Here is a 57,671-nt window from a genome sequence, read left to right on the forward strand (position 1 = left end):
TGGATCGCATTGGTACTTCCAAAAGTGCGGGTTTCACGCTCGTCCTTACTGGTAACCATTATCCGGTATAGCTGGTCCTTGTTCGCATGGAAACGGTCGAAACTCACCTCATCCTTCGTGTACAGCACAATAAGCATGCAGCAGGTAAGCCCCAGCGACAGACCGGCAATATTGATAACCGAGAAAACCTTGTTCCTCGTAAGATTTCGGATGGCGATTTTGAAGTAATTCTTTAACATGGCTTTTGGGAATTAATGACGGCCGACCATTGACCGCCGACCGCCGATTTCGTTTTGGTTTTGTCAAGCATCGGCGGTCGGTGGTCGGCCGTCGGCGGTCAATTCTACTCTGATTTCAAAGATTTCACCGGGTTCATCAGCGCGGCCTTGATCGCCTGGAAGCTTACCGTAAATAGCGCGATGAGCAGCGCGGCCACACCGGCCACGGCGAAGTACCACCATTCCAGGTCGATCCGGAAGGCATATTTTTCCAGCCAGCCGTTCAGGAAATACCAGGCCACCGGGAATGCGATAACGGCAGCGATACCTACCAGTTTCAGGAAATCCGCTGATAGCATCCCCACCAGGTTGGAAACGCTGGCGCCGAGCACCTTGCGCACGCCGATTTCCTTCGTGCGCTGCTCCGCTGTAAATGCGGCCAGGCCGAACAGCCCCAGGCAGGAAATGAAAATCGCGAGAAAGGCAAAGTAATTCGAGAGCTTGCTTACGACCGTTTCGGCCTTGTAGAGATTACCAAATTCCTCGTCCGCAAAATGGTACTTGAATGGCACGCCGGAATTATACTGTTTAAAAATTTTCTCGATGCTTGCAATGCCCTGCTTCGTTCTCCCCGCCTCCACACGTATCAGGCCTGAGCCCCAGGCATCCTTTTTGGGTTGAAGATTGATAATCAAAGGTTCGATCGCCACGTGCAGCGAGCCGATGTGGAAGTCCTTCATCAGCCCGATGATCTTCCCTTTCTTACCCCACATGGTCAGTTCCTTACCCACCGGATCTTTATAACCGATTTTCTTCGCCGCCGCCTCATTCACCAGGTAATTGGAAGTATCCGTACCGAATGACGGGCTGAAATCGCGGCCGTCGAGCAGTTTGATGCCCATTGTTTTGACAAAATCAAAACCTGCGGGGTTTACATTGAAAAGCAACTGCTTGGTCGTATCCTTCCCGGGCCAGGAGACACCCATTGTGGAGCTACCGTAATCGAGCGGGCTCGCCTGCGAACGCGTCACCGATTTGATACCCGGCTCGGCTTCGAGCGCCTGCTTGAAGGACTCGAAGTTGGTACTCATGGTATTTTCAATGTCGGGAATGTAAAGCAAATTCTCCTGACTGAAACCGAGGTTCTTATGCTGGATAAAATCGATCTGCCGGTAAATGACGATCATCGAAAGGATCAGCAGGATCGACAGCCCGAACTGGAACACGACCAGCCCCTGCCGGAAGTAAGTCGCATTGGGCTTGAATTTCAACGCGCCTTTCAGAATTGTAACCGGATTGAGCGACGACATGAACAATGCCGGATAACTTCCCGCCACCAGGCCGGTGATCAATGTCAGTACGAGCAGCAGGATCAGGAATATCGGGTCGAAGAAATCGAGTGCAAGCTGTTTTTCCGTCAGCGAGTTGAATCCCGGCAACAATATGAGCACGATACCGATCGCAACCACTAGGGCAAGCACTGTAATGAGGATCGACTCGCCCATAAACTGCCCGATGAGGCTCGTTTTATATGCGCCAACCACCTTGCGGAGCCCCACCTCTTTCGCCCGTTTCACCGAGCGGGCAGTGGCGAGGTTCATGAAGTTAATGCAGGCGATGATCAGAATGAATACGGCTACGATCGTAAACATCCGCACATATTCGATGCGTCCGCCATTCTGCTTACCCGCTTCCCAGTTCGAGTACAGGTACGATTCGCCGTAGTTGATCAGGAAAAGATCGACGTTGCTGCCCTTGTTTTTGGTTTTGACGTAATCCTTGATTTTCGCATTCACTTTGTTGACGTCCGCATTCTTAGCGAGCAAGACCGCACAGCGCGGACCGTTATTGCCCCATTCTTTGGACCATTCGGCACCTTTCTGCCACCGATCGTAGCTCATCATGAAATCAAATTTCATGGAAGAATACCGCGAAATCTCGTCCAGAACGCCGGTTACCACCACGTCGTCCTTGTTATCGACGCGCATGGCTTTTCCGAGCGGGTCCTGGCCTTTGAAGTATTTGTCGGCGAGTTTTTGGGAAATCACAATGCCGTCGGGGCGTTTCAGCGCAGTTTTAGCATCGCCTTGTTTGAGTTTAAATGAAAACATCGTCAGGAAATCCCCTTGCACGTAGCGGCCTTTTTCGTTGTCGAACACATTCCCTGCCCGCAAAACCGGCTGCTGTTCCCAAAGCACCTGGCTGGCCTTTTCGATCTCCGGAATGTCCTTAACGATATTCTCCGCCAAAATCCCGGGCGTAGCAGCATAGGTATTGATCGCCCCGGAGTAATGCTGGTTTTCCATTACCGAGTAGAGCCGGGTATCGTTCTCATGGAACCGGTCCATTTTGATCTCGTCCTGCACCCAGAGCATAATTAGCAAGCTGCAAGCCATGCCCAGCGCCAATCCGAGGATATTAATCGAGCTGAACATCTTGTTTTTCAGCAAATTCCGCCACGCGATTTTCAGATAATTTCTAAGCATACCGTTAGTTCATTGGTGTTGGAATAAATACGATGTACAATGTGTTATTGGGTATATTTGATTGTCGATAACTGAGACACTATGGAACTGATCAGAAAAGTAATCGTCCCTACAACCGACTCATACGTGCTGACGCTGCCAAAAGAAATGGTAGGAAAGCAAATTGAGGTTACTGCTGCTGAAGTTGACTCTGCCGCTCCGATCGACATTGATACCAGAATGCAAAAAATCAACGATTCCCTATCCAACCTGAAAGTAGACCTTACTAACTGGAAATTTGATAGGAATGAAGCAAACAACTACGACTGACAGAATTGCTGTTGACACCAATATTCTCGTTTATCTCCATGAGGATATCCCATCGTTTAAGAGTGAGATTTCAAAAATGATTGTTCAAAATTTACCTGTTGTTTCGAGTCAGGTGATTTCAGAATATCTCAATGTGTTAAACCGGTTGCTTCGCGCGCCCAAACTACAACTGATCAATCATTGCCTGACAATTACCGAAGGTTGCATGGTGGTTGGAATGGACCACCAACTGATTCTCAAGGCGCGCGAACTTGTACTCAAATACGATTTTCAGGTTTTTGATAGCATTGTCGTCGCGTCGGCATTACAGGCCGGATGCAATGTGCTTTATTCAGAAGATTTCCAGCATTATATGGTCGTCGAAAATCAGCTGACTATCATCAATCCTTACCTCGAACTCCAATAACCTACTCCGATTTCAACGACTTCACCGGGTTCATCAGCGCGGCTTTTACACTTTGAAAACTTACGGTGAGCAATGCGATCACGATTGCGAGCAAACCGGCGGCGGCGAACATCCACCAGGCCAGGTCGACGTGGTAGGCGAAATCGCTTAGCCAGTGATTCATGCCAAACCAGGCGATCGGGCTGCCGATGAGAATGGCAACGATGATGAGTTTGATAAATTCTTTGGATAGTAATGCTACGATATTGCCCACACTCGCGCCCAGTACTTTCCGGACACCGATTTCCTTCGTGCGGCGCTCCGCGGTGAATGCCGACAAGCCGAACAAACCCAGGCAGCCGATCAGGATCGAAATGGTGGCGAAGGTGATAAATATCTCTCCTACCCGCTGCTCGCTGCGATAAACGTTGTCAAAATCCTGATCCATAAACCGGTAGTTGAACGGCTGGCCGGGCGCCATTTTCTTCCAAAGCGCCGCTACCTGCTCCACGGTACGCGGCGCATCGCCGCCTTTCATGCGGAACACCACCGAGCCGGAGCTTTTATAAAGGATCAGGCTCAATGCGCCGATGTTCTTCCTCAGCGATTCGAAATGGAAGTTTTTCACCACTCCGATGATGGTATAGTCGACCCGCTTGGTTAATGCGGCATCTTCATAACCGAATATCTTTTTACCGATCGGATCGGGGTAGCCCAGTACTTTTGCGGCCGCCTCATTGATCACAATGCCGGTAGAATCCGACGGGAACGATTCGTCGAATGCACGCCCGCTTGCCATTTGCAGCTGCATTGTTTTCGCAAAATCATAATCCACGGACCATTTCTGCATGTTTAGGCCTTTGTCCTGCTGCATTTGGCCCACCGGGAAAAAGGTATGGTCGGTCCGTGACGAAGGCGTGGGAAGGAAACTGGTTACCGTGGCACTTTCCACATTAGGCAGTTGCAAAACCTGTTCTTTGAATGCTTTTACCTGATTATCCAGCGCGTAGGCGTCGTTCACAATCAGCATCTGGTCTTTGTTGAAGCCGAGTTTCTTGGTTTGAATATAGTTGAGCTGGCGGTAGATAACGCCAGTACCAACGATCAGCATCACCGAAATTACGAATTGGAATACTACCAATGCATTCCGCAGGTATCCGCTCCCCCTGCCTTCCAGCTCGATGGTATTTTTAAGCACTTTCAATGGCTGGAATGCCGAAAGGAAGAATGCAGGATAGCTGCCCGCAAGCACGCCGACAATGCCGCCGGTAAGCAGCAACACCGACCAAAACCATGCATTCGCGATGGGAAACTGGATCTGCTTGCTCGCCAGGCTGTTGAATAGCGGCAATGCAATGTATGCGATCAGGATCGCTAGCGCAAGCGATAGGAAGCTGAGCATGATCGACTCTGTCAGGAACTGGCTCACCAATGATGACCGCTCGGAGCCCAAAGCTTTACGTACGCCCACTTCCTTCGCCCGGTTGGCCGAACGGGCCGTGGCGAGATTCATAAAGTTGACACAGGCGATAGCAAGCAAAAAGACCGCTACGACGCCGAAAATGTAAACGTATTGGATATTACCATTTGCATTAATCTCTGCCGTGCGGTCGGAATGCAAATGAATGTCCGCAAGCGGCATTAAGGTGTAAACCAGGTAATTCCCCGATTTCCGGACCTCTTCCAGCGTCGAGCCCAAAAAGCTCTGGATCCATTTGGAAGTATATTTTTGTAAAACAGTTTCAAAATGCTGCTCAAACTGCTTTGCATTAACGCCTTCCCGGAAAAGAATGTAGGTGTTGAAGTTATGGCTGCCCCACGCATTGCTCCTGCTTTCCTCGGTTGAACTCATGGAGAGCAGCATATTCACATCCCGCATGTGCGACTGCGCGGGGATGTCGCGCATAACGCCGGTAATCGTATACGCAGCGCTATTGTCCACCATCAGCGCCTTGCCCATCGGGTTTGTGTCGCCGAAGTACTTCCGGGCGTCCGTTTCCGAAATTACCACGGTTTGCGGGTTACGCAAAGCCGTGTTTGGATCACCTTGGAGCAGCGGTACAGAGAATACTTTGAAGAATGTGGAATCGGCGAAGAAAACGTGTTCCTCTTTTAAATTATCGGTCGCATCGGCGCGGCGAACCAGCTGGCTGCCGTTTTCGCGCATGCGCACTACCTGTTCGATCTGCGGATAATCTTTTTTCAATGTGAATGCCAAAGGGTCCGGCGCTACTGCCAGCGCCATGTCCGCACCGCCGAAACGGATATCTGCATTGATCCTAAAAATACGATCGGCATTGGCAAACGCACGGTCGTAACTGAGCTCGTCCACCACATAAAGCGTAATAAGCAGGCAACTTGCCAGCCCAAGGGACAAACCGAATATGTTCAGAAACGTGTAAAACTTGTGTTTACGCAGATTCCGCCAGGCAATTTTCAGGTAATTTTTCAGCATTAATTCGAGCGTTTACATCTCCATGCCGTTGCCCGGCAAGCCCATTTCGCTTTCAAATTTTTCAATAATTTTCAACCGTTCTTTCTCCGATTTATCCGCCGCATTCACGGTCTTTTCATAGATGTACTCGTCGCCATCTTTCGTGAACCGGTATTTGACAAACATTTCACCCGTTTCGGAGTTGTAGCGTACATGCTTGGTGAAGCCCTTCGGATCTTTGGAAACCGGCTCTTTGATAAACCCTTTGCCGGACGATACCATTTCCGCATTCATTTCATTAGAAGAAAATGCCATGGTTTCCGGTTCGTCTGCCGATGCGTCGTCGTCCGACCACTCACCAGCCGATGGCTCAGGTGCAACAGGCGGTACCGGTGATTTGGGTTTGAGTTTATGCTTGGGTTTAGGAGTAGCCACTGCAACAGACTCTTTACAAGGCGCTTTCGGCGCCGGTAATTCCAGATTCCCCTCGGCAATGGACGACAATACCTTGTCGCGCAGCGCCTCTCGGTCTTCCTGGCTCATACCTTCCACATCGAATGTCTTGTTAATATCGACGTCTTTGCCGTCGAGCGTGCCGGATACTTTAATAGACAGCTTTTTGCCGTCGTCGTCGATACTTCTGCTCAGGTAAGCCCTTTTCTGGGCAATGGCCAGCGTACTCACGCCGGCCAACAGGATGGTTAGGATTTTCTTCATGGTTAGATTTGGCATATTGTTCAAACTAGCTTTGGCACTTGTCACCCGGTTGGCGGCGCGCCCTGCTGGCGGCGCCTGGCCAAGGTCCCCACATTGCGTTTCAGGGAGCTCCTGCCCCCGTATCAAGGTTCCTGCTAAAAGCCGCGCTAGTCGTCAATAGCCGGAGGATTTCTAAACATGTATTTTTTCAGTCACGATCTTGCCGTCGAACAGGTTCACTACACGGTGAGCGAAACCGGCATCGTAGGGCGAGTGCGTTACCATCAGGATCGTCGTTCCGGCGCTGTTCAATTGGCTCAGCAGGTTCATTACCTCTTCCCCGTTTTTAGAATCGAGGTTACCTGTCGGCTCATCGGCCAGGATCGTCTTCGGAGTGGCTACTACGGCTCGGGCGATGGCGGTACGTTGCTGCTGACCACCCGATAGCTGCTGCGGGAAGTGGTTCCGGCGGTGCATCATATTCATGCGGGTCAAAGCTGCTTCCACTTTTTCCTTGCGCTCTGCCGGCGGGGTTTTGAGGTACAGCAATGGCAGCTCCACGTTTTCATATACCGTCAGCTCGTCGATCAGGTTAAAACTCTGGAATACGAAACCGATGTTACCCTTGCGGATCTGCGCGCGCTGGCGTTCCGACATTTTGGCCACTTCCGTGCCGTAAAATTCGTAGGAACCTTCGCTGGGATTGTCGAGCAACCCGAGGATGTTCAGCAACGTCGATTTCCCGCAACCGGAAGGTCCCATGATGGCTACAAACTCGCCATCTTTAATCTCCATGTCGATGCCGTTGAGGGCAGTTGTTTCCACCTCTTCGGTAGAAAACACCTTGTGCATGTTGTTAATCTTGATCATTTTGTTCTAGGTGTTGGAGGAAAGGGAGGAAGGAGGAAGGGGAAAATGGTTATTATTGCCCTTATCTTTCATCAATCCTGCTAGTTATGTCAAAAGTTGAAAAATTCGAAGATTTAAAGGTTTGGCAGGATGGAATTGATCTATCCATCCATGTTTATCAATCGCTCGGTACCTGTCGCGATTTTAGCCTTAAAGACCAGATGTGCCGGGCCGCGGTATCGGTTCCGTCTAACATTGCTGAGGGTTTCGAGCGCCATTCTAACAAAGAGTTTATACGTTTCTTAAGAATTGCAAAAGGGTCGTCCGGTGAACTGAGAACTCAAATTTACATCGCCAAGGGAACCGGCCTGATCACTGAGGAAAAAGGAACAGAACTCATCAATAAAAGCCGCCATCTATCTGCAATGATTCAAAACCTGATCAAGACAAGAGAAACAAACTTCTAAGCTCAACTACAACTCACCGTTCCTCCCCTTCCTCCTTCCTCCATCCTCCCATTCCTCCCTTCCTCCCTTCCTCCCTCTACTAAAATTCCAGTACTTCATTATCCCCAAAGTTCTCATAAGAGCTGGTGATGACTTTTTCACCTGGCTCCAAACCTTCGAGGACTTCGAAGTATTCAGGGTTTTTGCGGCCTAATGTGATCTTACGTTTCGCGGCACGTTTGCCTCCGTCGCCTACCACATACACCCAGTTTCCGCCTGTTTCGGAGAAGAAACCGCCCACCGGCAGCAATGTAGCCTGCGAAGGCTGGCCGAGTTGCAGACGGATCGGAGCCGACTGGCCTCTTTTCACCAGTTCCGGTGCGCCATTGTCGAACTTCATATCCACTTCGAAACGGCCGCTCAAAATCTCCGGATATATCTTGATGATCTTCAAGCCGTAATCTTTTCCGTTGAATTCCATCGAGCCGCTCAGCCCGACGAAAATCCGCGACAGATAGTGCTCATCTACGCTGACACGCATTTTAAAACCATTCAAATCGTCGATCTGACCAATGTTTTGTCCCTGGCTGATATTCGAACCGACTTCGATATTCATGGAAGACAACAGACCCGATACCGGCGCTTTCACCACGAGGTTATCCAATGTCTGGCGCCACAGGCTCACGTTTTTCTGCGTGCTTGCCAATGTTCCTTCCAGTTGGTTAATCTGCATTTTAGCGTTTTCTTCCTGGTATTTCTGCGATTCGATTTCGATTTCGCGCTGTCTGACCAGCTTTTCGTAATCACGTTTTGTTTTCAGGTAATCGGCCTCGGGAATGACTTTGTCTTTATACAATTTCACATTACGATCGTGTGCATCTTTCGCCTGATCAAGCTGGAAATCGAGGTCGCTTAATGTCTTTTGGAGTGTAAATCGCGCTACTTTCAGGTTTTGACGCGTATTTTGAAGGTCGTTTACCAATCGGCTGGCCTCTGTTTCCGATTGGAGGAAGCTCAGTTTCAGGTTCTGGTTTTCGAGGCGAAGCAGTACGTCGCCCTGTTTCACCATATTACCGCCTTCGATCAGTTTCTCTGTCACATATCCACCTACGATCGCATCGAGCTGGATGGTTTTAAGGGGTTGAACTACCCCGGTTACGACGATAAATTCGTCGAATTTGCCTTTTTGGACAGTTGATATCGTCAGTTTGTCCTGCTCTACGTTCAGTTTGCTTCTTTTATCGGCAAAAAAGAACTGGTATATCAGGAAAGCCGCCAGCAAAACGCTACCGCCAATGATGCTGATGCGTTTGGTATTCCAGAATTTCTTCGGTTTGACTCGGTCCATTGTTGATCCTCCGGAAAATCCGTTGCTGGTGCTTGTCGAGTTAGGTGTCTTAACTTCCATTATATGCTAGTGATTGAGTTCGCCTTTGTATTTGGCTTTACTAATCCAATCACTATGCCAAAGAAGGCAACGCTATCTAATCATTTGAAAATCAATACCATTCAAATTAAGAAGACCACTAATATTGTTCGTTATCGGACAAATTTGTTCGGGCGCGGACAAGGCTTTCAAGCCGCCTTTTTAAGGTAAAATAGTGACATTTTAGCTTGTTATAAAATAATATTTCAAATTGCGTCCTTATCTTGACAAACAATTGCGTTAAGTCCCTATCCGGCAGTGTCAACCCGCCTGCGCACCACAAGAAATAACAGCCATGCTACTATCAGAAGCCAAAGTCCTGATTATCGACGACGATGTTGACGTGCTTAGTGCCGCCAAACTTTTACTGAAACGACACGCCAAAGCAGTCGACATTGAAAAGAATCCCCAAAAACTGCCATTCCTCGTTACCAACGGCGATTATAACCTGATCCTGCTCGACATGAACTTCACCCGCGACGTAAACAGCGGGCGCGAAGGATTTCACTGGCTGGACCGTATCCTGGATATCAATCCGGCCGCGAAAGTGATCATGATCACGGCTTACGGTGATATAGAAATGGCCATCCGGGCGATCAAAGCCGGTGCCATCGATTTTGTGCTAAAACCCTGGGAAAACGACAAGCTGCTGGCGACGATCAGCACAGCGCTCGAAGGCGGGAAGGATAAAGTGCTGCCCGTGGCCGAGGAAAAATCCAAAGACGACGGTAAGAAGAACAATAAGGCCGTAGGCGATACCATCGTGGCCACCAGTGAGAGTATGCGGCAGGTACTGGTTACCGCCGAGCGCGTAGCCGCAACCGATGCAAATGTGATCATCCTGGGCGAGAACGGTACCGGTAAAACGCAGCTCGCGAAGCACGTTCACCAGCATTCCAAACGTTCCGACAAACCATTCGTAGCCGTAGACCTCGGTGCGATCAGCGAGACGCTCTTCGAAAGCGAGCTGTTCGGGCATGTGAAAGGGGCATTTACGGATGCGAAAGAAGACCGCGCAGGCCGTTTTGAAGAAGCCAAAGGCGGTACCATTTTCCTCGACGAGATCGGTAACCTCACATTGCCCCTGCAAGCCAAGCTGCTCACCGTCATTCAAGAACGCAAAGTAACGCGCGTGGGCTCCAACAAGCCCATTGCGCTCGACGTCCGCCTGATCTGCGCAACGAATATGAATATCGAAAAGATGGTGACCGACAAGACATTCCGCCAGGATTTGCTCTACCGGATCAATACCATCGAGCTCGAATTGCCGCCCCTGCGCGACAGGCCCGAGGATATCAGCGCATTGGCCGAATATTACCTCAAACAATACGCCAAAAAGTATAACCGTCCCGTTAACGATATCAGTAATGCATTGGTCAAGAAAATGCAGCAGTACAACTGGCCCGGGAACATCCGCGAACTGCAACACGCCGTAGAGCGTGCGGTGATCCTTTCGCAGGAAAAAACCTTGCAACCTGATGATCTTTTCCTCAAAAGTTCGGCCGGGCAGCCTGCTACCGCCACCGGCTTCGACCTTGAAGACATGGAAAAAACGATGATCATCAAAGCATTGAAACGCTTCAACGGAAACATCACCGATGCGGCCCGTGAGCTGGGACTCAGCCGCGCAGCATTGTACCGCAGGATGGAAAAATACGGTCTGTAAGCGTTAAAAGACGGCACGGAAGTACGAACTTGGCATGTTTTTTGGGTTAATTAATTCAAAAGCTCAACAACTTTGTACTTCCGATGACCAAATCACTTCCCATATTCATCCTCGTTTTTTTCTCCCATTTCCTAGTTGCTCAAACCGGCGGTATCCAACCCGTTCCGCTGAAAAACGTTAAAACTACCCAGGGTTTCTGGCACGATCGCGTCGAGCTGGCGCGGGCGGTGACGGTGCCTCATGCATTGCACCAATGCGAGGAATCGGGCCGGTTCGATAATTTCGCGGTAGCCGGCGGGTTGAAAAAGGGGACGTTCAATGGGGCCCGTTTCAATGATTCCGATGTCTTCAAAGTCGTGGAAGGCGCTTCTTATGTACTTCAAAATCAATACGATCCCAAACTCGACCATTACCTCGACTCGCTGATCACCTTATTCGCCGCCGCGCAGGAACCCGATGGCTATCTGTACACGATCCGCACCATCAACAAGGACACCACCGGCTCCTACGACTGGATCGCCGGGCCTTATCGCTATTCATTCGAGAATGGAAGTCATGAGTTATATAATGTCGGCCATTTGTACGAGGCCGCTGTTGCGCATTATGAAGCGACGGGCAAAAAGACTTTACTGAATGTGGCCATCAAGAATGCCGACCATCTGGTCAAAACCATTGGCCCCAAACCCGGACAAATGGTGGTGGTACCGGGGCACGAGGAAACCGAGCTCGCATTGATCCGCCTCTACCGCGTGACGGGCAAAAAGGAATACCTCGATCTTTCCAAATTCTTTATCGATATGCGTGGCCGCTCCGACAAGCGCACGCTCTTCCTCGACGAGCACAAGCTCGGTCCCTCCTATTTCCAGGACCAGGTGCCCTTTGTGCGCCAGCGCGAGGCGGTCGGGCACGCGGTGCGGGCGCAATACCTGTACACGGGCGTAGCCGACCTGCTCACACTCCGCCCGGACCCGAAGGACCAAGCCGCCGTAAATGCGATTTGGGATGACGCTACCTATCAAAAACAATACGTAACCGGCGGAATGGGCGCCCGTGAGGACGGCGAAGCTTTCGACAAGCCCTATATTTTGCCCAACGACAATGCCTATGCCGAAACCTGCGCCGCCATCGCGAATATGTTTTGGAACCACAAAATGTACCTGCTCACCGGCGAGGCCAAGTACATGGATGTGTTCGAGCGCGTGCTGTACAATGGTTTTCTGGGCGGCATGGGTGTTAAAGGCAACACATTTTTTTACGTAAATCCGATGGCATCGGACGGTAAAAACGATTTCAACAAAGGTTCCGGCGCGGTTCGGCACGAGTGGTTCGGTACGGCGTGCTGCCCGACGAACGTTTCACGATTCCTGCCTTCCATGCCCGCATATATGTACGCTACGCAGGGAAATGCATTGGTGATCAACCTTTTTGGCGATACGAAAGCGAATATCACGCTTCCCAACACACCGGTGCAGGTTACGCAGCAGACGCAATATCCCTGGCAGGGCAACATCCGCATTCAGGTCGATCCTGAAAAAAGCGGCGTATTCCCGTTGCATATCCGCATTCCCGGCTGGGCAAATGGACAGGCCATTCCCGGCGATTTGTACAGCTATGAAGACAAGCTCGCCAAACCCATCGACCTGACCATCAATGGTAAAAAATCAGAAGCGACCATAGAAAACGGCTATCTGAAACTCAACCGCACCTGGAAAAAAGGCGATGTGATCGAACTCGTGCTGGATATGCCGGTGCGGCGCGTCATTGCCAATGACAAACTGAAAGGCAACCAGGGAAAAGTCGCGATTGAGCGCGGGCCGGTACTTTACTGTGCCGAAGGGCACGACAACGGCGGCAAAGCGCTCGCGATCAAAATGTCCGGAACCCAGGAATTCGCTCCCACTTACCAGAAGGAAATGCTGGGTGGCATTAATGTGCTTAAATCCAAAGAGCAGAACATTACATTGATCCCCTACTACGCCTGGGCCAACCGCGGCGCGAATGAGATGACGATTTGGTTTGGCAAGGAGTGATGTTTGAAGTTTGACCGCCGACCACTGACCGCCGACTGCCGATCGCGAACTGGGGACGATGGAGAATGCTGATAACATGTGATCGGCGGTCGGTGGTCGGCCGTCGGCGGTCAACCATCACTTCCTCTCCAAATTCTTCTGAAACGTCTCCACATCCTTCAACTCCCCGTCCATGATCAGGTTGATATCGCTGTTATTCAGCACCTCGTTTTCGGATTTGATTTTACTTTTGAAATAGAATGTAAATGGCAATTCTTTGCCTTTTGTGAGCATTTGAGCGCCCGCCTTAATTACTTTCCCCAAACTCACTTCCAGCGGGATTTCATAAACGTCCTTGCTTTTCGATTTCACTTTGGTAATACCCTTCACAGCCCCTTCCGCGAAGCGTTTTTGTTTACCCAAATCCATCACATATCTCGGGTCCTGGAATTCCAGTGAAAAAGGATTTAGATTGGTTACCTCAATTTTCACCACAATGTCGGATTCCTTTAAACCCAGCTTTTTGAAATCATAACCCGCCATTTTAACCATCGGCAGCCGGTAAAGCGGCAGGCGCTTGTCCATGTCCAGTACGAGGGAGTCTTTTCCCAGAAACGATTTTTCAAAATGAAGGATCGTTTTGAAATGGTAATCGGCACTGTCCTCGCCTTTGCCCGCCTCCTCGTCACCTTCCACGCGCAGGTTGCGGATCTTTATTTTAGCAGGCAACGTCAGTAGCGAACTGTCCGCTGCATTTACTTCAAGCGGCTTGCGGTAATGATCCTCGACGATCGTTTTACCATTCATTTTCACCACATAATCGATGTTTTTCAAATGCATCCCCACCGGCAGCGGGTTATACACGAGCGTTTTAAGCTCCATTTTAATGGTGCTATCCGTAACGTCGCTGATGCGGGCAATGCTCATCTCCACGTGCGGTTTCAGGCCGGTGACCGCGTCGGGTTTGCTCTTTTTGAAAAAGTACCACACCGCAATAGCGACGCCGACGAGCAGCAGCATAATGATGATCAGTTTAAATGGCTTCCTTTTCTTCATGGTGTCGGTTGGTTGATGTACCTCTGTTTCAAAAAGCGTTCCCATCACTTTTGTGCCCGCGCCACACGTATATGTGTAGGAATGTCTTCAAAGCACATTCAAAGTTTTCAGGCAAGCGTGATTTTGCTTTTGGTACGGATTTTTAAAAGCGATGCGACAAATCGGCGAGAATCGCCATCAATCTCAACAATACCACGACCATTAAAACATCATTATCATGAAAGCGACAAAAGGCAAAACAGCTAGCAAGCAAATCACTGAAACAGACAGCGCAAAACTGAAAGAATTGTTTGTAGACGGGCTTAAAGACATTTACTGGGCTGAAAAGCACCTCGCCAAAGCATTGACTAAAATGTCGAAAAACGCGACTTCCGAAGAGTTGAGAGCCGCGTTCGAACAACATACTACCGAAACCGAGCAGCACGCCAAAACGGTGGAACAGGTATTTGAAATGATCGGCGAAAAAGCGCAGGCCAAGAAATGCGCAGCGATGGAAGGGCTTATCGAAGAAGCAAACGAAATACTCGAAAGCACCGACAAGGGTACGATGGTACGGGACTGCGGGCTGATCATGGCCGCACAAAAAGTAGAGCATTATGAAATCGCGTCATATGGCACGTTGCGCAACATTGCACGCACGCTCGGCCATTCCGACGTAGCCGACCTATTGCAACAAACGCTTGACCAGGAAGGTGAAACCGACCACAAGCTCACCGAACTGGCAGAAGCCTACGTGAACGAGGAAGCAAGTGTAGAGTAGAGGCTTCTGCCTTTTATAAAGCAGAGAGGCGACCGGGATTCCCGGCCGCCTCTTTTGCATTCAATATAACATCTACACCAGATTCAACTTGCCATGATCGCCGCCTTCAGGTGTCGTACCGGTGACAACCGCTTTAAGCATCGAGAAGAATACGACCATTTTGGAAGAAGTACTATCCCAATACGCGGCTTCTTGAGTGGTAACCCTCAGTACCGCCAGATCCGGATCGTCTTTCCCGCCCGGAAACCAGGCTTTCGACATCAGGTTCCACAACTCATCCTTGCGCCGCTCGCTCTCCACGATCGACGCGGTGCCCGATACGCTGACGTAAGTATTGTTTTTAGGGTCCGAGTAAATCAATGTCACCGGGTCACCGTGCCGCGCATCTCTGACCAGTTCTGTATGGCGACTGGTGAAGAACCATACATTGCCTTCCTGGTCGATATCCAGCGTGGTCATCGGCCGCGACACGATTTTACTGTCTTCGATGGTCGTGTACATGCAGAACCGGATATCCTCCGCCAGCGATTTCAGTTTCTTAATAGCCTGATTATCTTCAAAATCCTTTTCCATAACCGTTGTTTTTAGATCTGTTGAAATTTTGGTTTGAATCCAAATCTGTAAAACAACTGTTCCAAAGATGGTCTGTGGAGGCGACAGTTTCCGACGGTCGGCGGCTGACCGCCGACCATAGTCCGAGTTGTCATGGGTAGTCAGGAATAGTCATTGAAATATTATACTTGACCAAGCATGACAACATCTGACCACACTTGACCAAGCATGACAACATCTGACCACACTTGACCACTACCGTAGCAAAAATGCAATCGGCGGTCAGCCGTCGGCGGTCTGCGGTCGACATTAAAATTCCAAACGATAGTTCAGGATCGGCAGCATTCCGGTTTGGGTAATCAGCTTCACCCGATCTTCTTTCTTGTTGTAGTAGCGATCGAATGCATTCAGCCTGTTGGTCACATTCTGAATATCGAGCGAGATAGTCGAGGTTGTGCGCTTTTTGTTTTTGGTATAACTCACGCGGAGGTCGGTGCGGAAATAGGCTGGAAGTTGCTCCGAATAGCTTCGTGTCCAATCGCGCTCGGTCCGGCCTTTTTCTCTCGATTTTTCAAGATCGATGGGCGTGGTACGGTTACCGCCAGCCGCCAACAGCTTTATATTTGCTGCAAAAATATTGGTTTTACTCTTGCCGACCCGCCATTCCTTACCTGCCAGGAAGTTTTGCACATACTTGCCGTTGAAGCGGCTGTCGCGCTCGATACCATCGCGGCCCGTGTATTTGGATTGGTACAATGAAGTCGTACTCATCAGGTAAATGCCCGCCGTGAGTGATTTCTCGACCGTCAGTTCCAGACCGTAACTTCTTCCCTTGCCATCGCTCGTGAGTGAATCGCTTACAAAACCGCTGATCTCGTTCAACTGCGAGTTGTGGAGCAAATAGGGCGTAGTCGTATTCGCGGGGCCGATCGGGATATTGTAATGATGCTGGTAATAGGTTTCCGCAAGTACCCGCCAACTCGCCGACGGCCTGAACTCGTAACCCGCCACCAAATGTGCCGATTTGGTCAGTTTGAGGTTTTTATTGAGTAAATCGGTCTTGTCATCGGAAACTTTAACCTGTGCGAAATAGGTCGAAATCGATTCCGTTTTGCTGTGCAAACCCGCTCCCAGGCTCACCGTCGAACGCGGCGCTACCGCCCATCTCACACCCACACGCGGCTCGATCGAATAGTGATTGTTCAATGCGAGCAACATGCCATGCAATCCTGCATTCAAGGTAACGGTAGGTGTTAAACGCGACTTCCATTGCGCATATGCCTGTAAGAGTTGGGTGTTCCCTTTCCGATCCACATTCACTTCATAGGGGCCGTCCTCATTGTCCTTGTCGTACAGGTTGAAATCCAGGTGGTTGATGATCACGCCGAGCCGCACCGTGTTACGTGCATTGAGTTTGTAATTATATAAGGAGGAGAGCCTAAGTGATTGATTTACAAATTTTTGTTGATAAGTAGCATCGATATTTTTATCATAGAAATCACCTGTCTGGCTCGTAGCCGAGTACGAAACGATGTTTTCCATGTAAGATTTACTGTTGATATACCGGAGATAATTCACGCCCACCATCCCGCGGTTCGACTTGAATGTCTCCTTCCAATCGTCGTCATTGACCTTCGACGTACTGATACCGCCCATTCCCCATACGCTTACCACCACCTTGTCGTCGTAAGGAATATATACTTTAAAAGCGCCATCCTGAAAATCAATCGAAGCATCGCCATTAAGATTAACCCCGATTTTATTAAGAACTGACAGCGTAGAATAGCGGTAATTGGCCAGATAAGAAGCGCCGCCCTTGGGGCCAATGGGGCCTTCGGCAGCGAAATCGAGCCCGAGAATGCCGGCCTGCATCGCATATTCGCGTTTTTCATTGTTACCTTTTCTGAGTTTGAGGTCAAAAACACCGGAAGTGGCATTACCATATTCTGCGGGGAACGCGCCGGTCAGGAAGTCGGAGTTACCCAGCACGTTGGCACTCAATGCGCTGATGCCCCCGCCGCTGGCACCTTCCTGCGAAAAGTGGTTCGGATTAGGGATTTCGACGCCTTCCATGCGCCACAACATTCCCTTCGGACTATTACCCCGGATGATGAGCTGGTTGCTGCCGTCGTCCGTCGCCGCCACGCCGGCAAACGACATCGCCATCCGTGCCGGGTCGTTCACCGAAGCCGCGAAACGCTTTGTCTGATCTACCGTAAACGACCGGCCACTTACGCTCACCATGTCGTTCAGCGGCGCGCCATTTTCTTTCTGCGCCTTTACAACCACCTCATTCAGAGCCCGGAATGACTCGGTCAGCTTGACATTCAACTCGACTTCTTTCCCCGAGCCGACATTGATTTCCTGCACGAATGCATCGTCGTATCCAATGCTGGTAATTTTAAACGAATGGCGGCCGACAGGCACTTTCTCGATGCGGAAATTCCCTTCGGTATCGGTCACGCCACCGATAATGGGCGTTACGGAAGTCACAATCACATTCGCCCCGATCACCGGTTGCTGTGATTCGGTATCAACGACGCGTCCCTTGACGGTCTGGGCAGGCTGGGCAAAGGCCAGGGCGCTCACGGCCCCGGCCATTAAGGTCAAGATAAATTTTTTCATGGCTGGTTGTTTTGCAATTCTGACAACTCAGCGGTGAATGCCCCTAAAAATTTGTTGAAAAAATTTTTGAATGGTTTTTTTGACCGCCGACCATTGACCGCCGACCGTCGATTGCGTCTACTGTGCCAAACTGCATTTGACTTATTTACAAATTCCGATTTTCAGGTAGTCGGCGGTCAGCGGTCGGCCGTCGATCGCGTCTATTGTGCCAAACTGCATTTGACTTATTTACAAATTCCGATTTTCAGGCAGTCGGCGGTCAGCGGTCGGCCGTCGGCGGTCAATTATGCTACACCTTCCACTCCTCCAACCGATAAGCGCTATCCCAAAACACATATTCGAGCCGCGATGCGGTAATATATGCTTCGATCATTTTGGCTCGCGTTACTTCCGAAGCATTCTCGGCCAACTGGTCGCAGATGTCCAGCGCCTTCTGCACCGAATGGGCGAAATCTTCGCCTGCATAGGCATTGATCCAGTTTTGGTAGGGATTCGGAGTGGCCTGGTTCGCGTAAATGTAATCGCCGACTTGTTTGTAAATCCAGAAGCAGGGAAGCAATGCCGCGACCGTCACCTCGTAGGATTCGAACGCGCTCGTTGCCATCAGATAATTGGTATAGGCAAAACAGCCCGGCGCTTTGCCCGATTGGTAATCGATGACATATTCTTTGAAATAACCTAAATGCAATGCCCGCTCTACAAGGATGGCGTTTTGGGCAAATTGGAGGAAATCGAGCAGTTCGTGGCTGTTGCCTGCCTTGGTACCCGCCACGGCCAATGCGCGGGCGAAATCGGCGAGGTAGAGGGAATCCTGGTAAATGTAGAACTTGAACTTTTCGAGGGGTAACGTGCCTTCTTTAAGCTCCTGATTGAATGGGTGTTGTTTTATTTTTTCAAATATCGGCAATGCCTCGGCCCAGAGCAGGTCGGTAAATTTCATGATATAATCTGCATGGAAAGTGGTGAAAATGAATGGTTCAATGGACCTGGGCCATGTCCGGTAACGACGTCCCTACCCTCCCGGATGGCGCCCGCAATGTATTCCTTCGCGAAAATGATCGACTCCGCAAGCGAATTGCCTTTGGCCAGGTAGGTAGCAATGGCCGATGACAATGTGCAGCCCGTGCCATGGACATTCCGGCTCTCGATATAGTCCGATTCAAGGATTAGCGGCTCCTGCCCTCGTTGCGCCAGCACATCGTAAATGGTGGGAGCCACGAGGTGACCGCCTTTCAGCAGCACCGCTCTACATCCCCTCTCTACCATTTGAATGGCTGCGCCTTTCATGGTCGCGGGGGTGCGGATCTGGCCGCCGATGAGTATTTCCGCTTCGTCCAGATTAGGAGTGATCAGGTCGGCGCGGGGAAAAAGCTCATTCCAGAGCACCGCCACCGTCTCGTCCTGAATGAGTTTGGAACCGCTGGTAGACACCATTACCGGGTCGAAAACGACAAACGGTGGCCGGAAACGATCGAGCGCCTCCGCGATCACATGCGCCACTTCCGCGGTATTCACCATCCCGATTTTCACGGCATCGACGGTAATATCCTCAAAAACAGCCTCCAACTGTTCCTGCAAAAAAGCCGGCGGCACGGGATGGATGGCCCGCACACCCTGCGTGTTCTGCGCAGTAAGCGCGGTAATGGCCGAAGTTCCGTAGGCGCCCAGTGCGGCGATCGTTTTGAGATCGGCCTGGATGCCTGCGCCACCTCCGCTATCGGATCCGGCAATGGTGAGTACAGTAGGATAACGGTTCATAGGAATGTGGTTGGCTGTTTTCTGGTGTGGTTGTAGTGTTGGTCAGGTATTGTTGTCAGGAATTGGTCAGGTGTTGTTCGAAGCCGGCCAGAGGATCGCATCCTGAATAACCTTTTTGAGCGCTGCGGCGGCTTCGCGCGGCGATGGTGCGCTGCATATCGCCGACACTACGGCAATGCCGTTTGCGCCGTTCGATATTGCCTCGTGCGCATTATCCGTGTGCAGCCCTCCGATCACTACGAGCGGATGCCTGCTCTGCTGACGGGCCCATTGCAGGCCTTCGAGCTCCCAGGGCATCTCGGTATCGGTTTTCGTCGGAGTCGCAAAAAGCGGGCTCACGGCGAGGTAGGATAGGTTCCAATGTTCCGCTTCGAGTATATCGGTCTGTTTTTCTGCCGATAATCCAATGATTTTGCCCTCTCCAAGCAACCTGTGGGCCGTTTGAAAAGGCATATCGCTCTGCCCGATATGCACGCCATCCGCATCCACGGCTAAGGCTACATCCACACGGTCGTTGATTATCAAAGGGACATTATAAGTTTCCAAAAGGCTTTTCAGACGTTTCGCGCGATCGATGAATGCACGGGTTGAAAGCGATTTCTCCCGCAATTGCACCATCGTAACGCCACCCTTCACAGCCTCTTCCACGACCCAGAAAAAGTCGCGGCCCAGGCATGAGGCTTCGTCGGTTACCAGATACAGTTCGAGATTCAACATATTATTACTCAAATTTAATCTTACTCAATTCCCCCAAATGCGCCGGGCTTACCTCGGCCAATTTATCCAGAAAAGCAATCTGAAACGAACCTGGCAGTTTCGCGTCGCGGTAGGCCAGCTCTCCGCAAACACCCATCGCTGCCGCCGCCGAAACCGCCGCTTCGAACGGATCGCCGCAAATGGCCGCAAATGCGCCGGCAATAGCAGATGCCGCGCAGCCCATTCCCGTAACCTTGGTCATGAGCGGAACGCCATTGGAAACCCAGCCGGTGCGACTGCCCTGCACGATCACGTCCACCGCCCCGCTCACACTCACAACCGCGCCGAAGCGTGCACTCAGCGCCTGCGCGGCGCCAATGCTATCCGTCGAGTCGGCGGTGCTGTCTACACCTTTGGTTTGAATACTGGCGCCGGCCAATGCAAGGATCTCGGAGCCGTTGCCCCGGATAATGGTCGGGGGAGCAATTTCGAGCAGTTCGGTCAGTACCTTGTTGCGGTAGGGCGTTGCACCTGCTCCTACTGGGTCGAGGATGATGGGCTTGCCGAGTTCGGCCGCTTTTTTCATAGCCAGCTTCATCGCTTCCACCCAATGCGCCGAAAGCGTCCCGATGTTCACCACCAGCGCTCCCGCGATCGAAACCATATCCTCCACCTCTTCCACCGCATGCGCCATCACGGGCGACGCACCCACCGCCAGCAATGCATTGGCCGTGAAGTTCATCACGACGAAATTGGTAATATTATGAACCAGCGGAGCCGTGGCACGCAGTTTTTCGAGGTTTGTTTCTACCATTGGGGTTGATTTTTACCATTTGGGGGAGGAAGGAGGAAAGGGAGGAAAGGGACGAAGGAATTCTTTTTCCCCTTCCTCCATCCTCCCTTTCGTCCCTTTCTCCGTCTTCCTTTCTCCATCACCGACGAATGTAGTAGTTTTGGGTGGTTATCAAAAATCCATACGCTCACCTGATTATGATTAAAGCAGCAATTTTCGACATGGACGGCCTCCTTATCGACTCCGAACCGATGTGGACGGAAGCGGCGCGTTCTGTCATGCAAAAAGTAAATTTTGAAATTACCGACGCACTGCGCATTCAAAGTACCGGGCTGTCTATCAAGCTATTTCTCGATCTTTGCCACACAATCCAGCCCTGGAATACACCCTCTTTCGAAGAGCTTGAAAAGGAAATTCTGGAAAAAGCGCATCACGACATCCTGGCCACCGCCGAAGCCATGCCGGGAGCCATTACGCTGGTGAAGGAGCTGAAAAAACAGGGCCTGAAACTGGCCGTCGCATCGGCTTCGCATATGCACCTGATTGAGGGTGTGTTAAAAAGACTGGAAATTATTGACTACTTTGACACCTGGCATTCCGGCGAGCTGGAAAAACACACCAAGCCGCATCCGGCGGTGTACCTCACTACCGCCAAAAAACTCGGCGTTTTACCCGAAGAATGCATTGCTTTCGAAGACTCTCACGCAGGCCTGCGCGCCGCACATGCAGCGGGCATGATCACCATTTCGGTGCCTGCCGCGGAAGTTTTTGAAGATAAAAAGTTTGATATGGCACATTACAAGATCCCCTCGCTCGAAAAATACATACTCAGCGAAATGTCGGGTGTGCCGCAAAGTGTGATCGAAAACTAAACCTCGACCCTATCCCGCTGACCCCCGCATGATCGGACTCCGGCATTTCAGTATTATGATTATGATCAGGATAATAGTGATTGTCCTGAGCGTCATCGCCCTCGCCTGGCTGGCATCCAGGCACACCAACGAAACGCTGGTGTATATCCTGGGTACCATTTTCATATTCATACAGGGGTCGCTGCTGTACCAGTATGTGACGAACGTCAACCGAAAGCTGACCTACTTTCTGGAATCGGTGCGGTATTCGGATTTCACGATCAACTTCCGTTCCGACAACAAAATGGGCCGGACGTTCAAGGAGCTCAACCAGCAGTTCAATGAAGTGCTGCTCGCATTCAGGCAGGCGCGTGCAGAGAAGGAAGCCAATCTGCAATACCTGAATACCATTGTCCAGCACATCGGGACCGGCCTCATTACCTTCGACGCTAATGGGCAGGTGAACCTCATCAACAACGCCGCGCTCCGCATGTTGGGCATTTACCGTCTGCACCAGCTCATCGAGCTCAAAGAAAAGCACCCGCGCCTTTACGACCTGCTTTCCGACCTCGACACCGGCGTCCGCGACCTTTACCGCACACCCAACGACCAGCCCCTCGCATTACAGGCGGCCGCCATTCAGCTCCGTGGGATGTGGGTTAAAATTGTAGTATTACAAAACATTCAGACCGAGTTGCAGCAGCAGGAGATCGAATCCTGGCAAAACCTCACCCGCGTGCTCCGGCACGAGATCATGAACTCCATGACGCCGATCGTGTCGCTCGTGGGCACAATGCGCCTGATCGTGAACGAGGATATCGAGCGCTCCACGAACGACCAGGAGGCCGTCAATGACCTGAAAGAAGCATTATCAACCCTCGAAAAGCGCAGTAAGGGCATGATGCAGTTCGTAAATGCCTACCGCGATTTCACGACATTACCCAAACCCGTTTTCGCCAGCCTGGAAGTGGCCGAGCTTTTGCAGGAAGTAATACAACTGCTCCAAACGGATCTGACGCAATCCGGCGTGCTATGGAAATTGTCGGTAAAACCCGACACCCTCACCGTAAAAGCCGATGCCAGCCAGATCCAGCAGGTGCTGATTAACCTCATTAAAAATGCCTCGGAGGCATTCTCGCACCAAACCGACCGCCTCATTACCCTCTCGGCCTACCAGCTCGACGGCACGGTGATGATCGAAGTAGCCGATAATGGCGACGGCATCGAGCCCGAAGCATTGGAGAACATTTTCATTCCTTTTTATACCACCAAAAAAACCGGCTCCGGTATCGGCCTAAGTCTTTCCCGCCAGATTTTACAGCAGCACAACGGCCAGTTGAACGTCGAGTCGCAGGTTGGGAAGGGGACGGTGTTTACGTTGGTGTTTTAGGGACCGCTGACCACCGACCGCCGACCGCCGATTGGTTGTGTGATTATTGGTTTTTCAGGCTGTTAATCACAGTACAAGTTCGTTACCCCTGCACGACACAAGCGATCGGCGGTCAGCGGTCAGCGGTCGGCAGTCGATTGGTGATTATCGGTCTTTCAGTCTGTTAATCACAGTACAAGCTCGTTACCGCTGCACGATACAAGCGATCGGCGGTCAGCGGTCGGCCGTCGGCGGTCAAAAAACACCAAACGTTACAACCATCCCTCCCGCCACATTGTCCTCAACCAAACCTAAATACAATCCCATGAAAAAGTATGTATTCCTGCTTTTGGCCGCGATAGCGGTGGCGTGTAAAAGTACCGGTGTGGATAAGCGGGAAGATGGTATCAAATACAAGGAAACCGTCGTGCTGAATGATGTTCCGGCCGCAACGCTGACGTTTTTCGATGTGGAAGACAGCCGTTGCCCCGACGGTGTGACGTGTATCTGGGGTGGGCGTGCCGCGGTGGATCTGCTGCTTTCGGGCGTCACCACCGAGGGAGGCCTTATGGAGCATGTCAAAATGTGCCTCGGTACCTGCGATGCCAAGACGGGCTCGGATACGCTGGAAAAGACTTTTGCAGGACAAAAATATAAGTTGGTGCTCGTCGCCGTCAATCCTTATCCGAAGTTCGGCGATTCGACCAGGACCAAAGAAAAGTATTCGATACAGTTAAAAATCGAGCGGAAGTAGCTGGTTAAGCAACCATATGAAATAGAAGGGAGGCCCCTCGGCTTCCCTATTTTTGTGCCAGTTTACTCTGTTTGTACCCGTAACTGAAATAAATAACGAGCCCGATCGCCAGCCAGATCACGAAGATCAGCCAGTTTGAAGCGCCCAGTTCGGTCATGAGGTACAGGTTTGTGAGAATACCGGCCACGGGTAGCGCGGAGAAGTTGTGCTGGTAGCTCAAAATCGACAACGTACACCAGGTGATCCAGAAAATGATCGTCAGCAGCTTGTGCTCCATGATCTCTCCGAAGCTAAGCATCCGCCATTCTACAATTACACCTTTGCCGTACGTCAGCAGGCCGATGACGGCAAGGCAAAACAACCCGCCTACCAGGAATTTTCCATTGATATAAGGCACGCGGAATTTGGAACGTGCTGAAATGCCTTTATGATCGAGGTACAACACGCCGGCGCATACGAGGATGAATGCGAAGAATGTTCCCACGCTCGTCAGGTCGACGAAGAAATCCATTTTGAAGAACAATGCGGGAATACCCACTACAAAACCTGTGACGATCGTGGCGAAGGACGGCGTCTGGTATTTGGGGTGGATTTTGGCAAACCGTTTCCAAAGCAATCCGTCGCGGCTCATCGTCATCCAGATCCTCGGCTGGCCCAACTGGTACACCAGCAATGCACTGGTGATCGCGATGACCGAGCTCACGGAAATCACGCCCGCCATAAAATCCAGGCCGTTCTTTTGGAATACAAATGCCAGCGGATCGCTCACTTTCAGCTCGGTGTAGTTCACCATTCCCGTGAGCACGAGCGTAATCAATACATATAATACGGTACAAATCACCAGGCAGTAAATCATCGCCTTGGGCATATCCTGCTGTGGGTTGCGGCATTCCTCGGCTGTGGTGGATATGGAGTCGAAGCCGATGAATGCGAAGAATACGGCCGCCACACCGCTTAGCACGCCTTTCACGCCATTGGGTGCAAAGGGCGACCAGTTTTCAGGTTTTACATAAAATGCACCCGCCAGAATTACGAGCAATACCACTGCTACTTTGAGCACGACCATGATGTTACTCGCCGTCCGCGACTCGCGTATGCCGACGTAAACTAATGCCGTAATGAGCAATGTCACCAGGCCAGCAGGCAAATTGAGGAGAATATGAATATCACCGATGGTAGGTGCCGACTCGTATGCCGAAGCTGCAAACCGTTCATAATCCGACAACTGTGCCGCGCCGGAGCTTTGCAGTTTCAGAAATGCCTCACGCGCCGATTCACCGTTGATCGTGAGCCAGCCGGGCAATGTGATACCGAAACCTTTAAGCATACTTACAAAATATTCCGACCACGAAATGGCCACCACCATGTTGGAAACAGCGTATTCGAGGATGAGCGCCCAGCCGATGATCCACGCGAACAACTCGCCGAATGCCACGTACGCATACGTGTACGCGCTCCCGGAGACGGGCACCGTGCTCGCGAACTGCGCATACGAGAGCGCCGTGAATACGCAGGCAATAGCCGTAAAAACGAAGAGCAGTGATACCGCCGGGCCACCATTGTAGCTCGCCAAACCGATGGTACTGAATATCCCCGCGCCTACAATGGCCGCGATACCGAGCGACACCAGGTCGCGCACACCGAGCACTTTGGCCAGGCCCCCTTCACCTCCCGCATGGGCATCTTTCAGAATTTGGTCGACGGATTTTTTTCGGAAAAGCGGAGAATTCTGGCTCATGCAGGCGTCTAGTTATCAGGTATCAAGTTTGTAATAAGCAGGGCTAAAAATAATGATATTCTAAAACGATCCCGGCATCGCCTGAAAATTTGTTCCTTTTATCCCAAAAAATCCGTAGAAAATTCTTCGAAAGGGAAATCAAACAGGGAATGATTGCGTTATCGAAATGATCCCCGTTACTCCGTTCCGCTAATTTGCCCATGAAAAGAATCACTACATGCTTCATCAGCTTCATCCTGTCCATTCAATTCCTTGCAGCCCAAGGTGTTAAATCCTATTCCACCGCCCAGGCACATTCCCACAATGATTATGAAAGGGCGCGCCCGCTTGAGGATGCCTACGAACAGCAGTTCGGGTCGGTGGAGGCTGATGTTTTCCTCGTCAACGACACCCTTTTTGTTGCCCACAACCTCAAAGACATTCGTCCCAACCGTACTTTCACGGCATTGTACCTTCTTCCGATCCTTCAAAAAACAGAACAGAACGGCGGACGCATTTATACGCAGGACAACGTGCCGCTGCAATTGCTGATCGACCTCAAAACGGAAGGCGAGCCGACATTGGCAGCGCTGATCAAGTTACTGGAACCGCACAAAAACATCTTCGCGCCGACGGGTAGCGTCAAAATCGTCGTCAGCGGCAATGTTCCCGATCCTTCTTTATTTGAAAAATACCCCAACTTCATCTATTTCGACGGTCGCCCCGAGAAAGTTTACACCCCTGCGCAAATGGCGCATGTGGGGTTGGTCAGCCAGGCATTTCAGCAGTATTCCAAATGGAATGGTGAAGGGCCTCTTTTGGAAAAGGATAAAAAGAAGATCCAGAAGATGATCAACGATGTGCACGACATGGGCAAGAAGGTACGGATATGGGCCACGCCCGACAATATCAATTCCTGGAAAACCATGATGGCCCTCGGCGTCGATTACCTCAACACCGACAAAGTCCGCGAGCTCGGCGACTACCTCCGTACTGCTCCACGGTAGTTTTACAAAACAAAATACGGCCAGGGATAATTTTTCAATAGTATCAAATGGCTTTGGGAGAGTTATAGACTATATTGTACTGCTATCAATTAGTCTAACCTGCCCTTTATGTCTGCTGAAAATACCGCTGCGCTCAAAAAAGTCCTCAAACCGATCCATCTCTGGGCAATAGCCGTGGGGCTGGTGATTTCGGGGGAATACTTCGGCTGGAATTACGGTTGGGGCGTATCGGGTACCATCGGCTTCCTGATCGCGACGCTCGTGGTGACGGTCATGTATGTGACATTCATTTTCAGCTTCACCGAGCTTACTACCTCCATTCCGCAGGCTGGCGGGCCGTTTTCTTATGCTTACCGTGCATTCGGCTGGTGGGGCGGGCTTATAGCGGGTTATGCCACGCTCGTCGAGTTCCTGGTGACGCCTCCGGCCATTGCATTTGCATTGGGCAGCTATACCCATTTTTTGTATCCCAATTTGCAAGTGCTGGAAGTTGCATTCGCCTGCTATGCGATTTTTATTGTAATTAATTTACTGGGGATCAAAGAGTCGGCCACTTTTTCGCTCGTTGTCACGCTGCTGGCGGTAGTGGAACTGCTCATTTACATCGGGATCGTCGCCCCGCATTTCTCTTACGACACATTCGTTTCCGAGCCAATGCCTTTCGGGTGGGGCGGCGTTTTTGCCGCATTGCCGTTTGCCATCTGGTTTTACCTCGCCATCGAAGGTGTAGCTATGGTAGCCGAAGAGGTGGAAGACCCGAAAAGGACCATTTCGCTGGGTTACATTTACGGCATTCTCACATTGGTAGTACTTGCATTGGCCGTGATGGTTTTCACCGGCGGCATAGCGCCCTGGAAGGAACTCAGCGATATCGACTATCCGCTACCGGCCGCATTGGGCATCGTGCTCGGGCGCGACAGCGGGCTTACCCAGCTTTTTGCCAGCCTGGGCCTTTTTGGCCTTATCGCCTCCTTTCACGGAACAGTTATCGGTTATTCAAGACAAATTTTCGCGCTAGCCCGTGAAGGTTACCTTCCGTCAGCTCTGGGGAATGTGAATGCACGCTTCCAGACGCCGCATTGGGCGCTCGTCGCCGGGGGCATTGCCGGGTGCGTCGCATTGTCGCTCGGCACCACCGATCAGGTCATTATCCTCGCCGCATTGGGCGCGGTGGTGATGTACATTATCAGTATGGTAGCGCTGTTTGCATTGAGAAGCAAGGAACCGCACCTCGAAAGGCCTTTTAAAGTACCCGCATTCCCCTACTTCCCGGCCGTCGCGCTGGCAATTTCCGTGCTCTGCCTGGTGGCGATCGTGTATTACAACTGGCTGCTGAGCCTGTGGTTTTTCGGTGGGCTGCTGGCGGTAGCAATCATTTTCAGCCTCACAGGCCGCCATAGGAAACTCGAAACTTTGCAACACTCAGAAGAAGAACGTCACGCCTAGTTTGGCGGCAAACGGCGTACCGGGCGTGAAATGGATTTCTTGCACCGGCTCAGCTTCGTCTTTCAACCGGCTTTCCGTTGCAAACTGGGTCTCTTTCCATTTGGTATTGAACAAGTTCTGGATAGAAAGGCCGACGTTATACCTGCTTTGGGTGTAATTCAATTGCAAATCGCTCACGAAATATCCTTTCGCCACAATCGAATTATCCTCGTTGGCGGGCCGGTTGGCAATGTACCGGTAGCGCAGCGAGCCGTTCAGGCCATTCGGCATTTGCAGGGATAATCCGCCCGCCGACGTAAATACCGGCGCTAACGGCAGGTGATTCATGCCTTCTATTTCACCCACGGCGCGGGGTTTGGCGGTGTTGAAGTCGGCATCTGCGTAAAGCGTTTTGGTGAGCTGGTAACGCACCGACAAGTCGAGCCCCTGCCTGCGCGACTTCCCACTCGGCTCTACCACGCCCGCATCTCCCACATACACAAATTCCTGCGCCATCCACAAATACCACGCAGCGGCATTCACCACCATTTTAGGAAATGGTTTGAAAATCACGCCCAGATCGGAGCCATATGCGCCGGGCAGAATCTGTTTACCGCCTTGCGGTACTACTACGCGGGTATCATTGGAATGGAACCCTTTCCCGGTATTCAGGTACAGTTGGAGGCCTGGGTTAAATGTGTAGTAAAAATTGATTTTGGGCGAAACAATGGCATCACCCGCGTGCTTCTTGGTGACTGGCTTATCAAGCAGGTCTTCATATTGATCTCTGAAATAATCCAGGCGAACGCCCGCATTTACCGAGAAGCGATCGGTGAATCGTACAACTTCGTCCACGTATACCGATGCATTCAGTTCGTTGATATTGCCCAGTTGATAGTGTTCGAGCGTTTCCGTGCGGTTTTTGGTGTGCGAAAGTTCGGTGCCGCGGGTGAGGTCATGGCGGTATTGAATGCCCGCAGTGGTTACCCAACTGGTTTTTCCAATGAAAGTTTCCTTTGAAATACTTCCATTATAACCATACAGGTTGCGCCGCTCCTTCTGGCGGATCTGATCGCCATTCAGCGAATCTTCGAGAAAGAAAGTAAAGTTGGAATACAGTTCGAAATTGTAATTGCTGTAAAATACCTGATTTTTGATCACAAAATTCCGCGGCGTAACCGTCACGAACTGTGCATTGAAGTTGGTACGGCTGGTTTCGCCGCCTTCCGTGGGATCGATTGAACCGTAAAAACCGATTAGCCCCGATTCTATCGCACGGTCGGGAATCTGCCCGGAGTGGTTCCATTTGCTCCAAAAAGTAGAGCCGGTCAATGTCAGGTTCGTATTCGGCGCGATGTGCCCATGGTACTTACCCACCAGGTTCAACCGGTTGAAATGCTGCGGATTATCGAAATAGGAATTGGTAAATGAATATTCCGAAGCAATGTAGGCCGACTGATTTTTCTCCCTGCCTTTCCGGCCAAGCAAATCGATACCCGCAACGGCCCGGTAGGTATCGAACTGCCCCGCTTCCAGCTTCACGAACGACTTTTCCAACGCATCCTTAGTCCGGAAATCGGCCCAGCCCGCGGTACTGAAATTGCCTTTGTCGGTCGTATAAGTCCCTTTTTTGAAATCCACACCATTAACCAGTTCCGGGATCACGAAATGCAGGTCGGCATAACCCTGCCCGTGTGCGTGCGAAACCATATTCACCGGCATGCCGTCGACCGTCAGCTGGATGTCGGTACCATGATCGATATCGAAGCCGCGCAGGAATATCTGTTCCGCTTTTCCTCCGCCGGCGTGCTGCCCGATAAACAGTCCCGGCACAATGCGCAATATTTCCTGCGAGTTGGTAATGGGCCGCAGCCGGATGTCCAGACTGCTGATGAGCTGCTGGTCGTGCGCGCGCTGCGTGGAAACGGTCACTTCGCTGAGCTCCACATTCGCATTGGCTAATTCTGTTTTCAAAAACGCCGTTTCATCGTCGGTCACATTCACTTCGAGCACCTGCGCACGGAAGCTCACGTGCGTGAGCTCGACCTTGTAACGGGCTGCTACCAGGCTTTCGAACCGGTATTGCCCGAGCTCGTTGGTAATAGCAGCCTTCCCTGTCCCGGAGAGCTGAACAGTCACATCTTTGAGCGGCAAACGGGTCGCCTGATCATACACCACGCCCGAAATGCCTCCGAGGTGGGCAAGCGCCCGAAGGCTGACGAGCATAAAGCAATACAGGAGTATAAGTTTTTTCATACAAAACAGTCGGACAGGTGAAGGCGATCGGTATATAAATTTAAGATTAGTTTTCCGGCTTGCGACAGCAGACGGTTGTGCAATAGCTTATTTTGACTTTATTTTAATGCGAGGTTATTTTGAATAAATTATCTAAAAGATAATTCGACGCATTCTGTAAATCTCACTTTGCAATTAATTCGTATATTATCCTATTATTTGCATTACAGCCGGCATTTAGCGGTTGTTTCCAAATACAATCCATTTTACAATCATACTTTAAGCGGGCACAGGCTGACTATTTATACCAAAGATGAATATTCTAATCGTTGAGGACGACTTTATCATTGCGAAACATCTTCAATTTTTGCTTAATGGTTTCGGCTACGACGCAAACGATATCGCAACCGATTATACGACGGCCACAGAAATCCTCCAAAGCAAGGTTTTTCACCTGGCCGTACTGGATATCAACCTCAATGGCTATCAAACCGGAATCGACCTGGCCCATTATATCCGGGAGAACTTTAAGATTCCATTTCTATTTCTATCGGCGCACGAGGACATCGCGGTAGTAAACGCCGCATTGCAGGCAGCGCCACATGCGTTTTTGCAGAAGCCTTTCCAGAAGATCACGGTGTACACGGCCGTCAAGCTCGCGCTGAAAAATTACCGGCTGGCAGCACTGGCGGGTGAAACTACTTCGGAGGAAAAGGAAGATACTACGGTGATCAAGGACGCGCTGTTCATCAAGGAAAAACACATGTTCACCAAGATCATGCTGACGGACATTCTGTACATCCGGAGCGACGACAACTACCTTGAACTGCATACCACCAAGAAGAAATACACGATCCGGGAGACGCTGAAAAACATGCTTCAGCAGCTTCCCACCAACTACTTCTTTCGCGTACATAAGTCGTTCATTATCAACCTGAACGCAATCACAGGAATCGACTACGTGCACGTGATGATCAACGACATCGAGATCCCGATCACGAACGATAACCGGACCGAACTTCTGAGCCGCATCAGAACATTCTCCTGACAGCTAGTACCACCTGCCCGAAAAACGGTTACTTACGGTTTCCCCGACTTCACCCCAGAAAAGCCAGACTTCACCCCTTTGATTTGTTGAGGTGTTACGTGCGAAGTAATTTTATAGCACGTAAACACCCTCTTCTATTATTACATATATACTTTACCCCGACAGAAGGCCTGGGCTTCATTAAATTTTAAAATTTTTCTGAGGTCCAGGCATCTGTTTCACTCCAAAAAACGTAACTAGGTCGATTGAGCATATTTGGCATGATACTGAGCATTATGCACACATTTGTTTCTCAAACGCACACATATTTACCGTACCAAACCTAAACTAAATCGCTATCAGTTTTAATTAAATATCGTTGAGAATAATTGAACATCCCCGGGGGCTTCCTCTGGGATGTTTTGTTTATATACTACTGAGAGTCAGGTATTGTCAGATTATGATCAGGGATAGATCAGGTATTTCTTCCGCATTTCCTTGAATAGCCCGAGGCCCGGCTCCCAGCTTTTGCGTATCTCCACTTCCGAAGCGCCGGCGATGATTTGTTTTTTGAGGTTTTCGGTACCCGATAGCTTATCGAAGTTGCCCATTTGCTTGCTTTGGCTCATGTCGAAAAACTTCTCCTTGTCGGGATAGGCCTTGTAGAGCTCGATGAGCCATTTCAGGTTGAGTTTGCCGCTTTTCCGGATGTCTTTCAGGTCATATTTGCGTAAATCGAGGCCATAGCATTCTTTGTCCTGATGCAGCGGCGTTTCGCTCATGCCTTTAATGCTGTGCGGGGTAAATGTAAAATCGTATTTGCCTTTCAGCAACGGCGCGCCGAGCACTGTAAAGGGCATATAAGTGCCTCGTCCCTGGCTCAGGATCGTCCCTTCGAACATGCAAATGTGCGGGTACAGCATCACGGATTGTTGGGTATTGAGGTTCGGCGAAGGCATTACCGGCAGTATATAAGGCGTGTCGTGCGTGTAGTTCGCCACTTTGATGATTTTCAATTTGCATTGCATTTTATTTGGTAACCAGCCCTCACCATTGATCATCTGGGCTAATTCAGCTATCGTAAGGCCGTGTGAGATGGGTATTTTGTACATCCCTATGCCTGAATGCAGGTGGTCTTCGAGTATCGGTCCATCCACCAGGAAACCATTCGGATTAGGCCTGTCGAAGATGAGCATTTCCTTGTTGTTCTCCGCGCATGCCTCCATCACATGCCCGAGCGTGTTGATGTACGTGTAAAAGCGCGCGCCCACGTCCTGAATATCGAAGATCATCAGGTCAATGGCCGCCATCTGGTCCTTGGTGGGCTTTTTGAGCTTTCCATAGAGCGAAATGGCCGGTATACCGGTTTTCGGATCGATGCTGTCGCTTACCTTGTCTCCATTGCTCGCTGTGCCTCGAAAACCGTGCTCCGGCCCGAAAATGGTGACGATATTCACGCCCAATGCTACCAGGCTGTCGACGATCGGTTTGGTACCGATGATGGACGTTTGGTTTACCACAATGCCAATTTTCTTCCCTTTTAAATAGTCGAGATATTGGGAAATCTGGTCGGCGCCGGTGGTCGGACCTTTGGCCTTGGTAAGATCTTCGGGGGCCGCGGAGAGCGAATCCGCCATTGCCCGGCTCTTCTGGGATGTCGAGTTTACGCAGTTGCTGTTCGTGGCTAATGCGGCTGTGAGGCTGAATGCTAAGGCTAAGGTTTTCATGGGATTTAGACGTGGCTTTGATTTTGATGCCACGAAGACACGAATTAGCACGAATTCGTGGACATTAGTGTCTTCGTGGCAAACAAAAATTTAAAACAGGCGCATCTGCCCTGCCCGCATAAACTGCGAGGTATCCAAAGGCGGCAACTCGCGTCCGGCGAGGTATTTTTTGCAACAATGCTCGTGCAGCTGCCGGATATGCTCCGCAAAATTACCCTCTCCCACCATTCTTATTCCAAACCGCGAATCGTTGACCGCGCCGCCGTGACATTCTTTGATCTGGTTCAAAACCTTCGCCGCCCTGTCGGGGAAATGGTGATGGATCCATTCATCGAACAATGTCGAGATCGCGCCATTCAGCCGCACCACCGTGTAATGCGACCATAATGCGCCGTTTTCAGCAATCGCCTGAATGAGCGCAGGTATTTCCTGGTCGTTCAAGCCCGGAATGATCGGTGCCGTCATGACGCCCGTGGGAATGCCGGCTTCGCTCAATGTTTTAAGCACCTGCAAACGTCTTTTGCCTGTAACCGTCCGTGGTTCCAATGCGCTGCGTAATTCTTCATTCAGGGAAGTGATTGAAAGTGCCGCGTGTACGAGGTTCAGTTTAGCCATTTTTTCCAGCACGTCCAGATCCCGCAGGATCAATGCATTCTTGGTCAGGATACTCACCGGGTTCCGGTAGCGCAGGCATATTTCCAGGAGTTGCCTTGTAATGCGGTACTTCTTTTCTCCCGGCTGATAACAATCCGTATTCCCGGAGATGTGAATGTTATGCGGCACCCACTTTTTCGAGTTGAACAGCTTTTCCAGCAATTGCGGTGCATTCTTTTTGACCACAATTTTTGTCTCAAAATCCAGCCCCGCCGAAAAGCCCCAGTACTCGTGCGAATTGCGGGCATAGCAGTAAATGCAGCCATGCTCACAGCCCCGGTAAGGATTAATCGAATGAAAATCAGGTAAATCAGGACTGTCCGAAACGCTCATGAGCGTCTTGGATTCCTCTTCGATGAATTGTGTTTTAGGATTTACCTCGGGATCTTCCCACTGCTGCCAGTCTTCGGAGGTGTACTCGATCTCGTGCTTGAAGAATTTGTTGGGCGTGTTGATAGCAGCCCCGCGCCCGCGTGCCCGGTTGTCCATTGTTTTCCAGTAAGTTGATGAAGTTATGAAGTATGCTAACGAAAGGTGTGTGTTGCCAGCGGGGCTGAAAATTTCAGCCCCGCTAACGCATTACTTAATATACCGAAAATCCTCCCCGCCTTTCAGCGACAGAAGCACATCGTACATCAGTTGTATTACATTCTGCACGTCCTCTTTGGCAACCATTTCCACGGTGGTGTGCATGTATTTCAATGGTAATGAGATCAATGCGGACGCAATGCCTTCTGTGGAGTAGGCAAAAGAATCCGTATCGGTGCCGGTAGAGCGGCTTACTGCCTGGCGCTGGAAGGGAATGTTTTTCTCTTCCGCCACGCGGATCAGCATATCGCGGACATTGTTCTGCACCGCCGGGCCGTAGCAAATTACCGGACCATTGCCGCATTTCAGATCGCCCTGCTCTTTCTTGTTGTACATCGGCGACTGGGTATCGTGCGTTACGTCCGTACAAATCGCCAGATCCGGCTTCAAACGACGCGAAATCATCTCCGCACCGCGCAAACCGATTTCTTCCTGCACCGCGTTCACGACATACAATGTAAACGGCAGCTTCACATTGTTTTCATGCAGCATCCGCGCCACCTCCGCGATCATGTACCCGCCCATGCGGTTGTCGAGCGCGCGACCGAGGTAGTATTTGTCGTTCAGCTCGTCGAGGCCGTCCGCGAATGTTACCACAGTACCTACATGAATGCCCATTTCAAGCACTTCGTCTTTTTTGGCAGCGCCCACGTCGATGAAAAGCTCGTGTACTTTGGGCACCTGGTCTTTGGCGGTGTCGCGCACGTGGATCGCCGGCCAACCGAAAACGCCTTTCACCACGCCTTTGGCCGTGTGCAGGTTAACACGCATCGAAGGCGCGATGGCCGCGTCGGAACCGCCATTCCGGCGCACGTGAATGTAGCCGTCTTCTGAAATGTAGTTTACGAACCACGAGATCTCGTCGGAATGTGCTTCGATCACTACTTTGTAATCCTGGCCCGGGCCGATAACACCCACAGCCGTGCCGTACACATCGATAATCTGTTCTTCAATATAGGGCTTGATATAGTCGAGCCATATCTGCTGACCGGTGGATTCGAAGCCGGTCGGCGAAGCATTGTTCAAGTACTTATAAAGGAACTCTTTGCTCTGATCTGACATACTTTTAATTTAAATAACCACTAATAATGATGTTTTCGAAGGTACTTCCACCACGCGCAAAAACGCCGCTTCCGCAGATAGCCGAGGTCGCGCTCGTGGGCGTAAGCTTCCCTTTCAAACGAAATATGAAGATAGGCTAAATAATGGCTTCTGAATTGTACATATCGGATTAAATATTCGACCAGATACCACACATAAAAGATAACCAACCCCATTTCAAGCTGTTGCTTCAAATGAATGCGTTCGTGATTGAGAAAGACCTCCGATGGCGTTTTACGCTTCGATAAAATAAATGGAAACAGCGCCATTCCGTCGACCCGGAGCGATGGCACATTGAGCAGGAAACCTTTGATGTGCATAGTGAGTGTGGTTTGTTGTGGGGGGACGGTATGCTTTTATGACCGCCGACCGATGACAGCCGACGGCCGATCACTTGTTCTTTTAGTACGAGCGATCGGCGGTCGGTCGTCAGCGGTCGGCGGTCACTTGTTCTACAATCATGCGATCGGCGGTCGGTCGTCAGCGGTCGGCGGTCACTTGTTCTACAATCACGCGATCGGCGGTCGGTCGTCAGCGGTCGGCGGTCATTTACAAATGTCACCAAAAAAATCGGGTTGCGAAACGCTGTCGTTCCGCAACCCGATGCATTGTATCTGCAACGAAACTATTCTCCGTTGAAACGGCTGATATCCAGCACTTCGAACTCCATCATACCGGCGGGAACCTTGATTTCTGTTGTTTCTCCTACCTTTTTACCCAAAAGACCTTTGCCGATCGGCGAGCCCACGGAGATTTTGCCTGTTTTCAGATCGGCCTCTTCTTCCGACACCAGTGTGTAGGTAACTTCCATTCCATTCTTACGGTTTTTGATCTTCACCTTGGAAAGTACTGAAACCTGGGAAGTGTCCATCGACGACTCGTCGATCACGCGTGCGTTGGACATGATTTCTTCCAGTTTGGCGATTTTCATTTCGTGCATACCCTGTGCGTCTTTGGCCGCGTCGTACTCTGCATTTTCACTTAAATCACCTTTATCCCGCGCTTCTGCAATTTGTCGTGCAATCTCCGTGCGGCCTTTGGTTTTCATCTCATTCAGCTCGTTCCTCAGCTTGTTTAGTCCTTCTTCCGTGTAGTATGAAATTTTAGCCATGACCTTTTATATTGTTTTATAAGACTTTTTGATTTTTGAAATTCTACATAAAAAAAAAGAACGGCTCAAAGACCGCTCTACAGAGTTAACGATACTCTCGTAGAAGGCTAGAAGACCTTTTCTTTTCGGTTGATATATGATTTTGTGTTCACCATAATTTTCTGTTAAGAACGACAAAATTAACAATATTTGTGAATGGTAGCACCATTTTTATCCAAAAGCGCCATCTGATATGTCAAATCCATTGAGAATTATTTTTATGGGGACGCCCGAATTTGCAGTCCCAAGTTTACAAAGTCTGGTCGAAAGCAATTCTAATGTTGTAGCCGTCGTAACTGTTCCCGACAAGCCCGCGGGCCGTGGCCAAAAGCAGACGGCGTCACCCGTCAAAATATACGCAGAATCGCAGGGCATTCCCGTTTTGCAGCCCGAAAAGTTAAAAAATCCGGCATTTCTCGAAGCGCTGAAATCCTACAACGCCGACCTGCAAGTGGTGGTAGCATTCAGGATGTTGCCGGAAGTGGTTTGGAGCATGCCTACGAAAGGTACATTCAACCTCCACAGCTCGCTCCTGCCCCAGTACCGCGGCGCGGCGCCCATCAATTGGGCCGTCATCAACGGCGAAACCGAAACCGGCGTCACCACTTTCTTCATCGAAAAAGATATCGACACCGGAAAAATCATCTTCCAGGACCGTGAACCCATTTCCCCGGAAGACAACGCGGGTACATTATATGAACGCCTCATGCGCAAGGGCGCGAACCTTGTCGTGAAAACCGTGCAGGCCATCGAAGCCGGCAGCTACCCGCAGGAAGCACAATCCGAGCCGGAGGACATCAAATCCGCCCCGAAAATCTTCCGCGAGACCTGTGAAATAGATTGGAACAAACCCGCTGTTGAAATTCACAACTTTGTAAGAGGTCTCTCGCCGTATCCGGCAGCCTGGACGACTTTGAATGGGCTTTCGTGTAAGGTATTTAAGTCAAAAGTGATTGATTTCGAATCCGATGCATTGCCGGGTGAATTTCAAACCGATAATAAGTCCTACCTGCATTTCCGCACCGGCGACGGTTGGCTGGCTATCGAGGAGTTGCAGATTGAAGGGAAGAAGCGGATGGCGGTTGGAGATTTTTTGAGGGGGTATAAGCTTTAAAGGCTCCCTGATTTGCATTACCACACTTTTACACACAACTATATCATGGCTAACACTTATTCGCAGGTTCACCTGCATTTCATATTTGCGCCAAAGTTCCGGCACGCGCTGATTGGCGCCACATGGGAAACGTCTCTATACAAATACATTACCGGCATCGTCCAAGCCCGGCAGCACAAAATGATCGCGATCAATGGGATGAGCGATCATCTGCATATGCTGGTTGGGTTTCGCACCACGCAATCTATCGGCGACTTTATGCAGGATGTGAAGGCCGATTCGTCGCAGTGGATTAATGTCAATCGATTTTGCGGAAGCCGGTTTGAATGGCAGGCTGGGTATGGGGTGTTTTCCTATTCCAAATCGCAGGTGCCCAATGTGATCAGTTATATCCAGACGCAAAAGGAACACCATCGCAAAGTGACGTTTCGGGAAGAGTATTTGTCGTTTTTGGAGAAATTTGAAGTTGAATATGATGAGCGATATGTTTTTAAATCGCCAGAATAAAATCGCGTTAGCGATGTAATATTGGTAGCACATTAATGGACAGACGCTTCTCGGAAATCCCGTCAGGGATATAACAACATCGCCTACGCCATGCATTGCCGTTACATGCCCAAGGGCATTTTCCGAACGTCGTCTAGCACCGCTTTGCTACCAATATTGCATGCTAACGGCATTGATTATCGCGCGTTAATGTAGCCGCAGCGGGAAAATCGCGTAGCGATGTAATATTGGTAGTAAATTAATGAACAGACGGTTATCGGAAATCCCGTCAGGGATGCAACAACAGCGCCTACGCGATGCATTGCCGGTAAATGCCCAAGGGCATTTACCGGATGTCGTCTAGCACCGCTTTGCTACCAATATTACATGCCTAACGGCATTGATTATCGCGCGTTAATGTAGCCGCAGCGGGAAAATCGCGTAGCGATGTAATATTGGTAGCAAGTAAATAACACCAATGTCGGCAATCCCGTCAGGGATGCAACAACAGCGCCTACGCGATACATTGCCGTTACATGCCCAAGGGCATTTATCGAATGTTGTCTAGCACCGCCTGGCTACCAATATTACATGCCTACCGGCATTGATTATCGCGCATTAATGTCTCCGCTGCGGGAAAATCGCGTAGCGATGTAATATTGGTAGCGAGTAAATAACACCAGGTATCGGCAATCCCGTCAGGGATGCAACAATAGCGCCTACGCAATGCAATGCCGTTACATGCCCAAGGGCATTTCCCGAACGTCGTCTAGCACCGCTTTGCTACCAATATTACATGCCTAACGGCATTGCCGAAACTTGTTGATATCTTCGACACTACCAATATTACATGCCTGACGGCATTTGTCGCGGTCTTTAAATCGACCATCTTTGCAAAAAATTCATTACCTGCATGAAAATTTCAATCATCGTAGCCGCCGCCGAGAATGGCGCGATCGGGAAGGACAACCAACTGCTTTGGCGGTTGCCGGACGATCTGAAACGGTTTAAACAACTTACATTGGGCCACCCGATGATCATGGGGCGGAAGACGTTCGAATCCATCGGGAAGCCGCTGCCCGGACGGACGTCGATCGTGATCACGCGGAGTGTCGATTTTGCATTCGAAGGGGTGATTGTCGTGCATTCGTTGGAAGAAGCGTTGAAAAAAGCGGAAGAGATTGATAGTGAGGAGGCTTGCATTGTAGGCGGCGGAGAGATTTACAGGTTGTCGCAAGGCATTGCCACCCATATTTACCTCACAAAAGTGCATACTGAAATCGAAGGAGATACGTTTTTCGAAATCGAAGATCCGGGCGCGTGGACAGAGGCGGAAAGGATCATGCACGAGCCTGACGAACGTCATATTTTTCGATTTGAATTTATAAATTATATTAAAAAAGCTGATAAATAAGTACTTTTGTGGCTCGTAACCCATAGTGACTCAATGAAAGTACAAGCGTAGAATGCAAGTAGAAGTTGAAACCCTTACCATTGAATTAAGCACAGTACCCTTCGATAACCGTCCGGTTTTTATCACTGGCAATTTCTGCAAGTGGCTGCCCGACCTGGAAGAGTACCGGATGGAGATTGTAAGTCCGGGTAATTACCGCTTCCAGTTTCCCGAGGACATGGAATTGCCCTATCCCATCGAATACAAATATACTCGCGGCGGATGGAACCAGGTGGAACTCGACCGCGCAGGCCGCCCCTACGGCAACCGCATTATCAAAGCCGGTGAAACGCTCGTTCATGACAATGTGATCCGCTGGCAAACCGACATTTCTGCCAAAACGGACCATTCACCTATTGTTGAAACCGTTTCCGAAGCGTTTGAAATTGCCCAGTTCAGCCGCACGCGCCGTGTACGTGTGCTGCTCCCACACGAGTACTACGAAAATCCCGATCAACGCTACCCGGTACTTTACATGACCGACGGCCAGAACCTGTTCGGCGAGGGTTCGGAATATGGTAATTGGGAAATAGATAAAAGCCTCACCGCGCTCGCCAAAGAGCATAAAGCCGGTGTGATTATCGTTGCAGTAGATCACGGTGAAGAGGACCGCGTACAGGAGCTTTCGCCTTACGACAACGCCAAACTCGGTAAAGGATATGGCGCAAAATTCCTGCAATTCATCGCGGGACCGCTCAAAACGCATATCGACACTAAATACCGCACCAAAACCGACCGGTTGAACACCGGTATCGGAGGAAGTTCGGTCGGCGGGTTGCTCAGCATTTACGCCGCGCTGATGTTTCCGCAGACGTTCGGCAAATTCATGGTATTCTCGCCGGCGCTGTGGATCTCCGAGAAAATCTACTTCGACGCCGTGCACTTCTTCGAGCCATTCGAAACGCGCATTTATCTGTACGCCGGCGGCAAGGAAGGCGCGCACATGATCCCGAACGTCACGAAACTCCAAGAAACGCTGGAAACCCAAAGCTTCGGTTACAGCCGGGTAAAAATCAAATCATCGGTAGACGCGAAAGGCGAACACGAAGAAAGGCAATGGAACAAAGAGTTCCCCCTGGCTTTCGAGTGGTTGTTTTTTGAATAAAGGAGAAAAGGGAAGAAAGGGAGGATGGAAGAAAGGGACAAAGTAATGCAAAAGCACACTTCCTCCCCTTCCTCCATCCTCCCTTTCTCCATTAAAGAATATACTGACTCAAATCCCGATTCTTCACCAATGCCGACAGCCTGTCCTGCACCATTTCGGCGGTGATGGCGATATGGGAGCCGTCGCCGATGACGTCGGGGATGTCGAACATGAAGTCGTTGAGGAGTGAGCTCATGACGGTTTGGAGGCGGCGGGCGCCGATGTTTTCGACTTCGCTGTTGACTTCGAATGCAATGCGGGCGATTTCCCGTAATGCCCCGTCTTCAAATTCGAGTTCTACGCCTTCGGATTCCATCATGGCGCTGTATTGCTTCGTCAATGCGTTTTTAGGCGCTTTGAGTATCTGGTAAAAATCACCTTCCGTGAGGCTATTGAGCTCAACGCGGATCGGGAAACGGCCTTGGAGCTCGGGAATGAGGTCGGATGGCTTTGAAACGTGGAATGCTCCTGCGGCGATGAAGAGAATGTGATCGGTATTGATCACGCCGTGCTTGGTGTTGACCGCGCTGCCTTCGACGATCGGCAGCAAATCGCGCTGCACGCCTTCGCGGCTCACGTCGGGGCCGCTTCCGCCGGAGCGACTTGAAGCCACTTTATCTATTTCATCAATAAAAATAATACCGAGGTTTTCCGCTTTTTGAATGGCTTCGAGTTTCACCTCGTCCATATCGATGAGCTTCGACGCTTCTTCGTCCAAAAGCAGTTTGCGGGCTTCCTCGACGGTTACCTTGCGTTTTTTACCCCGGCGCGGCATCATATTGCCGATCATTTCCTGGATATTCATCATCGAAACGTCATCTACCGCCCCACCGATCATGCCTACATTAGGCATCTGGTTCTGCTGCACTTCGATGTCAATTTTGCGGCTATCGAGCTCTCCGTTACGGATCTTCTCGCGGAAACGCTCGCGGGTGCGCTGGTTGAGTTCGGCATCGCTCTGCGGCATTTCTTCCGATCCATTGTCGGTGACAGGCTTGGCAGAACCCGAGCCATGGACCGGTGGGATCAGTGCGTCGAGGATAATGTCTTCCACCGCCTGCTCCGCTTTGATCTTCACTTCTTCTTTTTTCTGCAAGCGCACCATGCCTACCGCCTGCTCCACGAGGTCGCGGACCATGCTTTCGACGTCGCGGCCTACGTAGCCGACCTCCGTAAACTTGGAAGCTTCCACTTTCACGAATGGCGCATCGGCTATTTTGGCCAGCCGGCGGGCGATTTCGGTTTTACCCACGCCGGTAGCGCCTATCATTAATATATTATTCGGGATAATCTCCCGCTGAATGTCCTCCGGACTGTTCATGCGCCTCCACCGGTTGCGCAATGCGATGGCGACATTGCGTTTCGCGTCATTTTGTCCGATGATATATTGGTCGAGCTCGAAAACGATCTGACGCGGTGTAAGGCGGTTAAGGTGTTCTGTCATTTGTTTGCTATGGATTCGAAACCCCGTTCACTGCACCGCATTCTGAAAGAGCACGATCGGTGATCAGGAGTTAATGTGTAATGAATTTTGTGAAGGCGGCCTGTCGCCTCCGTCCGTTAACGCTAAAAAGAACTATGCCGGTACAAAATGGCAGAAAACCTGCCGTTGGTAAATCTTTGGCCCCATTACTTTTTGTTCTCTGCCCTTCGATTACTTTTGTCCCTGCATTTGTAATTCCGAAACAGTAAAAAAGAATTATTTCCAACATGAAAAAACTCCTGACCTGCCTTTTTACCGTTATTGCATCGCTGCAATTATCCTACGGGCAAGGTACTGCCAATCTGGTCGATTATGTGAACCCTTTGATGGGTACGCAGTCGAAATTCAGCTTATCTGCCGGTAACACTTACCCGGCCATTGCCCTGCCCTGGGGTATGAACTTCTGGATGCCGCAAACCGGCAAAATGGGCGACGGATGGGCTTATATGTACGACGCCGAGAAAATCCGCGGTTTCAAACAAACCCACCAGCCGAGCCCTTGGATCAACGATTACGGCCAGTTCGCGATCATGCCCATTACCGGCAAGCTGAAAATCGACGAGGAAGCCCGTGCAAGCTGGTTCTCCCACAAGGCCGAAACGGCCAAGCCGCATTATTATAAGGTATACCTGGCGGATTATGACGTCACTACGGAAATCGCGCCGACCGAGCGTGCCGCTCAATTCCGTATTACCTTCCCGAAAGCCGACACTTCTTACGTGCTTCTGGACGCATTCGACAGGGGTTCTTATGTAAAAGTCCTTCCGAAAGAGCGCAAGATCATTGGTTATACCACCAAAAACAGCGGTGGTGTACCGGCCAATTTCAAGAACTACTTTGTTTTGGTTTTTGATAAACCATTCACATTCTCCTCAGCATTCCACGGCAAAACGCTGGCAAAAGATACGCTGGAACTCAGCGCAGCTCACGTAGGTGCGGTAGTTGGTTTTAAAACAAAAAGAGGCGAGCAGGTCGGCATCAAAGTTGCCTCGTCTTTTATCAGCCCCGAACAAGCAGAGCTGAACCTGACACGCGAACTGGGCAACGATTCTTTCGACGCAACAATGACGAAAGGCGAGCAAGCCTGGAACACGGAACTTTCGCGCATTAAAGTGGAAGGCGACAATATCGATCAGATCCGCACATTCTATTCGTGCCTGTACCGCGTGCTGCTATTCCCTCGTAAGTTTTATGAAATGGACAAGGCCAACAAAGTGGTGCATTACAGCCCGTACAATGGCGAAGTGCGCCCGGGTTATATGTTTACCGACAATGGCTTTTGGGATACATTCCGCGCGGTGTTCCCATTCTTCACGCTCATGTACCCGACGCTGAACGCGCACATTATGGAGGGCCTCGCCAATGCATACGACGAAAGCGGCTTCCTGCCTGAATGGGCCAGCCCCGGCCACCGCGATTGTATGATCGGTTCGAACTCCGCTTCGCTGATCGCCGATTCCTACATTAAAGGTATCCGCGGTTACGACATCAATAAACTGTATGAGGCTATTCTGAAAAACACGCAGAATGCAGGACCGGTTAGCTCGGTAGGCCGTTTTGGACACGAGTATTACAATGAGCTGGGCTATGTTCCCTATGATGTAAAAATCAATGAGAATGCTGCCCGCACGCTGGAATACGCTTATGCGGATTTCTGTATTGCGCAGTTGGCGAAAGAACTGAAAAAGCCGCAATCGGAAGTGGATTTGTATTTAAAAAGAAGCCAGAACTACAAAAACCTCTTCGATCCTGAAACGAAATGGATGCGCGGTAAAAACAAAGACGGCAAGTTCCAGGCGCCATTCAATCCATTCAAATGGGGCGACGCATTTACCGAAGGCAACAGCATTCACTACACGTGGTCGGTGTTCCAGGATGTGAAAGGGTTGATCAACCTCGTGGGCGGCCGCGAAGCATTCGTGCAGAAACTCGATACGGTTTTCAAATTGCCGCCGGTATTCGACGACAGCTACTACGGCTTCCCGATCCACGAAATCCGCGAAATGCAGATCATGAATATGGGTAACTACGCCCACGGTAACCAGCCGATCCAGCACATGATTTACCTGTACAACTACGCAGGCGCACCCGACAAAGCACAGTACTGGACACGTCAGGTCATGAAAAGACTCTATCAGGCGACGCCGGATGGCTATTGCGGAGATGAAGACAATGGCCAGACTTCCGCATGGTACGTATTCTCTTCGCTGGGCTTCTACCCTGTTACGCCGGGTACGACGCAATACGTAATCGGCTCGCCGCTGTTCAAAAAGGCGACGCTGACCATGGAAGACGGCAAGAAATTCACCATCGAAGCACCGGCGAGCAACGAAAGCAACCTGTACATCCAGGGCGCGAAGCTGAATGGCAAGTCGTATGACAAAACTTACCTCGAACATGCCGACATTCAGAAAGGCGGTTCCGTACAGTTCGATCTGACAGGCAAGCCTTCGAAAAGCTGGGGAACGAAGCCGGAAGCGGTTCCGTTTTCGCTGACGAAGTAATAAGCAATGGCACGAAGCTCTTGCTTCGTGCTTACTATTCGCAGGCCTCCGGCCGGTCTTACATACCCGACCGGCCAGAGGCCTGCGAATAGTATGTGTGAAGCAGGAGCTTCACACCATCTTAACCCAAACATCACCATGAAACTAGTACTCACATTAATTACTGTCGCCGTCTTCTGCGCCGCGATCCCGCGCGCACAGGACGACGAGCTTGCCAAAAGCATCGAGCGCGGCAAAATGATTTATTCCGAAAACTGTATTTCGTGCCACATGGGCACGGGCGAAGGCATTACGGCCACATTCCCGCCGCTCGCAAAATCGGATTACCTGATGAAAACGCCTGAGAATGCGATCCAGGCGATCAAATTCGGGCTGATCGGGAAGGTGACTGTGAATGGCGTTTCTTATGATAACATGATGCCGGAACCAGGCCTGGCCAACGAGCAGATCGCCGACGTGATGAATTACATTATGAACTCCTGGGGCAATTCCTCGGAGAAGAAAATGATCACGGTGAAAATGGTAGAGGCCGTAAAACCGGCGGAGGAAAAGTAGCAACGACTTTTCAAGGCTGCGCGTTAAGCCGCATTGTCCCAACGGACGATGCGGCTTTTTTAATGGTCAATATATCTATGTAACAGCCCATTAGCTACTATTTTAAATAAATCTAAATAAAACCTTGCCTGCTAAAAATTCCCGACAGATATTTGCGGCTCGTTAACTATTTAGTCCAATTTTAGATAAATGAAAAGATTTTATATTTTCTTCCTATTCCTGCTCGCAAGCGTCTCCGCATTTGCGCAAAACGGCAGAATATCAGGACAGATACTGAGCTCGGACGGGCAACCGGCAGAGCAAGTTTCGGTCGGAATTAAAGGAACAGCCCGCGGTGCCGTATCGGACAATCAAGGAAAATTCACAATTGAGAGAGTAAAACCGGGCAGCTACACATTGCTTGTAAGCTTCGTAGGGTTAGCTACCCAGGAGAAGGAAGTAACGGTGGCGGCCGGCGAAACGGTGAGCGTTTCTTTCACCCTTTCCGAGAGCGCCAACGAGTTGCAGGAAGTAATCGTGAAAAGCGGTACCACCTACAAATCGGACCAGTTTTCATCCAGTATGAAACTCCTCACGCCGATCCTCGAAACACCTCAGAACGTACAGGTCGTTACTTCAAAAGTACTGGCCGACCAGCAGGTGATCAGCATGAGCGACGGCCTGATCCGCAACGTCAGCGGCGCCGTCCGTCTCGAACACTGGGGCGATATGTATGCCAATATCAGCATGCGCGGCTCGCAGATCCAGGCATTCCGTAACGGTTTCAACGTGGTGAACTCCTACTGGGGCCCGCTGACGGAAGATATGAGCTTCGTGGACCACATCGAATTCGTGAAAGGTCCGGCCGGCTTCATGCTCGCGAATGGCGATCCCAGCGGCTTGTATAATGTGGTTACCAAAAAACCTACCGGCCAGACGAAAGGCGAAGTAGGTATCAATGTGGGCAGCTTCGGACTTTACCGCGCTACCCTCGACCTCGATGGTAAACTGAGCAAAGACAGCAAGTTCCTCTACCGCCTCAATGTGGCTGCGCAAAACAAAGGTTCGTTCCGTCCTTATGAATACAACAACCGTTACAGCATTGCCCCGGTAGTTTCGTATCAAATCGACGAAAAGACCAAGCTGACGGCTGAATACACATTGCAATATGCCAAAATGTCGAACGTAGGATCGTTCTACGTGTTTTCGCCTGATGGCTATGCCACATTACCGCGTGATTTCACGACAATGCCTGCGGGTTTGCCTCCTACAAAAATCAAAGACCACAGCGTTTTCGTGAACTTGCAGCACAATTTCAACTCCGACTGGAAACTGACTGCACAAGTGGGCTATTTCAATTATCAACTGGGCGGAAGCAGCATGTGGCCGGATTCTATCAAACCGAATGGCCTTATGTACCGCGGTGTCGGCCTCTGGGATGCGAAAAGCGAAATGACGCTCGGACAGGTATTTATCAATGGTGACGTTAAAACGGGCGCAGTAAGACACCGCATTCTCGGTGGTATCGATATCGGTAGCAAAAACTACTTCGCCGACTGGTCGCAATCCTACTCGCTCGACTCCGCTGGCGCTGAATTCGATCCGAGAAACCCATATTACGGTACTCCTGTGATGGGTTACCCGGTGTTTGACCGTTCGATGGATCTCGAATCCCGTGCGGCGGCAGGCGGCGGCTTACAGAACCAGGATTACACCGGTCTTTATTTGCAAGACGAGCTCAGCTTCCTCGAAAACCGCATCCGCCTTACATTGGCCGGTCGCTATACTTATGTGAAACAATCGGCATATGGCGGCCCGGACGACGAGGCCAAGCATTTCACACCGCGCGTGGGCCTGAGCATCTCGCTGACTAAGAATACTTCCTTGTATGCATTGTACGACCAGGCTTTTATCCCGCAATCAGGCCGTTTGGTAACTGGCAAAGTGAAACCGATAACTGGTAACAACACCGAGTTTGGTGTGAAACGCGACTGGGCCGAAGGACGCTGGAATACTACCCTCGCATTTTACCGTATCCTGAAAAACAACGAGCTTACCGGCGACCCTAACAGCGGGCCGAACTCAGGCCTGAGCATTGTTTTGGGTCAAAAAAGAGCACAAGGTGTTGAATTTGACCTTCGCGGCACGATTATCAATGGCCTTAACCTGACAGCCAACTACGCCTACACCATTTCGGAAGTGACAAAAGTTGCCGAAGGCGTAACCGACGTAAAAGTAGGCGACCTGATCCCGGGCTATGCGAAACACACCGCGAACGGATGGTTGAGCTACAAAGTACAACACGGTTCATTGAAAAATGCCGGTATATCGGCCGGTGTCACTTACTACGGCGGCCGCGCAACTACCAACTGGTCATCCACCAACACCAGCCTCAACCAGCCCGACTATTTCAAACTGGACGGAGGTTTGTTCTGGGAGAAAAACAACATCCGCCTGACAGCCAATGTGTTCAACATTCTGGACAAATACCTGTACAGCGGCGGTTATTATGATTGGTTGAAATCCTACTACTGGCAGGCCGATCCTCCGAGAAACTACCGTTTGAGCGTTACTTATAAGTTTTAATAGATAGTTAGATCAAATGCAAAAAGGCTTCCCAATGGAAGCCTTTTTTGTGTTTATGCAAAATCAGGTGGTCATACGGCGTGGGCCATCACCAGTTGAGCGCCCTTGATGAATTTCTTCGCAAGCGCATCATATTTTTCATGAATGTCCTTTTTAGCATTAAACTCCTTTCCTACTTGTGTAAATGCTTCCAATTCGGAGAAACTTTTGACCACGCCGAGCGCTTTCAGTCCCATCATAGCCGCTCCTACCGCCCCGGTTTCGACGGTTTCATTCAGTTTTACGGTTTTCCCAAAAACATCGGACAGCATTTGCACCCAGGTAGCACTGCGGGCAAAGCCGCCATTGGCATAGATCGTATCGATTTCCTGCATTTCCATCAGTATTTTACCAATGCTGTACAAATTCAGCAAAATACCTTCCATCACCGCCCGCGCGAAATGCGCACGGGTATGCGTGATGTCGAGCCCCGAAAAGCCGCCGCGAACGGACGAGCTCCAAAGCGGTGCACGTTCGCCAAGCAAATAAGGATAGAACAGCAATCCTTCCGAGCCGGGCTTAATGCCCTCCGCTTCCTTGAAAACGGCGTCATACTCCTCTTTTGGAAAGAAAGTATTCATGAGCCATTCGAAAATAACGGCTCCGTTGTTAGACGGCCCTCCGACGATGTAGGTCTTTTCGTCGAGCACATAGCAGAACGTCTGCATCAGCGGATCGGAAAATGGCTTGGCGGAGCAAATGCGCACAGCCGCACTGGTACCGATCGTGACGGCCATGGAGCCGGTCTTAATGGCCCCGCTGCCGAGGTTCGCCAGGCAGCCGTCGCTCGCGCCCATGATTAGCGGGATACCTTCCGCCAGTTTGGCCGCATTGTCCTTAGGTAGTTTTACAATATGATAGGGTGATACCGCCTTGGGCAACTTCTCAACTTTCAGCCCTAGCTTTTTCAATGTATACACATCCCATTGCAGCTCGCGGATGTTGAACATGCCGGTGGCGGAGGCAATGGAGTAATCTACCAAAAATTCGCCCGTGAGCCTGTATACGATGTATTCCTTCACGCCCACAAACTTGCTCGTCTTCCGGTAGGTCTCCGGCTCGTTCTTCTTCATCCACAACAATTTACATACCGGCGTCATTGCGTGAATGGGCGTTCCGTTATTGTTGTAAATCTTCTTGCCTACCTGGGAGGCGCGCAACTTCGTCGCGACGTCGGCACTGCGGTTATCGGCCCAGATAATGAGGTTGGTGAGTTGTTTGCCGTCTTTATCGAGCGCCAGCACGCCGTGCATAGCCGCGCTGAAACTGATACCAGTCGGATCACCGTGCTCTTCGCATTTTTTTACAACTGTCTGCAATGTTTTACAGGCTGCCTGAAAAATCTCGTCCGGGTCTTGCTCGCTCCAATCCGGCCGCGGATGCTGCATTTCATAACTTTCACTGTGCGAAGCGAGGATTGTCCCGGAAACGGTATCAAAAGCGACTGATTTGACGTTTGTTGTGCCGATATCACAACCGATAATATAGGGCATTGGCAATTGTTTTAGAGGCAAAAACCGCATTCCCGCGCAAGGGAACGATGGCCTGTGATTAGTGAAACAAAAGTATGGATTTTGGGATTGATTTATTATTTTCGCAGCATCGAAAGCTATTAATACATTCCGAATATGTCTGAAACATCACATACCGAGTCTCATTCGCTGCCCACATTTGCTTACGTCGCGGCGTTCATCATCCTTTTCATTATCCTGGCAGTAGTTGGTGACCTGTTCACATTCATCCTCGGAACCATCGGTCTGGTTGTGACTTTCGCTGCATTTTACAAAGACAACAGCCACGACGATCACCATTGACATCGCGCCCGAAAGGGCATGATCATATTCAACGAACGGCCAGCCCGGGAAGCACATCTACCACTTCCCAATCGAGCTGGCCGTTCGTTTTGTTTACAGTCCAGCTTTCTTCCATCACGCAGGTATCTTCCAGGTCGCGGTACTCCGCCACGAGCTTTTCATTCCGCAGCAGCAGGCGCACGAACCCGTTGTAACCCAATGCCCGCCCTTTCATTTCCTTCCTCACCCGCGTATCGTAGTAATCGATTTTGTACAATTCACCCGCATCCGGCGGCCTGATTTCCACGGGAAGCCCGCCGTGCCCGATGCAGCGTCCGAAAGCCTGCGGCCCTTTACCGTTCCTGTCGAACCGGTAGGCGACCATGCGGTGATCGTGCCCCCAGATCCATACCACCGGCCTCTGCGCATCGCCCATGAGCTTTTGCAGCTGCTCGCCCGGCCGTGTATATTCCTCCCTGAATGCCGACATATAAGGATGGTGACTTAAAAACACGATACCGCGCGTATCCAGCGGATCGCCCAGCTTTACTACATCACGCAGCCAGGCTACCTGCTCTTTCCGCAAATGACAGTCCGGCGGCGAAAGGATCTCAAAGAACGGCCGCCCTACCGAAGTATAGCCGGTATCGATGCCGATAATGCGCCAGTATTCGTTTTCCAGGCAGAAAAAGCCGGCTTGCTGCGTCATGCGCACGTCGCCTACCTGCGCATACATAGCGGGAAGCAAGTGCTGAAAGAATGCATTGCCATTGGAATACATTTCATGGTTGCCCGAGAGCGCCAGACTGCCCGATGCGCCGTAGTACCATGAAGCATAAGGCGCGGTGAAGTTCTCCTCCACCTCTTTGGGTGTTCCTACGAAGTAAATATCGCCCATATGCACCGTGTAATCGGGTGCGTGGCGTGCCACGAGGTTGGCTATGGCATCGGATTCGGCGGTATCGCTCGCCCAATCCGAAAGCAATGCAATGCTGATCTCTTCCCTGGACGCAATGGAAGATTGCAATGGGTAAATGCCGGTGTCGTCGTTGCGCGGGTAAGCCTGGTACGGGTGCCGCGCGCCAAAGCGGCTCCGGAGGTAATGCCAGGCAAAGCCTATCAGATTGGTTTTGAAAAATTCGGAAATGACATTGGTAACCGACGACGTTTGCTCGACCCGCTTTTCGTAGAGTTCCAGCTGCGTTTTGGCGTGATTTTCCGCCTCGCTGTGGCCGAGGTCGAGGTATTTCTGCGCACGTTCTTCGGAGGTTCCGGGCATAGCGGTGCTTTTCGTGATGGGTGTTAATGGTAAATAAAAATAATTACGGGCTTAACCTCAACGATACGGACCGGATTTTCTTGAAAGTCTGCCAGTTTCATGTAACTCATTGGCACATTACCATTAGTTAAATAATCGTTTTACCATGTTGACAATCGCGTTCCATACAGTTACCTTTCGTTCAAATTTATCAACCACCAAACACAAAATCGAATGAAAAAAATTGCTATTATCTGTATGCTTTTACTGGCGGGTAAAGTCGCATCCGCACAAACCATGACCGCGAAATACACTGCCGACTGGGAACGCGCCAAGGCTTACACCAAAGAATACCTCGATGCCATGCCGGAAGATGGTTATGCATTGAAGCCGACACCGGAAATCCGCTCATTCGCAGCGCAAATGGATCACCTGGGCGACGCCAACTATGCATTCATCTCGGCGGCAAGCGGCAAAGCGAAACCCGGCGAATCACTCGAAAAACGTGCCGACCAATCGAAAGCGGCCGTAACGAAAGGCGTAATGGATAGCTACGATTTCGTACTCGCGGCCTTGAAAGGTATGACGGACGCAGACCTCGGCAAGGATGTGAAGGTATTTGGAATGGATATGAAAGCCGGTACCGCATTCGAAAAAGCTTTCGAGCACCAGACCCACCACCGCGGACAAACCACGCCGTACATCCGCATGAAAGGCGCGACGCCACCGAAAGAGAAATTATTCTAGTACAGGAAAAGAGCCGACCCACTTGGATCGGCTCTTTTATTATCAGCTCTGCCCCGAGGCCTTGCTTTTCAGATTGTAGAAGTTCAATGCGAAGAAGCTGTAAACCTTCATAAAAAACGGCGGGATGATGAAGTCGCGTATCACCTCCTTTTTCCGCTCCGGCGACGGCTCGGCCATCGAAAGGTATTTCACCGCATATTTGACCCGCGGCCAGTAAGTTTCGCCGTACTCCCTCGAAAACAGCATTTTATAGTAGTAAGTCGCGATATTCTTCGTCAGGCGGTCATGGTATTTGTATTTCAATTCCTTATCGATATTGGAATACATTTCAATGCGGTTGAAAAGAAAATCCTTACCATAATGGTTATCCGCGAAGCTCGCGCCTCCCCTTTGTTTCCGGTACACCGACATTACTTCATCGATATAACCAATCGGCCCGCGCGTGGCCAGCATAATGTTACGGGGAATATCGCCGCTGGTCGATTTATTCGTCCATTCCGGGTCCGGGTTTTTGGCAAAATCCTGCGTCCGGAACATCAGGCTCGACGTGGCGATAAAGCAAAGCTCATCTTCGCCGATCAGGTCGTCAACCGTAAATTCCTTCTTATTAATCCAATTGACGAGATGCGGCGGTGCGGCATTGTCGTCGTAGACTACCTTTGCATTGTGGAAACAGGCCGAGTAATGCGGGTTGGCATCCATCATTTCCACCTGTTTTTGCAGCTTATCGGGCACCAGCAGGTAATCGTCGCCGTCGAACTGGGCGACATATTCGCCTTTTGCAGCGGCAAATGTGGCCAATGCATTAAACTTTCCGTTAAGGCCCATGTTTTTCGGGTGTAACAAAAGCCTGATTTTATCGGGGAAACGCTGTTGGTATTCCGTTAATATTGCCCGGGTGTTGTCTTTGGAAAAATCATCTCCCACAATAATCTCGAAATCAAATGTAGTCTGCTGCATCAGGATTGAATCCAGCATTTTTCCTACAAATTTTTCGTGGTTGTAGGTGACTACACACACGCTCACTTTTATCATAGTCACTGTTTCATTGAATAAGCGGAGTCGCTCGGCACAAATTTAGCTGAATTCTCCTCAAAATCTGTACCCCGCTATTTTACGGTTCTTTTATCGGGCGCCCCGGGCACATAACGGCAATGCGTCAAAATAAATTCGGCCCGAAATGAATCCGCCGGCGTGATCGTTTAATTTTGGTACCGTTTTACATCCATACCAGACGAATGCTTGCTTCCCCTACTACCGACAAACACCCGATATTCCGCAAACCTCAGATATTTAACCAATTTCCCGAACTGGTTGCCGCCGAAAGCACACGCCACGGTGGTGTGAGTAACGGCCATTATGCATCGCTGAACCTCGGCGGCTCACAGGACAGCCCCGAAAACATCATGCAAAACAACCTGATATTTTTCGGCGCATTGGGCATCCCGTTCGAAAACGTCGCGAAGGCGCACCAGGTGCATGGTACCGACATTGTAACCGTCACCAAACCCGCCCGTTTCGAAGGATTCGATGCATTGGTTACGAACGTGAAGGGCATTCAGCTAGCCGTTACCGTGGCCGATTGCACGCCTATTCTTATTTACGACCCGGTAACAGGCGCGGTAGCCGCCATACACGCGGGCTGGCGCGGGACCGTGGGCGGGATCGTCGAAAAGTCGGTCGCGGCGATGCAGGCGAACTACGGCACCAGGGCCGAAGATTGCGTTGGCTATGTGGGTACTTGTATCGATGAATGCAGTTTTGAAGTGGGCGATGACGTGGCGCAGCATTTCACCCCGGTCTATAAACGCCGCGACGATAGCACCAGCAAGTTTTTCGTAGACCTCAAAGCCTCCAACCGCGACCAGCTCATCCGCAGCGGTTTAAGACCTGAAAATATCGAAGTATCACCCTATTCGACCGTGCTGCACAACGAAGATTATTTCTCTCATCGTGCAGAGAAAGGCCTCACCGGCCGCCTGCTGGTGACGATCGGCCGCATTGCCTGATACAAAGCAGAACGACCAGCAACGGAATGCGCTGCTGGTCGTTCTAATGGATTTCCTTCCGGAAATTATGCGTTTTCAGGCGCAGGGGCCGATGCCGGTGCAGGAGCTTTCGGAGCAGCTGCTGGTTTTGCGGGAGCAGCTTTGGGAGCTGCCGCTTTTGCAGCAGGTTTCGGAGCGCTTGCTTCTTTACCTACGGTTGGTTTCGCAGGAGCAGCTACCGGCGCCTTAGATGAGGCTGCCGCCACTAGTGCCGCTACTTTTTCCTTTTTCTCTGCTTTGGATTGCTTCACTTCCTTTTTATCCTTTACTTTTTTCTCGGCATTCTTAGCCTCTTTGGCCTTTTTCTTCTGGGTTTCTTTTTCAAACTTGGCTACTTTCTTAGCCAGTTTGGCGGCCGCTTTCTCGATCGATTTCTTTATTTTTTTCGAGCCGGCAGTGACTGCTTCAATCTTTCCGGTAAGTGTTTCAGCAATCTCTGTCGATAACTTCTTGGTAGCGGATTTCATAAATCTGATATTAAGAATTTCATAAATGATACATGGAGCCCGGCCCCGCAGAGGGGCTAAAATGCGTCAAATTTGACGTCAGACAATAACCTACAAATACCCATTAATAATTTATAAATCGCAAATTTTTGGGATTATTTTTATGTTATCTTTTTTCTCACAAAGTCCCATAATACGATTCCCGCTGACACTGATACGTTAAAAGAATGCTTGGTACCGAACTGCGGGATTTCCAGGCAACCATCCGCTTCGGCGATCGCCGCGTCATCCACGCCTTCTACCTCATTACCAAATACAAAAGCATAGGGCGATGCCGGCTCCGGCTCGAAATTTTGCAGCAGCACGCTTCCTTCGGCCTGCTCTACACACCATACCTTGTAGCCCTGTGATTTCAATGTCTTTACCGCCTCCGCCGCACTCGGGCATTTTTCCCAGGCTACCGACATTTCAGCCCCAAGCGCACTGCGCGTGATCTCGCGGTGCGGTGGCTCCTGTGTGTAGCCGCAAAGCATTATTTTCTCCGCCCGCAATGCGTCTGCCGTCCGGAAGAACGATCCGATATTGTTGAGGCTCCTGATATTGTCCAGCACGATTACGAAAGGAAATTTTTCCGATCCCTTAAATTCTTCGACCGACATTCGGTCCATTTCATCTACACTCAGCTTGCGCATGAATTTCTCTCGGTTGATTTCATAAAAAAAGGTTTCTGCACCTGGTACAGAAACCCTTTTCCGGTATGGTAAGAATAAATTACTTAATCTTGGTAATCAGCTCTACGATGTTCTTCACGCCCAGTTTTTCGAAAATACGGGCCTTGTAAGTACTTACGGTAGATAGCTGCAAGTTCAGCTTTTCTGCAATTTTTGCGGTTCCCAAGCCTTCCTTCAAAAGGTTCATTACGTCGGTTTCACGCGGCGACAAGCTCACGATCGGGTCCGGCATGTATTCCTTTGGATTAATGAGACGGTTGATATTCATTTGCTGCATATCTTCGCTCATGTACTTTTTGTTGTTCAGAACGCTCATAACGGCGGTTTTGAATTCTTCTTCCGGCGCATCCTTCGACAGGTAGCCATCGGCTCCCGCTTGCAGGTACATCAGCCCGTAAAGCTGCTCGTCGTAGCTCGAAAACATCAGAATCCTGATACCCGGCGACTTCGCACGGATCGTTTCCACCATTTTAGTGGTGTTGCCGCCCGGAATATTGATGTCCAGGATCAGGAGGTCATAAGCCTTCGTCTCGAGTTCCTGAAGAATTTTATCAAAATCGTCAACGTCCGAAATTGCTGAATCCGGAATTAGTGATTTGAGGAGGTGTTTGGTACCGATTCTTACCACGGCGTGGTCTTCGGCGATCAGTATGTGTTTCATGGATGGGTTGGGTCCAATGGATGTAAAAAATACTGGTGTCAAATTAATCCGGTCAATCAGTTTCCAGCCTGATGATTGCCCTTGAACTGAAAATCCTGATTACCAACCAGTACAATTTTTGTACATTCAGATTGAACTGATTTGATGAATTAACAAAAATAGTAATCAGCATTGTATTAAACATAAAAAATATCAAATTAGTATATCAATTATTTATCAAAATCCTTGATCTGAGCACATTTAACATGTATCTCATAACTTTTGGACCGGTTGAGTAATAATTTTACACGCACTTCTCTTCGTTCCTGGACCTATCACGACACCGTCGTGGAGGTATTTCCAATGCAAAAGGCTCCCTTTCCTACTACCGTCGAATGGCTGTTTTTCAGAAAGGAACAGCTTGCCATTCAGACTTCTGACCTAATTTATTCATTTATTCTTACTTCCAAAGAATCCGGCGACATTTTGGCCGTATTTCACTGCCTGCCAGACACTCATGGCTGGGTTTCGCCCGCCTGCGCCCCGTTCGGCGGCATTATGCCTGCGGGGAAATGCGACGTGACTCAGCTAACATTCCTGCTCACCTGCGTCCGTGAATGGATAACCGATCACGGAGGAAAAATGCTAACCATTAAAACGGCGCCGTCGTGTTACGCCCCACTCATCCACGAGCTGTGTCATCGCAGCTACCTTGCTGCCGGTTTTTTACCCAATCATACCTATTCCAACCACTATATTCCTATTGCCGACCAGGCTTTCGAGCGAATTATTGAGCCTGCGGAGCGGCGCAGGTTAGCGAAAGGTAAAAAGAGCGGCCTGAGCGTGGCCATTAAACCAAGCATTTACGACAAACCGACCGAAGATCTTCTGCATTGTTGCTATACCGCCCAGGGATACACACTACCTGTCCCGCGAGGGAAAATGGTGCACATTATCAATGCTTTACCTGACCACTACCTCTCCTTCACAACCTTGCTCGGCAACCGGCCCGTCGCCACGGCATTGATGGTACACGTAAGCGATACCGTATTGTACCATTTCCTTTCCGGCTTCCTACCCGAATTCCGTTCGCTCAGCCCTTCACTGTTGCTTTTCGAGGCAGCCTACGAACTAGGCAGGGCGAGCAGGATACAAATCCTGGATCTCGGCATTTCGCTCGATCACCACGGTAACCAAAAGCCCACGCTGGCCGGTTTCAAAAAGCGCATCGGGGGCATTGAATGCCCCAAGATTATTTACAGAGCAAGGTTTTGATATTTTTTCTGATCTTCAAGCTCCGCACTCTTTTGGATATTGGGAAATTTCTTGATCTTTCTGTCCGATTCATATACCCTTGGTTACTTTACCCAACTATCAGCGTGTTTCGTAGTGCTCTCATCATCCTCTCTATCATTTATCTTCATTCCTTAGCATATGCCCAGGTCGATCTTGAACGGGGGCTGATCGGCTGTTATCCATTTTCAGGAAATGCAAAAGATTATAGCCCAATTGCAAACCACGGAACTGTATCGGGCGCCAAACTGGCTGAGGACCGCTTCGGTAATGCTAATTCTGCTTACGAATTCGACGGCTTCGATGACTGGATCGAAATAAGTCCGGACGATTTGCAGCTCGATACTTTCTCCTACTCGCTGTGGGTGAATCCCAACGCAGCTCCCGCGTACACGACCGCCATGTTCCTGTTTTCAGTCGGCAGCGACTATGGCGACCAGCACGTTCTTTTCGGCGACCATTATTCCAATGACCGGCATACCGGCTTCTCGCACGGTTGCTATCAGGGGGTTGCGGACAATATACTTTGCTCGGGGCCGTCGGTAGAGCCGATCAGGCAATGGTACCATCTCGCGCTCGTGAAGGATGCTAACGATTATACTT

51 protein-coding genes (2 of these 51 only partly in view) are annotated in these 57,671 nt (G+C 50.4%); 24 read left to right on the forward strand and 27 right to left on the reverse strand.

Going from position 1 to position 57,671, the window contains the following annotated elements; genetic code table 11:
* Positions 1 to 239: the beginning of an ABC transporter permease gene (locus BLQ88_RS14830; RefSeq protein WP_090151289.1), read on the reverse strand. It extends 2,146 nt beyond the left edge of the window; 239 of the gene's 2,385 nt are visible here — the first part of the coding sequence; the start codon lies at positions 237 to 239; its stop codon lies off the left edge, out of view.
* A gap of 104 nt (positions 240 to 343) precedes the next feature.
* Positions 344 to 2,704 carry an ABC transporter permease gene (locus BLQ88_RS14835; protein WP_090151292.1) on the reverse strand — a complete coding sequence of 787 codons (2,361 nt, stop codon included), beginning with the start codon at positions 2,702 to 2,704 and terminating at the stop codon, positions 344 to 346.
* Between the two features lie 81 nt (positions 2,705 to 2,785).
* Between BLQ88_RS14835 and BLQ88_RS14840 the strand changes: the two genes are divergently transcribed.
* The gene (locus BLQ88_RS14840; RefSeq protein ID WP_090151295.1) at positions 2,786 to 3,013 is read left to right on the forward strand and encodes a hypothetical protein; all 228 of its coding nucleotides are present in this window, start codon (positions 2,786 to 2,788) and stop codon (positions 3,011 to 3,013) included.
* A complete protein-coding gene (locus BLQ88_RS14845; RefSeq protein WP_090151297.1) occupies positions 2,991 to 3,419 on the forward strand; it encodes a PIN domain-containing protein in 429 nt (142 codons plus the stop codon). Before BLQ88_RS14840 ends, BLQ88_RS14845 begins: the two co-directional genes overlap by 23 nt.
* A gap of 1 nt (position 3,420) precedes the next feature.
* Here the strand turns inward: BLQ88_RS14845 and BLQ88_RS14850 are convergent, their stop codons facing one another.
* The 3 genes from BLQ88_RS14850 to BLQ88_RS14860 form a co-directional block, all read right to left on the reverse strand.
* On the reverse strand, positions 3,421 to 5,853 hold the full coding sequence (locus BLQ88_RS14850; protein ID WP_090151300.1) for an ABC transporter permease: 2,433 nt from the start codon (positions 5,851 to 5,853) through the stop codon (positions 3,421 to 3,423).
* A gap of 12 nt (positions 5,854 to 5,865) precedes the next feature.
* On the reverse strand, positions 5,866 to 6,549 hold the full coding sequence (locus BLQ88_RS14855) for a hypothetical protein (RefSeq protein WP_090151303.1): 684 nt from the start codon (positions 6,547 to 6,549) through the stop codon (positions 5,866 to 5,868).
* Positions 6,550 to 6,720: 171 nt separating this feature from the next.
* Positions 6,721 to 7,398, reverse strand: coding sequence for an ABC transporter ATP-binding protein (locus tag BLQ88_RS14860; RefSeq protein ID WP_090151306.1), 678 nt, complete (start codon positions 7,396 to 7,398; stop codon positions 6,721 to 6,723).
* 86 nt (positions 7,399 to 7,484) lie between these two features.
* Here BLQ88_RS14860 and BLQ88_RS14865 point away from each other — a divergent pair, with 86 nt between their 5' ends.
* Positions 7,485 to 7,844 (forward strand): four helix bundle protein, encoded by a 360-nt coding sequence (locus BLQ88_RS14865; RefSeq protein ID WP_090151309.1) that lies wholly within the window; start codon positions 7,485 to 7,487, stop codon positions 7,842 to 7,844.
* A 79-nt stretch (positions 7,845 to 7,923) separates the two neighbouring features.
* On the opposite strand, the gene BLQ88_RS14870 is transcribed toward BLQ88_RS14865, so the two are convergent.
* A complete protein-coding gene (locus BLQ88_RS14870) occupies positions 7,924 to 9,171 on the reverse strand; it encodes an efflux RND transporter periplasmic adaptor subunit (RefSeq protein ID WP_090151312.1) in 1,248 nt (415 codons plus the stop codon).
* Positions 9,172 to 9,544: 373 nt separating this feature from the next.
* Between BLQ88_RS14870 and BLQ88_RS14880 the strand changes: the two genes are divergently transcribed.
* Together BLQ88_RS14880 and BLQ88_RS14885 are read left to right on the forward strand one after the other, a co-directional pair.
* The gene (locus tag BLQ88_RS14880) at positions 9,545 to 10,915 is read left to right on the forward strand and encodes a sigma-54-dependent transcriptional regulator (protein ID WP_090151318.1); all 1,371 of its coding nucleotides are present in this window, start codon (positions 9,545 to 9,547) and stop codon (positions 10,913 to 10,915) included.
* A gap of 83 nt (positions 10,916 to 10,998) precedes the next feature.
* Positions 10,999 to 12,945: a glycoside hydrolase family 127 protein gene (locus BLQ88_RS14885; protein WP_090151321.1), complete on the forward strand. Its 1,947-nt coding sequence runs from the start codon at positions 10,999 to 11,001 to the stop codon at positions 12,943 to 12,945.
* A 117-nt stretch (positions 12,946 to 13,062) separates the two neighbouring features.
* Here the strand turns inward: BLQ88_RS14885 and BLQ88_RS14890 are convergent, their stop codons facing one another.
* On the reverse strand, positions 13,063 to 13,980 hold the full coding sequence (locus BLQ88_RS14890; RefSeq protein WP_090151590.1) for an LEA type 2 family protein: 918 nt from the start codon (positions 13,978 to 13,980) through the stop codon (positions 13,063 to 13,065).
* 217 nt (positions 13,981 to 14,197) lie between these two features.
* Between BLQ88_RS14890 and BLQ88_RS14895 the strand changes: the two genes are divergently transcribed.
* Positions 14,198 to 14,740 carry a YciE/YciF ferroxidase family protein gene (locus BLQ88_RS14895; protein ID WP_090151324.1) on the forward strand — a complete coding sequence of 181 codons (543 nt, stop codon included), beginning with the start codon at positions 14,198 to 14,200 and terminating at the stop codon, positions 14,738 to 14,740.
* A 72-nt stretch (positions 14,741 to 14,812) separates the two neighbouring features.
* On the opposite strand, the gene BLQ88_RS14900 is transcribed toward BLQ88_RS14895, so the two are convergent.
* The 6 genes from BLQ88_RS14900 to thiM form a co-directional block, all read right to left on the reverse strand.
* Complete coding sequence (locus tag BLQ88_RS14900; RefSeq protein WP_090151327.1) at positions 14,813 to 15,313, reverse strand: pyridoxamine 5'-phosphate oxidase family protein; 501 nt, start codon at positions 15,311 to 15,313, stop codon at positions 14,813 to 14,815.
* A 288-nt stretch (positions 15,314 to 15,601) separates the two neighbouring features.
* Positions 15,602 to 17,917: a TonB-dependent receptor gene (locus BLQ88_RS14905; protein ID WP_090151330.1), complete on the reverse strand. Its 2,316-nt coding sequence runs from the start codon at positions 17,915 to 17,917 to the stop codon at positions 15,602 to 15,604.
* 289 nt (positions 17,918 to 18,206) lie between these two features.
* Entirely contained in the window at positions 18,207 to 18,857 is a 651-nt protein-coding gene (tenA, locus tag BLQ88_RS14910; protein ID WP_090151333.1) for a thiaminase II, read from the reverse strand.
* The gene (thiD, locus tag BLQ88_RS14915; protein ID WP_090151337.1) at positions 18,854 to 19,675 is read right to left on the reverse strand and encodes a bifunctional hydroxymethylpyrimidine kinase/phosphomethylpyrimidine kinase; all 822 of its coding nucleotides are present in this window, start codon (positions 19,673 to 19,675) and stop codon (positions 18,854 to 18,856) included. The genes tenA and thiD overlap by 4 nt, the downstream gene beginning before the upstream one ends.
* A gap of 66 nt (positions 19,676 to 19,741) precedes the next feature.
* Complete coding sequence (thiE, locus tag BLQ88_RS14920; RefSeq protein WP_090151340.1) at positions 19,742 to 20,392, reverse strand: thiamine phosphate synthase; 651 nt, start codon at positions 20,390 to 20,392, stop codon at positions 19,742 to 19,744.
* A 4-nt stretch (positions 20,393 to 20,396) separates the two neighbouring features.
* A complete protein-coding gene (thiM, locus tag BLQ88_RS14925) occupies positions 20,397 to 21,185 on the reverse strand; it encodes a hydroxyethylthiazole kinase (RefSeq protein WP_090151343.1) in 789 nt (262 codons plus the stop codon).
* A gap of 176 nt (positions 21,186 to 21,361) precedes the next feature.
* On the opposite strand from thiM, the gene hxpB reads away from it, so the two are divergent.
* The 3 genes from hxpB (at position 21,362) to BLQ88_RS14940 (ending at position 24,138) form a co-directional block, all read left to right on the forward strand.
* Positions 21,362 to 22,036: a hexitol phosphatase HxpB gene (gene hxpB / locus BLQ88_RS14930; RefSeq protein ID WP_090151348.1), complete on the forward strand. Its 675-nt coding sequence runs from the start codon at positions 21,362 to 21,364 to the stop codon at positions 22,034 to 22,036.
* Between the two features lie 55 nt (positions 22,037 to 22,091).
* Positions 22,092 to 23,405: a sensor histidine kinase gene (locus tag BLQ88_RS14935; RefSeq protein WP_229212705.1), complete on the forward strand. Its 1,314-nt coding sequence runs from the start codon at positions 22,092 to 22,094 to the stop codon at positions 23,403 to 23,405.
* A 304-nt stretch (positions 23,406 to 23,709) separates the two neighbouring features.
* Positions 23,710 to 24,138 (forward strand): hypothetical protein, encoded by a 429-nt coding sequence (locus tag BLQ88_RS14940; protein WP_090151353.1) that lies wholly within the window; start codon positions 23,710 to 23,712, stop codon positions 24,136 to 24,138.
* A gap of 46 nt (positions 24,139 to 24,184) precedes the next feature.
* Here the strand turns inward: BLQ88_RS14940 and BLQ88_RS14945 are convergent, their stop codons facing one another.
* Positions 24,185 to 25,876, reverse strand: a complete 1,692-nt coding sequence (locus BLQ88_RS14945; RefSeq protein WP_090151356.1) for an amino acid permease — start codon at positions 25,874 to 25,876, stop codon at positions 24,185 to 24,187.
* Positions 25,877 to 26,076: 200 nt separating this feature from the next.
* Between BLQ88_RS14945 and BLQ88_RS14950 the strand changes: the two genes are divergently transcribed.
* Both BLQ88_RS14950 and eat read left to right on the forward strand, forming a co-directional pair.
* On the forward strand, positions 26,077 to 26,862 hold the full coding sequence (locus BLQ88_RS14950) for a phosphatidylinositol-specific phospholipase C/glycerophosphodiester phosphodiesterase family protein (RefSeq protein WP_090151358.1): 786 nt from the start codon (positions 26,077 to 26,079) through the stop codon (positions 26,860 to 26,862).
* A gap of 108 nt (positions 26,863 to 26,970) precedes the next feature.
* Positions 26,971 to 28,308, forward strand: a complete 1,338-nt coding sequence (gene eat / locus BLQ88_RS14955; RefSeq protein ID WP_090151361.1) for an ethanolamine permease — start codon at positions 26,971 to 26,973, stop codon at positions 28,306 to 28,308.
* Here the strand turns inward: eat and BLQ88_RS14960 are convergent.
* Positions 28,285 to 30,543, reverse strand: coding sequence for a TonB-dependent receptor (locus BLQ88_RS14960; protein ID WP_090151364.1), 2,259 nt, complete (start codon positions 30,541 to 30,543; stop codon positions 28,285 to 28,287). The two genes, eat and BLQ88_RS14960, sit on opposite strands and share 24 nt — an antisense overlap.
* A 292-nt stretch (positions 30,544 to 30,835) precedes the next feature.
* On the opposite strand from BLQ88_RS14960, the gene BLQ88_RS14965 reads away from it, so the two are divergent.
* The gene (locus BLQ88_RS14965) at positions 30,836 to 31,570 is read left to right on the forward strand and encodes a LytR/AlgR family response regulator transcription factor (RefSeq protein WP_090151367.1); all 735 of its coding nucleotides are present in this window, start codon (positions 30,836 to 30,838) and stop codon (positions 31,568 to 31,570) included.
* A gap of 443 nt (positions 31,571 to 32,013) precedes the next feature.
* Here the strand turns inward: BLQ88_RS14965 and BLQ88_RS14970 are convergent, their stop codons facing one another.
* The 5 genes from BLQ88_RS14970 to greA form a co-directional block, all read right to left on the reverse strand.
* The gene (locus BLQ88_RS14970) at positions 32,014 to 33,276 is read right to left on the reverse strand and encodes an exo-beta-N-acetylmuramidase NamZ family protein (protein ID WP_090151370.1); all 1,263 of its coding nucleotides are present in this window, start codon (positions 33,274 to 33,276) and stop codon (positions 32,014 to 32,016) included.
* Between the two features lie 90 nt (positions 33,277 to 33,366).
* Positions 33,367 to 34,419, reverse strand: a complete 1,053-nt coding sequence (locus BLQ88_RS14975; protein ID WP_090151373.1) for a PA0069 family radical SAM protein — start codon at positions 34,417 to 34,419, stop codon at positions 33,367 to 33,369.
* Between the two features lie 90 nt (positions 34,420 to 34,509).
* Positions 34,510 to 35,580 carry a M42 family metallopeptidase gene (locus BLQ88_RS14980; protein WP_090151375.1) on the reverse strand — a complete coding sequence of 357 codons (1,071 nt, stop codon included), beginning with the start codon at positions 35,578 to 35,580 and terminating at the stop codon, positions 34,510 to 34,512.
* A 20-nt stretch (positions 35,581 to 35,600) separates the two neighbouring features.
* Positions 35,601 to 35,939, reverse strand: coding sequence for a hypothetical protein (locus tag BLQ88_RS14985; protein WP_090151378.1), 339 nt, complete (start codon positions 35,937 to 35,939; stop codon positions 35,601 to 35,603).
* Positions 35,940 to 36,244: 305 nt separating this feature from the next.
* Entirely contained in the window at positions 36,245 to 36,730 is a 486-nt protein-coding gene (gene greA, locus BLQ88_RS14990; RefSeq protein ID WP_090151381.1) for a transcription elongation factor GreA, read from the reverse strand.
* A 232-nt stretch (positions 36,731 to 36,962) separates the two neighbouring features.
* Between greA and fmt the strand changes: the two genes are divergently transcribed.
* From fmt to BLQ88_RS15010, 4 genes are all read left to right on the forward strand, one after another.
* Positions 36,963 to 37,883 (forward strand): methionyl-tRNA formyltransferase, encoded by a 921-nt coding sequence (gene fmt / locus BLQ88_RS14995; protein ID WP_229212703.1) that lies wholly within the window; start codon positions 36,963 to 36,965, stop codon positions 37,881 to 37,883.
* Positions 37,884 to 37,928: 45 nt separating this feature from the next.
* Positions 37,929 to 38,390 carry an IS200/IS605 family transposase gene (gene tnpA, locus BLQ88_RS15000; protein WP_090151387.1) on the forward strand — a complete coding sequence of 154 codons (462 nt, stop codon included), beginning with the start codon at positions 37,929 to 37,931 and terminating at the stop codon, positions 38,388 to 38,390.
* Between the two features lie 892 nt (positions 38,391 to 39,282).
* Entirely contained in the window at positions 39,283 to 39,783 is a 501-nt protein-coding gene (locus BLQ88_RS15005; RefSeq protein ID WP_090151389.1) for a dihydrofolate reductase, read from the forward strand.
* Between the two features lie 52 nt (positions 39,784 to 39,835).
* On the forward strand, positions 39,836 to 40,927 hold the full coding sequence (locus BLQ88_RS15010; protein ID WP_090151392.1) for an alpha/beta hydrolase: 1,092 nt from the start codon (positions 39,836 to 39,838) through the stop codon (positions 40,925 to 40,927).
* Between the two features lie 91 nt (positions 40,928 to 41,018).
* On the opposite strand, the gene hslU is transcribed toward BLQ88_RS15010, so the two are convergent.
* Entirely contained in the window at positions 41,019 to 42,410 is a 1,392-nt protein-coding gene (hslU, locus tag BLQ88_RS15015; RefSeq protein ID WP_090151395.1) for an ATP-dependent protease ATPase subunit HslU, read from the reverse strand.
* 266 nt (positions 42,411 to 42,676) lie between these two features.
* Here hslU and BLQ88_RS15025 point away from each other — a divergent pair, with 266 nt between their 5' ends.
* The 3 genes from BLQ88_RS15025 (at position 42,677) to BLQ88_RS15035 (ending at position 48,073) form a co-directional block, all read left to right on the forward strand.
* Positions 42,677 to 44,953, forward strand: coding sequence for a GH92 family glycosyl hydrolase (locus BLQ88_RS15025; protein ID WP_090151400.1), 2,277 nt, complete (start codon positions 42,677 to 42,679; stop codon positions 44,951 to 44,953).
* 138 nt (positions 44,954 to 45,091) lie between these two features.
* Positions 45,092 to 45,508, forward strand: coding sequence for a c-type cytochrome (locus BLQ88_RS15030; RefSeq protein ID WP_090151403.1), 417 nt, complete (start codon positions 45,092 to 45,094; stop codon positions 45,506 to 45,508).
* A gap of 189 nt (positions 45,509 to 45,697) precedes the next feature.
* Entirely contained in the window at positions 45,698 to 48,073 is a 2,376-nt protein-coding gene (locus BLQ88_RS15035) for a TonB-dependent receptor (RefSeq protein WP_090151406.1), read from the forward strand.
* A gap of 71 nt (positions 48,074 to 48,144) precedes the next feature.
* Here BLQ88_RS15035 and BLQ88_RS15040 read toward each other — a convergent pair whose 3' ends face one another.
* The gene (locus BLQ88_RS15040; RefSeq protein ID WP_090151409.1) at positions 48,145 to 49,605 is read right to left on the reverse strand and encodes a gluconokinase; all 1,461 of its coding nucleotides are present in this window, start codon (positions 49,603 to 49,605) and stop codon (positions 48,145 to 48,147) included.
* 135 nt (positions 49,606 to 49,740) lie between these two features.
* On the opposite strand from BLQ88_RS15040, the gene BLQ88_RS15045 reads away from it, so the two are divergent.
* The gene (locus BLQ88_RS15045; protein WP_090151412.1) at positions 49,741 to 49,926 is read left to right on the forward strand and encodes a hypothetical protein; all 186 of its coding nucleotides are present in this window, start codon (positions 49,741 to 49,743) and stop codon (positions 49,924 to 49,926) included.
* Between the two features lie 28 nt (positions 49,927 to 49,954).
* Here the strand turns inward: BLQ88_RS15045 and BLQ88_RS15050 are convergent, their stop codons facing one another.
* The gene (locus BLQ88_RS15050; protein WP_090151415.1) at positions 49,955 to 51,184 is read right to left on the reverse strand and encodes a metallophosphoesterase family protein; all 1,230 of its coding nucleotides are present in this window, start codon (positions 51,182 to 51,184) and stop codon (positions 49,955 to 49,957) included.
* A 213-nt stretch (positions 51,185 to 51,397) separates the two neighbouring features.
* On the opposite strand from BLQ88_RS15050, the gene BLQ88_RS15055 reads away from it, so the two are divergent.
* Positions 51,398 to 51,910 (forward strand): DinB family protein, encoded by a 513-nt coding sequence (locus BLQ88_RS15055; RefSeq protein ID WP_090151418.1) that lies wholly within the window; start codon positions 51,398 to 51,400, stop codon positions 51,908 to 51,910.
* Between the two features lie 42 nt (positions 51,911 to 51,952).
* Here the strand turns inward: BLQ88_RS15055 and BLQ88_RS15060 are convergent, their stop codons facing one another.
* Positions 51,953 to 52,945, reverse strand: a complete 993-nt coding sequence (locus tag BLQ88_RS15060) for a glycosyltransferase family 2 protein (protein WP_090151420.1) — start codon at positions 52,943 to 52,945, stop codon at positions 51,953 to 51,955.
* 203 nt (positions 52,946 to 53,148) lie between these two features.
* On the opposite strand from BLQ88_RS15060, the gene pgeF reads away from it, so the two are divergent.
* The gene (pgeF, locus tag BLQ88_RS15065) at positions 53,149 to 53,919 is read left to right on the forward strand and encodes a peptidoglycan editing factor PgeF (protein ID WP_090151422.1); all 771 of its coding nucleotides are present in this window, start codon (positions 53,149 to 53,151) and stop codon (positions 53,917 to 53,919) included.
* Between the two features lie 65 nt (positions 53,920 to 53,984).
* On the opposite strand, the gene BLQ88_RS15070 is transcribed toward pgeF, so the two are convergent.
* The 3 genes from BLQ88_RS15070 to BLQ88_RS15080 all read right to left on the reverse strand — a co-directional run bounded on the left by BLQ88_RS15070 (position 53,985) and on the right by BLQ88_RS15080 (position 55,796).
* Positions 53,985 to 54,425 carry a histone H1/H5 family protein, HCT subfamily gene (locus BLQ88_RS15070; protein ID WP_090151424.1) on the reverse strand — a complete coding sequence of 147 codons (441 nt, stop codon included), beginning with the start codon at positions 54,423 to 54,425 and terminating at the stop codon, positions 53,985 to 53,987.
* A gap of 140 nt (positions 54,426 to 54,565) precedes the next feature.
* A complete protein-coding gene (locus BLQ88_RS15075) occupies positions 54,566 to 55,096 on the reverse strand; it encodes an RNA methyltransferase (RefSeq protein WP_090151426.1) in 531 nt (176 codons plus the stop codon).
* Between the two features lie 79 nt (positions 55,097 to 55,175).
* A complete protein-coding gene (locus tag BLQ88_RS15080; RefSeq protein ID WP_090151429.1) occupies positions 55,176 to 55,796 on the reverse strand; it encodes a response regulator transcription factor in 621 nt (206 codons plus the stop codon).
* 270 nt (positions 55,797 to 56,066) lie between these two features.
* Between BLQ88_RS15080 and BLQ88_RS15085 the strand changes: the two genes are divergently transcribed.
* Together BLQ88_RS15085 and BLQ88_RS15090 are read left to right on the forward strand one after the other, a co-directional pair.
* Complete coding sequence (locus BLQ88_RS15085; RefSeq protein ID WP_143016852.1) at positions 56,067 to 57,050, forward strand: GNAT family N-acetyltransferase; 984 nt, start codon at positions 56,067 to 56,069, stop codon at positions 57,048 to 57,050.
* Positions 57,051 to 57,154: 104 nt separating this feature from the next.
* On the forward strand, positions 57,155 to 57,671 hold the 5' portion of the coding sequence (locus BLQ88_RS15090) for a LamG-like jellyroll fold domain-containing protein (RefSeq protein WP_176884997.1). The gene runs 767 nt beyond the window's last position; 517 of the gene's 1,284 nt are visible here — the first part of the coding sequence; it begins with the start codon at positions 57,155 to 57,157; the stop codon falls past the right edge of the window.

This window comes from Dyadobacter soli, from assembly GCF_900101885.1.
Lineage (GTDB): Bacteria > Bacteroidota > Bacteroidia > Cytophagales > Spirosomataceae > Dyadobacter > Dyadobacter soli.

Coding starts and splice junctions, on each gene's coding strand:
- BLQ88_RS14835 (WP_090151292.1), bottom strand. CDS start 2,704: ATGCTTAGAAATTATCTGAAAATCGCGTGGCGGAATTTGCTGAAAAAC.
- BLQ88_RS14840 (WP_090151295.1), top strand. CDS start 2,786: ATGGAACTGATCAGAAAAGTAATCGTCCCTACAACCGACTCATACGTG.
- BLQ88_RS14845 (WP_090151297.1), top strand. CDS start 2,991: ATGAAGCAAACAACTACGACTGACAGAATTGCTGTTGACACCAATATT.
- BLQ88_RS14850 (WP_090151300.1), bottom strand. CDS start 5,853: ATGCTGAAAAATTACCTGAAAATTGCCTGGCGGAATCTGCGTAAACAC.
- BLQ88_RS14855 (WP_090151303.1), bottom strand. CDS start 6,549: ATGAAGAAAATCCTAACCATCCTGTTGGCCGGCGTGAGTACGCTGGCC.
- BLQ88_RS14860 (WP_090151306.1), bottom strand. CDS start 7,398: ATGATCAAGATTAACAACATGCACAAGGTGTTTTCTACCGAAGAGGTG.
- BLQ88_RS14865 (WP_090151309.1), top strand. CDS start 7,485: ATGTCAAAAGTTGAAAAATTCGAAGATTTAAAGGTTTGGCAGGATGGA.
- BLQ88_RS14870 (WP_090151312.1), bottom strand. CDS start 9,171: ATGGACCGAGTCAAACCGAAGAAATTCTGGAATACCAAACGCATCAGC.
- BLQ88_RS14880 (WP_090151318.1), top strand. CDS start 9,545: ATGCTACTATCAGAAGCCAAAGTCCTGATTATCGACGACGATGTTGAC.
- BLQ88_RS14885 (WP_090151321.1), top strand. CDS start 10,999: ATGACCAAATCACTTCCCATATTCATCCTCGTTTTTTTCTCCCATTTC.
- BLQ88_RS14890 (WP_090151590.1), bottom strand. CDS start 13,980: ATGAAGAAAAGGAAGCCATTTAAACTGATCATCATTATGCTGCTGCTC.
- BLQ88_RS14895 (WP_090151324.1), top strand. CDS start 14,198: ATGAAAGCGACAAAAGGCAAAACAGCTAGCAAGCAAATCACTGAAACA.
- BLQ88_RS14900 (WP_090151327.1), bottom strand. CDS start 15,313: ATGGAAAAGGATTTTGAAGATAATCAGGCTATTAAGAAACTGAAATCG.
- BLQ88_RS14905 (WP_090151330.1), bottom strand. CDS start 17,917: ATGAAAAAATTTATCTTGACCTTAATGGCCGGGGCCGTGAGCGCCCTG.
- tenA (WP_090151333.1), bottom strand. CDS start 18,857: ATGAAATTTACCGACCTGCTCTGGGCCGAGGCATTGCCGATATTTGAA.
- thiD (WP_090151337.1), bottom strand. CDS start 19,675: ATGAACCGTTATCCTACTGTACTCACCATTGCCGGATCCGATAGCGGA.
- thiE (WP_090151340.1), bottom strand. CDS start 20,392: ATGTTGAATCTCGAACTGTATCTGGTAACCGACGAAGCCTCATGCCTG.
- thiM (WP_090151343.1), bottom strand. CDS start 21,185: ATGGTAGAAACAAACCTCGAAAAACTGCGTGCCACGGCTCCGCTGGTT.
- hxpB (WP_090151348.1), top strand. CDS start 21,362: ATGATTAAAGCAGCAATTTTCGACATGGACGGCCTCCTTATCGACTCC.
- BLQ88_RS14935 (WP_229212705.1), top strand. CDS start 22,092: ATGATTATGATCAGGATAATAGTGATTGTCCTGAGCGTCATCGCCCTC.
- BLQ88_RS14940 (WP_090151353.1), top strand. CDS start 23,710: ATGAAAAAGTATGTATTCCTGCTTTTGGCCGCGATAGCGGTGGCGTGT.
- BLQ88_RS14945 (WP_090151356.1), bottom strand. CDS start 25,876: ATGAGCCAGAATTCTCCGCTTTTCCGAAAAAAATCCGTCGACCAAATT.
- BLQ88_RS14950 (WP_090151358.1), top strand. CDS start 26,077: ATGAAAAGAATCACTACATGCTTCATCAGCTTCATCCTGTCCATTCAA.
- eat (WP_090151361.1), top strand. CDS start 26,971: ATGTCTGCTGAAAATACCGCTGCGCTCAAAAAAGTCCTCAAACCGATC.
- BLQ88_RS14960 (WP_090151364.1), bottom strand. CDS start 30,543: ATGAAAAAACTTATACTCCTGTATTGCTTTATGCTCGTCAGCCTTCGG.
- BLQ88_RS14965 (WP_090151367.1), top strand. CDS start 30,836: ATGAATATTCTAATCGTTGAGGACGACTTTATCATTGCGAAACATCTT.
- BLQ88_RS14970 (WP_090151370.1), bottom strand. CDS start 33,276: ATGAAAACCTTAGCCTTAGCATTCAGCCTCACAGCCGCATTAGCCACG.
- BLQ88_RS14975 (WP_090151373.1), bottom strand. CDS start 34,419: ATGGACAACCGGGCACGCGGGCGCGGGGCTGCTATCAACACGCCCAAC.
- BLQ88_RS14980 (WP_090151375.1), bottom strand. CDS start 35,580: ATGTCAGATCAGAGCAAAGAGTTCCTTTATAAGTACTTGAACAATGCT.
- BLQ88_RS14985 (WP_090151378.1), bottom strand. CDS start 35,939: ATGCACATCAAAGGTTTCCTGCTCAATGTGCCATCGCTCCGGGTCGAC.
- greA (WP_090151381.1), bottom strand. CDS start 36,730: ATGGCTAAAATTTCATACTACACGGAAGAAGGACTAAACAAGCTGAGG.
- fmt (WP_229212703.1), top strand. CDS start 36,963: ATGTCAAATCCATTGAGAATTATTTTTATGGGGACGCCCGAATTTGCA.
- tnpA (WP_090151387.1), top strand. CDS start 37,929: ATGGCTAACACTTATTCGCAGGTTCACCTGCATTTCATATTTGCGCCA.
- BLQ88_RS15005 (WP_090151389.1), top strand. CDS start 39,283: ATGAAAATTTCAATCATCGTAGCCGCCGCCGAGAATGGCGCGATCGGG.
- BLQ88_RS15010 (WP_090151392.1), top strand. CDS start 39,836: ATGCAAGTAGAAGTTGAAACCCTTACCATTGAATTAAGCACAGTACCC.
- hslU (WP_090151395.1), bottom strand. CDS start 42,410: ATGACAGAACACCTTAACCGCCTTACACCGCGTCAGATCGTTTTCGAG.
- BLQ88_RS15025 (WP_090151400.1), top strand. CDS start 42,677: ATGAAAAAACTCCTGACCTGCCTTTTTACCGTTATTGCATCGCTGCAA.
- BLQ88_RS15030 (WP_090151403.1), top strand. CDS start 45,092: ATGAAACTAGTACTCACATTAATTACTGTCGCCGTCTTCTGCGCCGCG.
- BLQ88_RS15035 (WP_090151406.1), top strand. CDS start 45,698: ATGAAAAGATTTTATATTTTCTTCCTATTCCTGCTCGCAAGCGTCTCC.
- BLQ88_RS15040 (WP_090151409.1), bottom strand. CDS start 49,605: ATGCCCTATATTATCGGTTGTGATATCGGCACAACAAACGTCAAATCA.
- BLQ88_RS15045 (WP_090151412.1), top strand. CDS start 49,741: ATGTCTGAAACATCACATACCGAGTCTCATTCGCTGCCCACATTTGCT.
- BLQ88_RS15050 (WP_090151415.1), bottom strand. CDS start 51,184: ATGCCCGGAACCTCCGAAGAACGTGCGCAGAAATACCTCGACCTCGGC.
- BLQ88_RS15055 (WP_090151418.1), top strand. CDS start 51,398: ATGAAAAAAATTGCTATTATCTGTATGCTTTTACTGGCGGGTAAAGTC.
- BLQ88_RS15060 (WP_090151420.1), bottom strand. CDS start 52,945: ATGATAAAAGTGAGCGTGTGTGTAGTCACCTACAACCACGAAAAATTT.
- pgeF (WP_090151422.1), top strand. CDS start 53,149: ATGCTTGCTTCCCCTACTACCGACAAACACCCGATATTCCGCAAACCT.
- BLQ88_RS15070 (WP_090151424.1), bottom strand. CDS start 54,425: ATGAAATCCGCTACCAAGAAGTTATCGACAGAGATTGCTGAAACACTT.
- BLQ88_RS15075 (WP_090151426.1), bottom strand. CDS start 55,096: ATGCGCAAGCTGAGTGTAGATGAAATGGACCGAATGTCGGTCGAAGAA.
- BLQ88_RS15080 (WP_090151429.1), bottom strand. CDS start 55,796: ATGAAACACATACTGATCGCCGAAGACCACGCCGTGGTAAGAATCGGT.